Consider the following 56,314-nt stretch of genomic DNA (forward strand, 5'->3'; position numbering starts at 1 on the left):
GCGCCGCGGGGACCGGGGGTACCGGACGACGCTGCGGCACCTGGAGCGGCTGCAGCAGGTGTTCCCGGTGAGCGCCGTTCAGGCGGAGCTGTCGGTGTGGTCGCCGGAGGCGGCGTGGCAGCTGCTGCCGTGGTGTGCGGCGCGCGGGGTGGGGTTCCTGGCGGCGATGCCGCTGGGCAGCGGGTTCCTCACCGGGACGCTCACCCCGGGTGAGGGCTTCGAGCCGCAGGACGTGCGGGCCCGGCACCCGCGGTTCACGGCGGAGGCGATGGCGTCGAACCAGGTGCTGGTGGCGGGGCTGCGGCGGGTGGCGCGCAGGCACGGGGCGGAGGTCACGGCGGCGCAGGTGGCCCTGGCGTGGGTGCTGGCGCAGGGGCCGCAGGTGGTGCCGGTGCCGGGGGCCGGCCGGGCGCGCTGGGCGGCGGAGAACGCGCGGGCGGCGGAGGTGCGGCTCTCGGCCGGGGACCTGGCCGAGATCGCGGCCCTGCCGGTCGAGGTGGGAGCCTGGGACTGACCGACAACCACTCGATCGAGTGTACGAGTGGTGGAACTTCGGGAACTGCCGGAGCTGTTGAGAGGGGTGAAGGGCACGATCGGAGGGACCGGAAGGGAGCAGGGCGATGCGATACGGAAGTTCTCCCGGGCAGGTGGGGTGCGAGGCGCCGGGCGTGCGGCGCAGGGGCGCGCTGGCGGCGGTGGCACTGGCGGGGTGCGGCGCCCTGCTGGCGGCGGGATGCTCGCCGGCCGGCGCCCCCGGGGCGGAGCGCGGGAGCTCTCCACCGGGCACGGCCCCGGCCGGCGCCGGATCGGCGGGGCCGTCGGGCAGTGCGTCCGCCACGCCGGAGGCCACCGGGCCGCCGGCGAAGGGCGCGGTGACGGTCACCGGCGAGGTCGCCAAGGGCCTGGAGTCGCCGTGGGGCGTGGCCGAGCTGCCGGGCGGGGACCTGCTGGTCGCTTCGCGGGACAAGGGGACGATCAGCAGGGTCGCGGTGGGCTCGGGCACGGTGACGCAGATCGGTGAGGTGCCGGGGGTGGCCCCGGGCGGCGAGGGCGGGCTGATGGGCCTCGCGCTGTCGCCCTCCTTCGCTTCGGACCGGCTGGTGTACGTGTACTTCACGACCGAGTCCGACAACCGCATCGCCCGGCTGCGGTACGACGAGCACAGAGCCGCCGGACAGCAACTGGGCGCACCGGACACCGTGTTCCGGGGCATTCCCAAGGGTTTCGTGCACAACGGCGGCCGGATCGCCTTCGGCCCGGACAAGATGCTCTACGCGGGGACGGGCGAGACCGGGGACAAGGGGCTCGCGCAGGACAAGAAGTCCTTGGGCGGCAAGATCCTGCGGATGACCCCGGACGGGGATCCGGTGCACGGCAACCCGGAGGCGGATTCGGTCGTCTACTCCTACGGGCACCGTAATGTGCAGGGCCTCGCCTGGGACAAGGACAAACGGCTGTGGGCGGCCGAGTTCGGCCAGAACACCTGGGACGAGCTGAATCTGATCGAGCCCGGCGCGAATTACGGCTGGCCCGAGGCCGAGGGGAAGGCTGCCAAGCCCGGCTTCCGGGATCCGGTGGCCGTGTGGAAGACCGACGAGGCCTCGCCGAGCGGGATCGCCTGGGCGGAGGGTTCGGTGTGGATGGCCGGGCTGAAGGGCAGCCGGCTGTGGCGCATACCGCTGGCCGGCACGGAGCCGGTGGCGGAGCCCGAGGCCTTCCTGGAGGGGCAGTACGGCCGGCTGCGGACGGTGGTGGCCCTCGGCGGGGACCGGTTGCTGCTGGTCACGAGCGAGACGGACGGCCGGGGGTCGCCGGAGGCGGGCGACGACAGGATCCTGACACTGACGGTGCGGTGACCAGCACGTCCCCGGAAGGGGACCACAGGGACGGTGGGCGCGGTGTTCAACATGATCGAAGAGCTGTTCAACCCGGGGCGCAAGCACACCAACGAGGAGAAGAAGCGGCTGGAGCTGTCCCGGACCGATGTCAATGACAACGATCCGGGACGGGGGCCGATAGACCTCGAATCCGGCAGCGTGCTCATACGCCTTGCCGAGCAGCCTCCGGACGGGAGCTGACCGGGACGGGCGGGGCGAAGAGCCGCAGCCGGTGGGCGAGGGCGGCCGCCTCGCCGCGGCCGGCGACGCCCAGCTTCGCCAGGATGTTCGAGACGTGCACGCTCGCCGTCTTCGGGGAGATGAAGAGCTCCTCGGCGATCTTGCGGTTGGTGCTGCCGGCCGCCACCAAGCGCAGTACGTCCCGTTCGCGGCTGGTCAGGCCGAGGGCCTCGGCCGGGCCGGTCTCGGGGGCGGGTGGAGCGGTGGGCGCGGCGGCGTCGGTCAGCGGGAGCCGGGCGCGCTGGGCCAGCAGGGCCAGGTCCTCGCGCAGCCGGCGTGAACCGATCCGCTCGGCGGTGGCGTAGGCCTCGCGCAGCAGTGCGGCCGCTGGCTCCCGTTCGCCGCCGGCGGCCAGCAGCGCCTCGGCGAGCCGGTGGCGGGCCCGGGCCAGGAGGTACGGGCGCTCCAGCGGGCGGACGGCCTCCTCGACGGCGGTCCAGTCGGCGGGGGTGTCCCGGGCCTCGGCCCGGAGCAGCTCGGCCCGGACGTACTCGGCGTAGGCGGTCCACAGCGGGACCGGGGTGGCGAGGGAGCGTGCGGCGGCGCGCAGCACGCCGACGGCGCAGTCCCGGCCGGCGTCGGCCGCCGGGAGGCCGCGGGCGTCCGCCTCGGCGGAGGCGGCGGCGAGCAGCAGCGGCCAGGCGTAGCGGTGCTGGCCGAGCGGGAAGCCGTACGCGATGGCGGCGGCCGTCTCGGCGCGCACGTCGGCGATCCGGCCCTCCCCCGCGGCGAGCCCGATCGCGAGGCGGTAGAGCGGGATCCGGTGCTGGGGCTGGACGTCGTGGGTGCCGAAGTGGGCGTGGGCGGCGGCGAGCTGGTGCGCCGCCTCGGTCAACTCGCCACGGGCCAGGGCCAGGTAGGCCAGCCGCGCGGAGCCGGAGCCGCGCGGAGCCGCGCTCTGGCCGACGAGCAGGGTACGCCGGGCCGCCTCGGCGGCCTCGTCCCAGCGGCCGAGGCTGTAGAGGCTCTCGGCCATGTTTCCGCAGACCCAGGCCTCGCTGTCCAACAGCCTGTACTTCCTGACCAGTTCGACCCCTTGTTCGCCCAGTTCCACGGCTTCGCGGGACCGGCCCGTGCTTTCCAACTGAGAGGTGAGATTGACATGCGCGCGCCCTGCCAGCTTGGCGAGACCGAGCTTCGTGGCCCGTTCCTTGACCGCGTGCAGCTCGGCGAGTCCGGCCGAGCCGTCGCCGGAGTCGGTGAGCAGGCAGCCGACCGTGATCCGGGCGTTGAGCTCGGTGTCCTCGGCGCCGAGCATGCGCGCGTACTCGACGGCGCGTTCGGCGGCGGCGAGGTTGTCGGGGCCCGGCTGGTGGAGCATGCCCCAGGTCGCGGCCCGGACCAGGACCTCGGCGTGCACCTGCGACGGGGGCAGCCCCCGGACGAGGTCCTGCGCCTTGGCTATCTCCTCCCAGCCGTCGCCGCGGCCGAGGCTGGCGACCAGCCGGGAGCGCTCGGTCCAGAACCACGCGGCCCGCAGCGAGTCGCGCTCCTCCTCCAGCAGGCGCAGCGCCGTCTTCGTGATCTTCAGGGCGCGTTCGCGCTCTCCGCCGTAGCGTGCCGCGACGGTGGCCTCGGCCAGCAGGTCGATCCGCTGGAGCGGGGTGGCGGCCGAGTCGCCGCAGCCGCACGGCGGGTACACCTCGGTGTAGTCCGCCGGGCGGAGCGCCTCCCGGACCTCCTCCGGGGCGCTTTCCCACAGGTCCATGGCCCGCTCCAGCAGGCGCAGCTGTCCGGAGTAGGCGTGCCGGCGGCGGGCAGCCACGGAAGCGGCCAGTACGGCGGGCAGTGCCTTCGCGGGGTCGTTCGCCTGGTACCAGTAGCTGGCCAGCCGGATGACCCGCTCGCCGGAGCGGATCAGCGAATCGTCGGCCTCCATGGCCTCGGCGTAGCGGCGGTTGACCCGGGCCCGCTCGCCGGGCAGCAGGTCGTCGCTGACGGCCTCGCGGACCAGCGAGTGCCGGAAGCGGTAGCCGTCGCCGTCGGGGGTGGCGAGCAGGATGTTGGCCCCGACCGCGGCCCTCAGCGCTTCGATCAGCTCGTCCTCGGTGAGCCCGGCGACGGCGCGCAGCAGCGGGTACTCCACGGTGGAGCCGCCCTCGGCGACGATCCGCACCAGGCGCTGGGTCTCGTCGGGCAGGACCTCGACGCGGACGAGGAGCAGGTCGCGCAGGGATTCGGTGAGTCCGGTGACGCAGCCGCTCTCCCGGGAGGCGACGAGTTCCTCGACGAAGAAGGCGTTGCCGTCGGACCGGTCGAAGACGGAGTCGACGAAGTCCTCGTCGGGCTGCGCGGCGAGGATGCCGGCGAGCTGGCGGCGCACCTCAGCCCGGTTGAAACGGGCCAGTTCGATGCGGTGGACGGTGCGGAGCCGGTCGAGTTCGGCGAGGAGGGGGCGCAGCGGGTGGCGGCGGTGGACGTCGTCCGCGCGGTAGGTGGCGACGATGACGAGCCGGCCGCTGCCGAGGGTGCGGAAGAGGTAGGAGAGCAGGTGCCGGGTGGAGGTGTCCGCCCAGTGCAGGTCCTCCAGGACGAGGACGACGGTGCGGTCGGCGGCGAGCCGCTCCAGCATCCGGGCCGTCAGTTCGAAGAGCCGGGCGGTGCTCTCCTCGTCGTGCGGGCCGCGCGGGGTGTCGCCGAGTTCGGGGAGGATCCGGGCGAGTTCGTCCTCCTGGCCTGCGGTGGCGGCGGCCAGTTCCTCGGGGAGCATGCGGTGCAGGGCGCGCAGGGCGGTCGAGAAGGGGGCGAAGGGAAGCCCCTCCGCCCCGATCTCCACACAGCCTCCGACGGCGACGACGGCGCCGCGGCGTTCTGCCGCGCAGATGAACTCCTCGGTGAGGCGGGTCTTCCCGACCCCGGCCTCACCGCCGATGAGCATCGCCTGCGGCTCCTGGCCGGCGGCGCGGGTCAGGGCGCCGGTGAGTACGGCCAGTTCGTCGGCTCGGCCGACGAACACCGGGCTGACAGATCTGGTCTCCACGTCGCCGAGCATCGCACAGCCGTCCGGGCCGGCGGCACTCGATATCGGTGCGCTTCTCATCACGCATCGGTTCACACGGGGCGGGGTGCGTGGCCCGCGGTGCGGGCGAGGCGGCTCCGGAGTGCTCTCACCGACCCTCGCGGTTCAAGGCTTCGCAAGGAGGCGCGGCGCGCCTTCCCGGCGTCCCGGACCGTGCGGTACGCGGCGGCCTCGCGCAGGAGGTCTGCGGTGCGGGCGCCGGCGGCGATCTCGTACTCGAACATCTCGTACTCCCTGGTGGCGTTTCTCGGGCACCTCGTTCGGTGTGATCCAAGATTCGCGTCCCAGGGGGTACCGGCACATCGGTCGCATGCCGCATCTGCCGGGGGCAGGGGGCCTTAGTCCGGGCGCGGAGCTGCCCGGACCGGGCCGAGTTCGCCTAAGGCAGTGCCTAGCCCGCCGCCTTCGGGATGGCGAGGAGGAGGTCGAAGTACATGAGGACGAAGAGGAGTACGCCGAGGGCGCCCAGTCCGATGCCCGCCCAGGAGACGGACCGCACCCAGGCGGGGAGGATGCGCTCGGGGGTGCTGAAGGCGGGGAGGGCCAGCACGAAGGTGGCGATGATCAGGGCGAGGGCGGAGAAGACGCCGTTCACCATCGCGGTGGTGTGCCACGGGTCGACGAACTGCGCGGCGATCTGCGCGTTGGCGTCGGCGGCCTGGCTCAGCTCGAGCCGGGCGGCGATGCTCGCGCGCTCGGACACGATGCCGGCGACCCAGCTGCCGCTGAGGGCGACGACGCCGAGCCCCGCGGCGACGATCGCGAAGGCCGCGGAACCGACGTGGCTCGGCTGCCCGGCCTCGTCCTCGTCCCCCTCGTCGGCGAAGGTCTCGTCCTCCGGGGCCGCGTCGGTGGGTACGGAGTCGGCTTCTGCCCCGGCGGGCTGGGTGACCTCGGTCTTGGCGAGGTCGACCGGGGCGGCGTCCGCCTCGGTGGCGTTCGCGGCGGGGGTCTTCGTGGTGTCCATGCGGGGCACCGTAGGCGCCCTGTCTGAGAGTTTTCTGAGAATCCGCAGGTTGTGGCCACTGCGGGCCCCGCGGTCTGCGGGGCCCGGGCCGGCGCCCGGTCGATCCGAGCTAGGCCGGTGGGGCCGCGGCCCACTCGTGGGCGAGGAGCGACCAGACCTCGGTGTCCTGGCGGACGCCGCGGTGCAGGTAGTTCTGCCGCATGACGCCCTCGCGGGTCATGCCGAGGCGCTCGGCCACGGCGAGGCTCTTCTTGTTGCCGGTGGCGGCGTGCCACTCGACGCGGTGCATGCCGCGCTCGCCGAAGGCGTAGTCGATGAGCACCTGGCAGGCCTTGGTCACCAGGCCCCGGCCGGCTGCGGCGGGCTCCAGCCAGCAGCCGATCTCACAGTTGCCGCCGTCCGCGTCGAAGGCCGGGAAGAGGACCCCGCCCACGAGGGTGCCGTCGAGCCGGATGCCGAAGAACCGGGCGCCGTCCTCCCCCGCCTTCACCGCGTACTTGGCCAGGAAGGCCCTGGCGGAGTCGAGGTCGGGCGACCGGTCCGGGAAGCCGACGTACTGGCCGATGAACTCGCGTCCGCGTTCGATGTGGGCGAAGAACTCCTCGGCGTGCCGGGCCTCCAGCGGGAACAGCTGGGCGTCGTCGGCGAGGTCTATCGAGAACATGCTCGCTCTTCCTTGGGTCTCGGGCGGCGGGTGGCCGGATCACCTGGAGGTGGTGGCGGGCTCGGCGCCGTCCTCGCTCGTGGCGGGGACCGCGAAGGTCCGCTGTGCCGGAAGTTTCGCACGCGTGCGGCATTCGGGGGGCTCGATGCTGATCTTGGGCAGCCGCCGGTCGAGCCAGGCGGGCAGCCACCAGTTGGCGCCGCCGAGCATGTGCATGAGGGCCGGGACGAGGAGGGTGCGCAGCACGAAGGCGTCGAGGGCCACGGCCGCGGCGAGCGCGATGCCGAACATCGCGATGATCCGGTCGCCGCTGAGGACGAAGGCGAGGAAGACCGAGATCATGATCACGGCCGCCGAGTTGATGACCCGGCTGGTCTCGGCGAGGCCCACGCGCACGGCCCGCCGGTTGTCGCCGGTGTCCAGCCACTCCTCGTACATCCGGCTGACGAGGAAGACCTGGTAGTCCATCGACAGTCCGAAGAGGACGGACACCATGATCACGGGGAGGAAGGGTTCGATGGGGCCGGCGCTGCCCAGGCCCAGCAGCTCGCTCCCCCAGCCCCACTGGAAGATCGCGACCACGATGCCGAAGGAGGAGGCGACGGCGGCGACGTTCATGACCGCCGCCTTCACCGGGATGCCGATGGAGCGGAAGGCCAGCAGCAGGAGCACGCAGCCGAGGGCGACGACCACGCCGACGAAGAGCGGCAGCTTGCCGATGATGACCTCGGCGAAGTCGTCGTAGGCCGCCGTCACGCCTCCGACGTGGACCTCCATGGAGTTGCCGTGTCCGGCGCGCGGGATGACGTCCTGGCGGAGGGTGTCGACGAGGTCGCTCGTGGCCCGGGACTGGGGGGCGGAGTCCGGTACGACGGTCAGGGCGGCGGTGTCCCCGCTGCGGTTGAGCACGGCGGGGCCGGTGGCGGCGACGCCCTTCGTCGTACGGAGTGCCTCTGCCAGGTGCTCGACGGCGATCCGGTCGCCGGCGCCGTCCAGGCGGGCGACGACGGTGAGCGGGCCGTTCGTGCCGGGACCGAACCCGTCCGCCAAGAGGTCGTAGGCCTTGCGGGTGGTGGAGGTGGCCGGGTTGTTGCCCTGGTCGGAGGTGCCCAGGTGGAGGGAGAAGGTGGGCAGGGCCAGCACCAGCATGACCGCGGTGGCGAGGAGGCCGAGCAGCTTGGGGTGGCGTTCCACGAAGACGGACCAGCGTGCGGCGAAGCCGGACGTCTGCTCGGGCCGCGGGCCCTCGGCGGCGAGTCTGCGGCGCTCGCGGCCCGAGAGGGCGCGCGTGCCGATGTACGAGAGGAGGGCGGGCAGCAGGGTGACCGAGGCGGCGACCGTCAGGACGACCGTCACGGAGGCCGCTATCGCGACGCCGTTGAGGAAGTTCAGCCTCAGCACGAGCATGCCGAGCAGGGCGATGCAGACGGTGGCACCGGCGAAGACGACGGCCCGGCCGGTGGTGGCGACGGCGTTCTCGGCCGCCTCCTCGACGGGGAGGCCGCGTGCGAGCCCCTTGCGGTGCCGGGTGACGATGAAGAGGGCGTAGTCGATGCCGACGCCGAGGCCGATAAGGGTGCCGAGCATCGGCGCGAAGTCGGCGACGGGCATCGCGTGCCCGAGGAGGGTGATGCCGAAATAGGCGGTGCCCACGCTGACCAGGGCGGTCGCGATGGGCAGCAGGCTCGCGGCGAGCGAGCCGAAGGCAAAAAAGAGGACCAGGGCCGCGACGGCCACGCCGATGACCTCGGCGAGGTGTGCCGTGGGGGCCTCGGTGAGCTGGATGGCGCGGCCGCCCAGTTCGACCTGCAGGCCGCCGGCCTCGGTGGCGGGGTTCTTCGCCGCGTCGACGACGGCTCTGGCCTGGGCCTTGGGTACGGAGTCCGCCTGCTGGTCGAAGGTCACCACGGCATAGGCGGTGCGCCCGTCGGGGCTGATCCGTGCGGCGCTCTCGGGGCCCGGGCCGTAGGGTCCGGCGACGGATCCGACGCCCGGGAGCGCGGCGACGGCGTCGAGTGCCCGGGTCATGCGCTGCTCGATGTCCGGGGTGCGCGCGCTCTGATGGTCCGGGGCCCGCCACACGATGGTGTCGGTGTCGCCGCCCTGGCCGCGGAAGCCCTCGCGCAGGAGGTCGTTCGCCCTCCCCGATTCAGTGCCGGGGACCTCGTAGTCGTTGGAGAACGCCGATCCGGCGGTGCCCGCGGCCGCAGCGGTGCCGCCGAGCGCGAGCAGCCAGATCAGGACGGTGAGGAGACGGTGGCGCATGCACCAGCGTGCGATTACTGCCAACGGACGTGCTCCCTGATGGTTCGGGTCTTCACCGGGAGGCGGCCCGTCGCAAAGAACGCATGAACTCGTGCAGACGCGGCCGAGTGCCCGGGGGATCGCCCCGGAGATTCGGCCCAGACGGTCTACACCTACACGATCTCAGCGTTTCGTGATCGTTGGCCCCTTTCGTGTGCATCGTCACAGGGAGCCGGGGAAGGCGCGCGACCTCCGTCACGGGGACCGCCTAGTGGGCGGCCGCCAGGTCGTCGGGCTCGTCCACTCGGTAGCCGGGGATCGACGGCCAGCGGACGGTGAGGACCACCGCGTCCTCCTCCGCGTACCAGGAGTGGTCGACGCCGCGGCCCCAGAGCACGTAGTCCCCCTGCTCGGCGAGGACGACGGTCCGTCCCGGGAACTCCAGCCGGAACCGTCCGCTGATCAGCACCAGCAGTGCGGTGCGCTTCTCGGCGGTCGCCCACCGCTCCCGTTCGTCGCCCTTCGGGTGGACACCCCATTTGATCTCCACGTCCTCGCTGTGACGGGGATCGGCGGGGTCCTTGAAGTGGCCCAGGAGCCAGCCGCGGTCGGCGGCGGCATCGGGGGTGGCCTTGCCGGTGTAGATGGTGGAGTCGTCGTTCACGGGGTGAGGCTAATGCAGTTGTGCCGGGTGGTCGGACCCTGGTGAGCTGGGAGTGATGACGATGGATCGCGATGAACTTCTAAAGGTGCGCGCCCGCTACGACGCCGAGGTGCGCGAGGGGGCGCAGCCGGACAGCGCGCAGGCCCGGGTGGAGCGGGCGGGCCGGGTCGTACGGCAGAGCGCGCCCGGGCTCGGGTGGAACGGCGTTCTCTGGTCGGACCTCGACGAGGAGAACGCGGATGCGGAGATCGCCGCGCAGGTGGCGTTCTTCGCGGAACGCGGATGTCCCGAGTTCGAGTGGAAGCTCTACGACCACGACGGGCCGGCGGATCTCGGGGAACGGCTGCGGGCGGCGGGCTTCGTACCGGAGCCGCCGGAGACCCTGATGGTGGGACGGGCGGCCGAACTGGCGCAGCTGCCGGTGGAGCCGCCGGAGGGGATCACGCTGCGGGTGGTGACGGACGAGGCCGGGGTCGACCTGATGATGGAGGTCCACGCGGGTGCCTTCGGGACCGAGCGGCCGCGGATCCGGGAGCACCTGCTCGACCAGGTGCGGAACGAGCCGGAGTGCATCGCCGCGGTGCTGGCGATGGCCGGCGACACCCCGGTGAGCGCGGCCCGGATGGAGATGCGGCCGGGAACGGCCTTCGCGGGCCTCTGGGGCGGCGGCACGCTCGCGCAGTGGCGCGGCCGCGGCATCTACCGCCTGCTGGTGGCCCACCGCGCCCGCCTGGCGGCGGAGCGCGGCATCCCGTACCTCCAGGTGGACGCGTCGGACGACAGCCGGCCGATCCTGGAACGGCTGGGGTTCGGGGCCCTGGGCGTGACGGTGCCGTACCTGTGGACGGCCGCCGGCACCGCCTGACCCCCCACGGGGACGGCCGCCGGCACCGCCTGACCTCTGTGCCCCCGCCCGCGTGCGGGACTCATGTGGTCCGCTTTCCCCACGGGCTTCCCCGGCCCGGGGCCAACGGGCAGGATCGCCCGCATGGAACGCATCAGCCCCGCCCCTGACCGGCAACGAGCGCGAAACCCTCCGAGCCTTCCTCGACTACCACCGGGCCACCCTCGCCTGGAAGTGCGAGGGCCTCACCGACGAGCAGTTGCGCCAGAGCTCGATGCCCCCGTCCACGCTGTCCCTGCTGGGCCTGGTCCGGCACATGGCCGAGGTCGAGCGGCACTGGTTCCGTCGCGTCCTGGGCGGCGAGGACCTCCCGCACCTGTGGTCGGACACCCACGACTTCCAGGCCGCCTACGACGCCTCCGGCTCCAGCCGTACCGAGGCCTTCACCGCCTGGCGGGACGAGGTCGCGCACGCCCGCCGGATCGAGTCGGCCGCCGAGTCCCTGGACGTGAAGGCGTACGTGCCGAGCTGGCGGGAGGAGGCTTCGCTGCGCCTGGTCATGCTGCACCTCATCCATGAGTACGCCCGCCACAACGGCCACGCCGACTTCCTCCGCGAGGCGATCGACGGCACCACGGGCGCCTAGGGCACCAGGGCACTTAGGGCGCGTGCCGGCGCGCGGCCCCGGTGCCGTGTCTCAGCCGCCCGCGCCCGGCCGCCAGTAGCCGAGCCCGTTCACCCGGTACTTCGGCAGCGCGAGTTCCTTGCGCAGGTACGCCGTCAGGCCGCGCGTCGTCGCCGTGTCGCAGGCCAGCCAGACGTACGCGGACTCCGGGTCCCCGAGCAGCTCCGGCAGTTCGGCCCGGACCCGGTCGGTCAGCGCCGCTCCGCCCCGCGGCACGCGGCGGATGTCGCGCAGGCCCGCGTCCCCCCGTACCGGCAGTTCCGCGTCCGAGGTGTGCTGCGTCTCGAACCAGAGGGTCGCCGGCGTCTGCGGATAGGCGTCGAGCAGCGAGTTGATCGCCGGGAGGGAGGCCGGGTCGCCTATGACCAGCAGGCGCTCGGGGGACGGGACCGGGCCGGCGAATCCCGTGCCCTGGACGGTGGCCTCGATGGTGTCACCCGGCTCGGCGCCGCGCGCCCAGGCGCTGGCGACCCCGTCGTGCAGGGCGAACTCGAAGCAGAACGTGCCCGCTTCGGGATCCGGGTCGACCAGCGTGTAGGCCCGCTGGTGCGGACGGCCCGCGCCCTCGAACCAGACCCGCACCCACATCGTCGGATGCAGCGACTCGCCGGCGGCCGCCAGCAGGCCGCCGTCGGTGAAGTACACCCGGCGGTAGTGCTCCGTGACGTCTTCCGCCCCCGTGACCGTGAACGTGAAGTCCTTGCCCCGCATGAGCTTCAGGACCACGCCCTCCCAGCCCTTGCCGACCGCCATGTCCAGCCCCTCCCCTGTACGCGTCTATAGTTAGGGCAGCCTAACCTAATGCACCCTGGGAAGAGTGTGAGCAGCGTGAGCAGTGTGAGCAGCGAGAACGACTCGGAGACCTCCGAATCGTACGAGGTCTTCCGCGACCCCTGGGGCATACCCCACCTCCGCGCATCCGACGAGCTCCGGCTCGCCCACGCCCAGGGCCGTGTCACGGCCTTCGACCGCGCGTGGCAGCTGGAGGTCGAACGGCACCGCGCCCAGGGCTCCAGCGCCTCCTTCCTCGGCGCGGACTCCGTCGGCTGGGACCGCTTCGCCCGCCAGTGCCGGCTCGCCGACACCGCCCGCCTCTGCTACGAGGCGCTGGAAGCCGATGATCCCGCCACCGCCGCCTGGGTCCGCGCGTACGTGGACGGCGTCAACGACGGGCTCGCCGCCGGAGCCGCCCGCGACGAGCGCTTCGCCCGCACCGGCCTCACCCCCGCCCCTTGGGAGCCGTGGGTGCCGCTCGCCATCTGGATCGCCACGCACATCCTGTTCGCCGGCTTCGCCACCAAGCTGTGGCGCGAACGCGTGGCCCGCGCCCTCGGCGACGAGGCGGTCACCCTCTTCGCCACCGACGGCCCCGGCACCGCCGGCAGCAACGGCTGGCTGGTGCCGGGCGACCGCACCACCACCGGTTCGGCGATCATCGCGGGCGACCCGCACCGGTTCATCGAGGACCCGGGCGTCTACCAGCAGATACGTCTCTCCTGCCCGGACTACGACGTCCTCGGCCTGGCCGTCCCCGGCGTCCCCGGCCTCGCCCACTTCGGCCACACCGGCACCGCCGCCTGGGCCATCACCAACGCGATGGCCGACTACCAGGACCTGTACGTCGAGCAGTTGCGCCGCGGCGCCGGATCCGCCGTCGAGGCACTCGGCCCGGACGGCGCGTGGGAGCCCGTCGCCCGCCACACCGAGACCATCACCGTGGCCGGCGGCGAGGACGTCGAGGTGGAGATCCTGGAGACCGCCCGCGGTCCCGTGATCATCCACGCGGACGGGGACACCGGGGCCGACGCGCACGCCGAAGGCAGCACGCAGACCCTCTCCCTCCGCTACCCGCCCCGGGTCCGCCGGGACCTCGGCTTCGCCGCCCTCCCCGCCCTCCTGCGCGCCCGCACGGTCGCCGACATCGACCGCGCCCTCGACGGCTGGGCCGAGCCGGTCAACGTCGTGCACGCCGCCGACACCGAGGGCGGGCTGCTGCACCGCGTCGCGGGCGCCGTGCCGCTGCGCCACCGCACCAACCGGTTGCGCCCCGTGCCCGCCTGGGAGCCCGGGCACGCCTGGCAGGGCTGGGCCGCGACCCCCGCCGAGCCCGTTCAGGGCTTCGCCGTGATGGCCAACGCGCGCGGGATCGCCTCCCCGCTCGGCGTGGAGTTCGCGCCCCCGCACCGCGCCGACCGCATCCGCGAGCTGCTCAGCGGCTCCGCGGACTGGTCCCCGAAGGCGATGGCCGACGTACACCGGGACACGCACCTGGCCTCGGCCGCGCCCCTGCTCGCCCTGCTGCCCGGCTTCGAGGACCTGACCCCGGCGGCGCAGGCCCTGCGCGAGCGGCTGCTGGCCTGGGACCGGCACATGGCGGCCGACAGCACCGACGCCACCGTCTTCTCGGCCTTCCGGACCGCGACCGTACGCCGGTTCGCCGCCGACCCCGTCTTCGCGGAGCTGTGGGGGGCGCCGACCGGCCCGGACGTGTTCCACCCCTGGCTGTACCTGGTCCCCCGCATCGGCTACGCCCTCGAAGGCCTGCTCACCACCTCCCTCGTCCCCGGCCTCGACCGGGCGGCGCACGTCCGTGCCGCCCTGGAGGAGACGGCCGCCGCCGGCGCCCCCGACGCCCCCTGGTCGCAGGTGCACCGCCTCACCCCCTGGCAGGCGCTGCCCGACCAGGAGGCCACGGACTGGCCCGGGCTCGGCGGCGACCACGACTGCGTGAACGCCACCTCCTCCGTCCCGGGCTTCACCGACCGCACCGCCCGCGCATCGGCGGCCCGTTACGTCTGGGACCTCGCCCGCCGCGAGGACAGCCTCTGGGCCGTCCCGCTCGGTGCGGACGGCGTCACCGGCTCACCCCACCACCGCGATCAGCTCCCGCTGTGGGCTGACTGCGCACTCGTCCCCGTCGTCACCGACTGGACCCGGCTCACCAAGGAATCGATATGACCTCCCCCGTCTCCGTCAGACAGCCCGTTCACACCGAGCACGTCGAGGGCTTCGGCACCGTCGTCTTCACCCCCGTCGACCCGGCCGCCGACTCCGCCCTGATCCACAGCTGGGTCACGCAGGAGCGGGCCCGCTTCTGGGGCATGGGCGAGGCCAGCCGCGAGCTGGTCCAGGAGATCTACGAGGACGTCGACCGGCGCACCACCCACCACGCGTTCATGGTCAGCCGTGACGGCGAGCGGGTCGCGCTCTTCCAGACGTACGACTGCGCCGAGGACCGGGTCAGCGAGTGCTACGAGGTCCAGCCCGGGGACGTCGGCGCGCACCTGCTGATCGGCCCGGCCGTCGGCGGGGTCCAGCACGGCTTCACCGCGGCCCTGATGACCGCGTTCATCTCGTTCGTGTTCGCCGACAGCGCCACCCGCCGCGTGGTCGTCGAACCGGACGCCCGCAACGTCAAGGCCATCGCCCTCATGGAGCGCACCGGGTTCACGCTGGGACCGGAGGTCGAACTCCCGGAGATCGACCTGCCCGAGGTCTACCTCCCCGCCAAGCAGGCCCGCCTGGCGTTCTTCACCGCCCCGGGTACCGCGTCAGGAACTCACTGACCAGAGCCGCCCATTCGGCCGGGCGCTCGGCGAACGGAAGGTGCCCTGTGGGCAGTTCCACGAGCCGTGCGCCCGGCAGCGCGTCGGCCAGTTCCCGCTGGGACGCCAGGGGTACGAGCCGGTCCCCGGTCGTCGCGATGACGAGGGCCGGTACGTCGATCCGGGCCAGCTCGGCCCGCAGGTCGGTCCCCTTGATCAGCGCGGCGTGGTCCCCGCCCCCGGGCTGCAGGGTCACCGCGGTCCCCCGTACGACCTCCTCCAGCTGCTCGGGGCTCAGCGCCTCCAGCTGCTCCGCGCTGAGCAGGAGCGGTACGAGGAACCGCGCGAGCAGCTCGTCCTCCGCGAGCCGGGCCAGCCCGGACCACAGCTCGCCGACGAGGCCGAAGGCGTGGTCGGCCCGCGCGAAGCTCGCGGTGAGCACGAGCGCCGTGACCCGCTCGGGGTGGCGCGCGGCGACCCGTACGGCGACATTGCCGCCGAGCGAGTAGCCGAGGAGGGCGAAGCGCTCCAGGCCCTCGGCGTCGGCGGCGGCGACCAACTGGTCGGCCAGCTCGTCGAGTTCGAGCGGTCCGGCGGCCTGCGGGGTGGCGCCGGCGCCCGGGTAGTCGACGGCGACGACGCTGTGCGCGGCGGCGAGGGCGTCCAGGAGCGGACCGAAGTTCGACTCCACCGAACCTCCGGCGCCGTGGGCGAGGAGGAGTCCCGGCCCGCCGCTCTCCTTGCGGACCGTGCGGGCGTATGCGGTGCCGGTGCCGGTGCTGGTGCTGGTGCTGGCGCTGGCGCTGGCGCTGGTGCTGGTGCTGGCGCTGGTGCTGGTGCTGGTGACGGACATGGCTGTACCCCCTGATTTCCGTAACGATCACTACAGAAAGAACGTTACCCGAACGCCTTAACGATCGCTACAGAAAGAGGGGCCCCAGCGGAGATCCCGATTCCCATTGACCCCGCACGCCTCGCCCCGGGAAGCTGATGCCCTCTCAAAGTGCGTTGAGGTGGGGGACATTGACCAGTCAGAACCTGCACATCGGACCGGACTCGGCGGCTGACCGGTACCGCCTGCTCCGGTCCATCGGGCGTGGCGGGGAGGCCGTGCTCTATCTCGCGGAGATCGAGCTCGCCGGCGGATCCGAGCCCGTGGTCGTCAAGGTGCTCGACTCCAAGACGACCATCACGCCCGACGTCTTCGACCGCATCAGCCAGAAGTGGAACGAGCAGGCCGAACTGCTGCGCTTCGTGCACCGGCCCGGCGTCGTGGGCGTACGTGAGCACTTCGAGGGGCCGCCGATCCACCGGCCCGGGGAGTCCTCGACCCTGACCGGGCGGGCGCTCGTCCTCGTGATGAACCACGTCGACGGCCTGGACCTGCGGGACTGGCGGGCCGAGCGGACGCTCGCCACCGCCGCCGAGCGGCGCGAGGTGATGCGCACCCTGGAGCAGCTGGCCGACGTCCTGGACTGGCTGCACTCGGGGAAGGCCACCCCGTCCGGGCGCCAGGTCATCCACGGCGACCTCTCCCCCGGCAACGTGATGGTCGACGCCCACGGGCAGGCCACGCTCGTGGACTTCGGCCTGAGCAAGCTGACCGCCGACCACCAGACGGCGGAGGTCTGGTTCACCCCGGGCTACGCGGCGCCCGAGGTCTTCGACGGCAAGCGGACGCCGGGCACGGACCGGTACGCCTTCGGGGCGATCGCCTACTTCCTGCTGAGCGGGCAGTCGCCGCCCGCCACCCCGGAGCAGCTGGCGCACGCACTGACGGCCCTGCCGCAGATCGCCGTGCTGGACGCCGAGCAGCGGGCGCGGATCGCGTCGATCTACGCGGCCGACCCGGGGAAGCGGCCGGTGAACCTGGCCGGCTGGATGAAGGACGTCCGCCACGCCGTGGTGTCCACGACCACCTCCACCTCGCAGCGGGCCGTCCAGAACACCCGGCCGCCGCGTCCGGCCGCTCCGCCGCCGCCGGTGGTCCCGCCGCAGCCCGCGACCCCGCCGCCGCTGGCTGCGCCGCCCGCGTACACCCCGACCGCGCAGGAGGCTCCGGCAGCAGCGCCCCCGGAGCCGGTCCCCGCGCCGGCCGTCGTGCCGCTCGGGGCCACCGCCCCGGAGACGGAGCCGGCCCCGGAGGCCGTCCCGGCGCCCGTGCCCGCCGGGTACGGGCCGACGTACAACCTGAGCCCGGCACCGGCGCCGGCCCCGCAGCCGGCGCGTCCCAAGAAGCGGCGGACCGGCCTGGTCCTGGGCTCGGTGGCCGCGGTCCTGGTGCTGGCCGCCCTCGCGGTGGCCGGCGTACAGCTCCTGAAGGACAAGGACCGGGAAACGGGACGGGCCTCGGGCGCGGACGGGCCGGCAGCCGCCGCCTCCAGCAGGCAGCCGTCCTCGGCGGACGCGACACCGACGCCGACGCCCGACAGCCCTTCGGCCACGGGTGACGCCCTCGTGGAGCCCACCGCCAGCGCGTCGAAGCCCGCCAACGGCACCGCGCCCGGCGTCAACGCGGCCGATCTGACCGTCATGAACCCCGTGAACGGACTGGGTGAGTTCGCGGTCGGGGCGGCGAAGATCAACACCAAGCAGTACGGCGCGGCGTTCATCGCCGACCTGGGCTGCAACGGCGACGCGATCGCGGAGTTCGACCTCAACCGCGAGTGGAAGTTCCTGGACTTCACGGCCGGGGTCGACGACGGCTCCACCAACGAGAAGGGGCGCGTCAGCATCTCGCTCGACGGCCAGCCGGCCGCCTTCTCCGAACTCGTCGCGCTCGGCAAGCCGATCACCAAGAGGGTGGAGGTGAACGGAGCCCTGCGGCTGCGCATCAAGGTGGACGCGGGCTGCGACACGGGCAAGGTGGTCATCGCCGCCCCGCAGCTGACGCGCTGACCCCGCGGCCGGATGCCGGCCGGGAAAAGAGGGCGGCCCCGCACCGGAGTCCGGTGCGGGGCCGCCCCCTTGTGGCCTGCGGGCTCTACTCGGAGACGCCCAGGCGCTCCAGGATGAGCTCCTTGACGCGCGCCGCGTCGGCCTGGCCGCGGGTGGTCTTCATGACCGCGCCGACCAGGGCCCCGACGGCGGCGATCTTGCCGCCACGGATCTTGTCCGCGATGGCCGCGTTGCCGGCGATGGCCTCGTCCACGGCCGCGCCGAGCGCGCCCTCGTCCGAGACGACCTTCAGGCCGCGCTTCTCGACGACCTCGTCCGGGGTGCCCTCGCCGGCGAGGACGCCTTCGAGGACCTTGCGGGCCAGCTTGTCGTTGAGCGAGCCGTCGGCGACCAGGGCCGCGACCCGGGCCACCTGGACCGGGGTGATCGGCAGCTCGTCGACCACGACGCCCTGCTCGTTGGCGTTGCGGGCCAGCTCGCCCATCCACCACTTGCGCGCGGCGGCCGAGTCGGCACCCGCCTCGATCGTGGCGACGATGGAGTCCACCGCGCCCGCGTTGAGGATGGACTGCATGTCGTGCTCGCTGACGCCCCACTCCTCGCGGAGCCGGTTGCGGCGCACGCGCGGCATCTCGGGCAGACCGCCGCGCAGCTCCTCGACCCATGCGCGGGCCGGGGCCACGGGCACCAGGTCGGGCTCCGGGAAGTACCGGTAGTCCTCGGCGTTGTCCTTGATGCGGCCGGCCGTGGTGGAGCCGTCCTCCTCGTGGAAGTGCCGGGTCTCCTGCACGATCGTGCCGCCGGAGGTCAGCACGGCCGCGTGGCGCTGGATCTCGAAGCGCGCGGCGCGCTCGACGGAGCGCAGCGAGTTGACGTTCTTGGTCTCGCTGCGGGTGCCGAACTCGGACTCGGGGGTCGGGCGCAGCGACAGGTTCACGTCGCAGCGCATCTGGCCCTTGTCCATGCGGGCCTCGGAGACGCCGAGCGCCTTGATGACCTCGCGCAGCTCGGCGACGTACGCCTTGGCGACCTCGGGGGCCCGCTCGCCCGCGCCCTCGATGGGCTTGGTGACGATCTCGATGAGCGGGATGCCGGCGCGGTTGTAGTCCAGCAGGGAGTGGGACGCGCCGTGGATGCGGCCGGTGGCGCCGCCGACGTGCAGCGACTTGCCGGTGTCCTCCTCCATGTGGGCGCGCTCGATCTCCACGCGGAAGATCTCGCCGTCCTCCAGCTGGACGTCCAGGTAGCCGTTGAAGGCGATGGGCTCGTCGTACTGGGAGGTCTGGAAGTTCTTCGGCATGTCCGGATAGAAGTAGTTCTTCCGGGCGAAGCGGCACCACTCGGCGATCTCGCAGTTCAGCGCGAGGCCGATCTTGATGGCGGACTCGATGCCGATCGCGTTGACGACCGGGAGCGAGCCGGGCAGGCCGAGGCAGGTCGGGCACGTCTGCGAGTTGGGCTCGGCGCCCAGCTCCGTGGAGCAGCCGCAGAACATCTTCGTCTTGGTGCCGAGCTCGACATGGACCTCGAGGCCCATGACGGGGTCGAACGAGGCGAGAGCGTCCTCGTACGACAGCAGTTCGGTGAAGGTCACGGTGAAACTTTCCCTCTCAGCCCAGCAGGACGTCGTCGTCGCCCAGGCGCTTCAGCTCGCGGTACAGGATCGCGAGGCCGGTGACGATGGCGGCGGCGGACACGGCGGCGTCGATCAGCCGCAGCACGTCGCCGTCGCTGCGGGCAAGCTTGGCCTGCTTGGCAACGCTCACGGCGCCGAACGCGGTGGTGGCCAGCGAGACGTAGACGCCGGTTTTCGACTTCTTGAAGTTCTTGGCCTTCTTTGCCATGGCACTCACAGCGACGGAGCCTCCTCGAGCAGCGGGTGACCCCAGCGTGCGACGAAGGCGGCCTCGACGGCGGCACCGACCTTGTAGAGCCGGTCGTCCTTCATCGCCGGGGCGATGATCTGCAGCCCGACCGGGAGACCGTCCTCCGGAGCCAGGCCGCAGGGGAGCGACATGGCGGAGTTGCCGGCCAGGTTGGTCGGGATGGTGCACAGGTCCGCGAGGTACATCGCCAGCGGGTCGTCGGTGCGCTCACCGATCGGGAAGGCGGTGGTCGGGGTCGTCGGGGAGACGATCACGTCGACCTGCTCGAAGGACTTCTCGAAGTCCTTCGAGATGAGGGTGCGGACCTTCTGGGCGGAGCCGTAGTACGCGTCGTAGTAGCCGGAGCTGAGCGCGTACGTGCCGAGGATGATGCGGCGCTTGACCTCGTCGCCGAAGCCGGCTTCGCGGGTCAGGGCGGTGACGTCCTCGGCGGACTTGGTGCCGTCGTCGCCGACGCGCAGGCCGTAGCGCATGGCGTCGAAGCGGGCCAGGTTCGAGGAGCACTCGGACGGCGCGATCAGGTAGTACGCGGCCATCGCGAGGTCGAAGGACGGGCAGTCCAGCTCGACGATCTCGGCGCCGAGCTCCTTAAGGAGCTCCACCGACTCGTTGAAGCGCTGGACGACGCCGGCCTGGTAGCCCTCGCCGGCGAACTGCTTGACCACGCCGACGCGCATGCCGGCGACCGAGCCGTTGCGGGCGGCCTCGACGACCGGCGGGACCGGGGCGTCGATGGAGGTGGAGTCCATCGGGTCGTGGCCGGCGATGACCTCGTGGAGGAGCGCCGCGTCCAGGACCGTACGGGCGCAGGGCCCGCCCTGGTCGAGGGAGGAGGAGAAGGCGACCATGCCGTAGCGGGAGACGCCGCCGTACGTGGGCTTCACGCCGACCGTGCCGGTGACGGCGGCGGGCTGGCGGATGGAGCCGCCGGTGTCCGTGCCGATGGCCAGCGGGGCCTGGAAGGCGGCGAGGGCCGCCGCGGAGCCGCCGCCGGAGCCGCCGGGGATCCGGGTGAGGTCCCAGGGGTTGCCGGTGGGGCCGTAGGCGCTGTTCTCGGTGGAGGACCCCATGGCGAACTCGTCCATGTTGGTCTTGCCGAGGATGACGACGTCGGCTTCCTTCAGCTTGCGCGTCAGGGTGGCGTCGTACGGCGGGAGCCAGCCTTCGAGGATCTTCGAACCGACGGTGGTCGGGACCCCGACGGTGGTGAAGATGTCCTTGAGGGCGAGCGGGACGCCGGCCAGCGGGCCGAGCTTCTCGCCGCGCTCGCGCTTGGCGTCGACGGCGCGGGCCTGCGCGAGGGCGCCCTCGCGGTCCACGAACAGGAAGGCGTTGACCTTCTCGTCGGTGGCGTCGATGCGGGCCAGGTGGGCCTCGGTCACCTCGACGGCCGTGAGCTCGCCGGAGGCGATCTTCTCGGCGGTCTCGGCGGCCGTGAGCTTGATGATGTCGACCATGGCTGTTAGTCCTCCCCCAGGATCTGCGGCACCTTGAAACGCTGCTGCTCCTGGGCGGGAGCACCGGAGAGCGCCTGCTCGGGGGTGAGCGACGGACGGACCTCGTCCGCGCGCATGACGTTCGTCAGCGGCAGCGGGTGGGAGGTCGGCGGGACGTCTTGGTCGGCGACCTCGGAAACGCGGGCGACCGCGCCGATGATGTCGTCGAGCTGTCCGGCGAAGTGATCCAGCTCGTTGCTGGACAGCTCAAGGCGCGCCAGCCGAGCGAGGTGGACGACCTCCTCGCGCGTAATGCCAGGCATGCAGCGATCCTCTGGGGGTGGGTGGATGTTTGGTTTCGCACCCAATCCTATGGGGCCCGGCCCCCCGCCTGTGAAACGGTTTGGCCCGGGCCGCCGCGGGTTCGCTGCGCGAGCCGCTGTGCGAGCCGCTGCGCGGAGCCTCCCGGGCGCCCCCGGACCCGCGCCTCGATCGCCGGCGCGGGCCGAAGACCGGGGCTCCACCCCGCACCCCGCTCCTCGAACGCCGGAGGGGCTGGAAGATCCAGCCCCGCGCTCAGACCGCGTCGGCCTCGGCCGCGGCCAGTTCGGCCGAGATGTCGGCCGGGCGGCGCCAGCCGCGTTCGCCGCGGGCCAGCAGCCAGGCGGTGGCCTCCTGCGGCGGCATCGCGGCGGCGACCAGCCACCCCTGCACCGCGTCGCAGCCCAGGTCCCGCAGCCGCTCCCACGTCTCGTCGTCCTCGACGCCCTCGGCGACGACCAGCAGGCCGAGCGAGTGGGCGAGGTCCACGGTGCAGCGGACGATCTCCGCGTCCTGCGCGTCGACGGCCAGCCGGCCCACGAAGGAGCGGTCGATCTTCAGCTCGCTGACCGGCAGCCGCCGCAGGTGGACCAGCGAGGAGTAGCCCGTTCCGAAGTCGTCCAGGGACATCTTCACGCCGTGGCCGGTGAGCCCGGCCATGGTGTCGGCCGCCCGCTGGGGATCTTCCAGCAGGACGTGTTCCGTTATCTCCAGCTGCAGCCCGCTCGCCGGGACCCCGTGCCGGGCCAGTCGCGCGGCCACCGCACCCGCGAAGCCCGGGGTGTGCACGTCGCGCGGCGAGACGTTGACCGCCACGGGGACCTTGAGGCCCTGCGCCCGCCACCGTGCCACCTGGGCGAGGGCGGTCTCCAGTACGTACTCCGTCAGGTGCGGCATCAGCCCGGAGGTCTCGGCGATCGCGATGAACTCGTCCGGGGACACCCGTCCGCGTTCCGGGTGCACCCAGCGCACCAGGGCTTCGAGCCCGGCCACCTGGCCGTCGAAGCGGACCTTCGGCTGGTAGTGGAGTTCCACTTCGCCGGCGTCCAGGGCCCTGCGGAGGTCGCCGAGGAGGCCCAGGCGGTCGGGGGTGTTGCTGTCCCTCTTGGACTCGTACACCTCCACGCCCGTACGGTCGCGCTTGGCCTGGTACATCGCCACGTCCGCGCGCCGCAGCAGCCCCTCCGCGTCCAGCGCGTGGTCGGGGAAGACGGCGAGGCCGGCGCTGGCCTCCAGGACGAGGGTGAGGCCGTCCAGGTCGAGGGGGGAGCTGAGCTCCGCGACCAGGTGGCGGGCGACCCGCTGGGCGCTGGTGGTGGAGTCGGTGACGGGGAGCAGCACGGCGAACTCGTCGCCGCCGAGCCGGGCCGCCTCGGCTTCCTCGGGCAGGGCCTGGCGCAGCCGGTCGGCGATCTGGAGCAGCAGCCGGTCGCCCGCCAGGTGGCCGAGGGTGTCGTTCACCGCCCGGAAGCGGTCCAGGTCGATCAGCACAAGAGCTGCCCGGGTGCCCAAACGTTCAGCCTCGTCCAGGGCGGACCAGGCGCGCTCCAGCAGCCACTGCCGGTTCGGCAGCCCGGTCAGCGGGTCCCGCAGCTGCTCCTCGGCGCGCGCCCGGGCGATCCACAGGGTGGAGTCCAGTGCGATCAGCGGTACGGCGAACAGCGGCAGCAGGACCGGCTGGGTGGCCGCGACGACGCAGATCAGGGGGGCGATGCCGAGCAGTGCAACGGCGACTAAGGCCTGCCGGAGCAGGGCTGTGCGGGCGACCGTCGGCAGGCCGTCGCCGCGCGGGTTCAGCGCGATCCACAGCAGGACGCGCGTGACGAGCAGGTAGGTGACGGCGACGAGGACGACCTCGGGGACCGCCTCCAGCCCCCAGGTCGTGGGCAGCCAGGGGGTCTCGACGGAGGGCGCCACCCCGAAGGCGGCGAGTACGAGGGCTCCCGCGCCGATGCCGAGGATGTCCACGGAGCCGTGCAGCAGACCCTGCCGCCAGCGGTGCCGGCGCGCGGCCCCGACCAGCGAGACGACTGCGAGGGAGACGAGTCCCGCGGGCACCCACCCGTAGAGGAGGAGCACGCCGAGGGTGAGCGCGGCGCCGGATCCGGTGCCGCCCCACCAGCGGTCACGGCCCAGTGCGACCAGGTGGCCGACGATGATGCCGGTGAGGAGGGCCAGCGCCCAGCCGACCGTCCCGCCGGGGAACAGCGCATGACGGTCGTTCAGCGCGGACACGATGCCGGCGCCGAGGGCCACGACCGAGAGGCCCACGACGAGGAAGGGCAGCACGCCGCGCCGCCCCTGTCCGCCCGCGTCGGTGTCGATCGGTCGGGTCTCCGGTGTCCTGGCACCCAGGACACCGAGCCTGCCCGCCCGCATGGACGGGAGTTCCCCGCCGAATTCAGGTGACGGGTCGGCGCTTTCGGTGGGTTTCATGCCCGTACCTCTCACAGCCGGCGATGCCGATGTCACGCGATGGCCCCGATGTCATGCCACCACGGCCGGATCGCATCCTGCAGCCGTGCACGACAGGCGCACCCCTCAACAGTAGGACGCGGGAGGCGCCCAGGGGCAGCGGTCGGCAGTGGTTGCCCGAATGCGACCCAGCCATCCTCATCAGTACGGTATCCGCCGAACGGGTGAGTTTGGACCGGGCCCCCCACGTCACCCATCCGATGATCCGACAGGTCACCGCCCTGCGACCAGCCTTGTACCAGCCGTTTACCACCGTCCGTCGCGCCCGGCGTGCGCCCGCCCGTACGGCCCCACGCCACGCATCCGTTCGCCTTCGCTACTCCCCCTCGGCGATTCCCTTCACGGGATTTCCCCGGTACTGCTCGGTATTACTCCCCTTCGCCCTCGCCGTCCACCGGGAGCGCGGCCTCCCGCGCCGCGTCCGGGCCCTGCTCCAGCAGCACCGCGAAGCCGGCGTCGTCGAGGACGGACAGCTTCAGCTGCACGGCCTTGTCGTACTTGGAGCCCGGGTTGTCGCCGACGACGACGAACGAGGTCTTCTTCGAGACGGAACCGGTGACCTTGGCGCCGCGGCTCTGCAGGGCCTCCTTCGCGCCGTCCCGCGTGTAGCTCTGCAAGGTGCCGGTGACGACGACGGTCAGCCCCTCCAGCGGCCGGGGTCCCTCCTCCTCGGCGGAACCTTCCTCCTCCATCCGCACCCCGGCCTCCCGCCACTTGCGCAGGATCTCCTGGTGCCAGTCGACGGCGAACCACTCCTTGAGGGAGGCGGCGATGATCGCCCCGACCCCGTCGGTGGCGGTCAGCTCCTCCTCGGTGGCCTGCTCGATGCGCTCGATCGACCGGAACTCGCGGGCGAGCGCCTCGGCCGCGACGGGTCCGACGTGGCGGATGGACAGGCCGTTGATGATGCGGGCGAGCGGGCGCGCCTTGGCGGCCGCGATGTTCTCCAGCATCGCCAGGGCGTTCTTCTTCGGTTCGCCCTTCTGGTTGGCGAAGACCGTGACGATCTTCTCCTCGCCGGTCTTCGGGTCCCGCTTGGGCAGCCCGCTGTCCGGGTCCAGGACGTACGCCTTGATGGGCAGCAGCTGCTCGATGGTCAGGCCGAAGAGATCGCCCTCGTCGAGCAGGGGCGGCTGCGCCGGCTCCAGCGGGCCGGTCAGGGCGGCGGCGGCGACCATGCCGAAGTTCTCGATGTCCAGTGACTGCCGGCCGCCCAGGTAGAAGAGCCGCTCGCGCAGCTGGGCGGGGCAGGTCTGGGCGTTGGGGCACCGGACGTCGATGTCCCCCTCCTTCATCGGCCGCAGCGCCGTCCCGCACGCCGGGCACTCGGCGGGCATCACGAACTCCCGCTCGGTGCCGTCGCGCAGGTCGACCACCGGTCCGAGGATCTCGGGGATGACGTCGCCCGCCTTGCGCAGGACGACCGTGTCCCCGATGAGCACGCCCTTGGCCTTGACGACCTCCTGGTTGTGCAGGGTGGCGAACTCGACCTCCGAGCCCGCGACCGTCACCGGCTCCACCTGCGCGTACGGGGTCACGCGCCCGGTGCGGCCGACGCCGACCTTGATGTCGATCAGCTTGGTGTTGACCTCTTCGGGGGCGTACTTCCAGGCGATGGCCCAGCGCGGGGCGCGCGCGGTGGAGCCGAGGCGCCCCTGGAGGGCGATCTCGTCGAGCTTGACGACCACGCCGTCGATCTCGTGCTCCACCGAGTGCCGGTTCTCGCCGAATTCCGCGATGAACGCACGGACCTCGGCGAGCGAGGCGACCACCTTGTTGTGCCGGGCGGTGGGCAGACCCCACTCGCGCAGCAGCTCGTACGCCTGCGACTGGCGATCGATCTCGAAGCCCTGGCGGGCGCCGATGCCGTGGACGACCATGTGCAGCGGGCGGCTGGCCGTGACCTTCGGGTCCTTCTGGCGCAGCGAACCGGCCGCGGCGTTGCGCGGGTTGGCGAAGGGCTTGCCCTCCGCCTCCACGAGGCGGGCGTTGAGCTCCTCGAACTTCTCCATCGGGAAGTAGACCTCGCCGCGGATCTCGACGAGCGCCGGGATCCGGTCGCCCTTGAGGCGGTCCGGGATCTCGGCGATGGTGCGGACGTTGGGCGTGATGTCCTCACCGGTGCGGCCGTCGCCGCGGGTGGCGGCACGGGTGAGCCGCCCGTGCTCGTAGGTGAGGTTGACGGCGAGGCCGTCCACCTTCAGCTCGCACAGGTAGTGGTAGGCCGAGGTGTTCACGTCCCGGGCCACCCGCTCGGCCCAGGCGGCCAGTTCCTCTTCGTCGAAGGCGTTGTCGAGGGAGAGCATGCGCTCCCGGTGCTCGACGGAGGCGAAGTCCGTCTCGTACGCCCCGGCCACCTTCTGGGTGGGCGAGTCGGGCGTGCGCAGTTCCGGGTACTGCTCCTCCAGCGCCTCCAGCGAGCGCAGCAGCTTGTCGAACTCGGCGTCGCTGACGACCGGCTGGTCGTTCACGTAGTACCGGAAGCGGTGCTCCTCGACCTGCTCGGCGAGCAGCTGGTGCTGCTCGCGCACCGCCGCCGGTACTGCCGTGTCCTGCTGTTCGGCTGCCATGCCGTGTCCTCCCGTGCCCCGTCTCGACCGTCACTCAGGGTTGTCGGCGAGCGACCTCGCCGCCCTGACGCAATGCGCCTGCACCGCGCGGGCGTAGGCGGGCGAGGCGCCCGCCAGACCGCACGACGGGGTGACCACGACGGACTCCGCCAGAGTCCCCGGGGCCAGCCCCAGCCTGCGCCAAAGCTTCCTGACACCCATGACGCTACCGGCAGGGTCTGACAACGGACCGTCGGTGCCCGGCACCACTCCGGCGAAGAGTTTCACACCGCCTTCGACGGCCTCCCCGATGGCGTCATCCTCGCGCTCGGTGAGCAGCGAGAAATCGAACGACACGCCTGTGACTCCGGCTCGCCGCAGCAGGCCGAAGGGGACCTCGGGCGCGCAGGAGTGCACGACCACGTCCCCGTCGTGCACGGCGAAGAGGTCGCGCAGCGTGCCCTCGACGACCTGCCGGTCGACGGCGCGGTAGGTGCGGTAGCCGCTCGCGGAGCGGACCCGGCCGCGCAGCACGGCCGTCAGGGACGGCTCGTCGAACTGCAGCACGATGTCGGCGCCGGGGATCCGCCTGCGCACGTCGGCCAGGTGGTCGCGCAGCCCCTCGGCCAGCGATCCGGCCAGGTCCCGGCAGGCGCCCGCGTCCTGGAGCATGGCCTCGCCGCCGTGCAGTTCCAGGGCGGCGGCCAGCGTCCACGGGCCGACCGCCTGGATCTTGAGCTTCCCGGTGTACCCCTGGGTGAACTCCTCCAGCGCGTCGAGGTCCTCCCCGAGCCAGGACCGGGCCCGCTTGGAGTCCCTTCCGGGCCGGTCGCTGATCCGCCAGCCGCTGGGCTCGACGTGTGCGTACATGTCGACGAGCAGTCCGAGGGAACGGCCGATCATGTCGGCGCCGGGCCCGCGGGCCGGCAGCTCGGGAAGGTGGGGGAACTCCTCGAAGGAGCCGGTGACGGTCTTGGCGGCCTCGCGGGCGTCGCCGCCGGGCAGCGAGCCGACGCCGGTGGCGCTCGCGGTCATCGGCCCGGCCTGACGCTCAGGTCGTTGACCTCGGCGTCGCGCGGCAGGTCGACGGCCATGAGGATGGTGGTCGCCACCGACTCGGGGTCGATCCAGTGGGCGGGGTCGTACTCCTTGCCCTCCTGGGAGTGCACCTTGGCCTGCATGGGGCTGGCGGTCCGTCCCGGGTACACCGAGGTGACGCGGATCCCGTTGGCCTTCTCCTCCGCGCGCAGCGAGTCGGCGAGGGCCTTCAGGCCGTGCTTGGAGGCGGCGTACGCGCTCCAGTCGGCGTGGGCGGTCAGGCCGGCGCCGGAGTTCACGAAGACGACGGTGGCCCGGGAGGCGCGCAGGGTGGGCAGCAGCAGCCGGGTGACCTCGGCGGGCGCGATCAGGTTGACGTTGAGCTGCTGGTGCCAGGTCTTGGGGCGGAGCTCCCCCACCGGACCGAGGTCCACGATCCCGGCGACGTGCAGCAGGGAGTCGATGCGCTCGGGGACGGCCTGCTTGGAGAAGGCCCACGAGAGCCGGTCGGGGTCGGCGAGGTCGCCCACGAGGACCCGCGCCCCGGGGTACCGCTCGACGAGCTGCTTGCCGCGGGCGGCGTCGCGGGCGAGGAGGACGAGGTCGTCGCCGCGGGCGTGCAGACGGGCCGCGACGGCCGCGCCGATGCCGGATCCGGCACCGGTGATCAAGTGAGTAGCCATACCGCCCATGCTCGCACCCCGCCGGTGCCCGTCAGCCCCCGGTGGCCGAGCGGTACGCCTCCTCGACCGCCGCGCGGGCGGCCGGGCCCTGCCGGGAGACGGGGCCCCGCTGGTCCAGCCCGGCCAGACAGGGGAGCCCGTCCTGGTCGTAGCGGATCGGCGTCCAGTGCCGCAGCGCCGCGTCCCGTACGTCGGTCAGCGCGGCGGCGTCGTCCGGTTCGGTCGGGTCGAAGCGGCCGGAGGCCGTGCGGTGCTCGGCCCAGCGGTCCTCCCAGAACTCCACGGTCCATCCGGGCCAGCGGGCGGCCGCGGTGTCGTGGTGGATCTGGTGGCTGGTGAGCCACCAGCCGACCCGGCGCCGCTCCGTGTCGACGTGCAGGCCCGCCACGGCGAGCTCGTGGTACGCCCCGTGGTCGGTGGCCGCGGCCAGCCAGTCGAGCAGGGCCGGACCGTACATCACTGGGTGGTCGAAGCCGTAGCAGACCAGGTGGCAGCGGTCCGCGCGGGTCACCACGGTGACGTCGGGGTCCCGGACCGACAGCGCGACGGCACCCATCTCGGACAAGTCGCTTTCCCACACGCGTTTGTCCCGGTCGGGGTCGTCCGCCGGGTCGAGGCCGGCGTAGGCGCGCAGGCCGGTCCGGCCGCCGTAAGCCCAGCGCACGTCCCAGCCGGGCCAGGCGGCTCGCAGGAGGGCGAGGGTGGCCCGGCGGGTGCGCATGTCGACGGAGGGGCCCTCCAGGGCGAAGAACAGCAGGACCTTGCGTTCGGGGTCCACAAGGACGCCCGCCTGGACGTCGTCGTCGTCTTCGCCGGCCCCGGAGAAGGGATGTCCGTACGCGTAGGCGCGGCCCATCAGCAGCAGCATGGTGTCCGGGCCGGCCAGCAGGTCGAGGTCCAGGCCGATGGCACCCCAGTCGTCCGCGATGGCGCGGTACCCGTCCGGCCCGCCGAGAACGTAGACGGCGGGGTTCATCAGAGCCCCGCCGCCTCGCGCAGGGCGACGGCCGTCTTCGTGGCGTCGTATCCGGCGGGAACGCCCTCGACGAGGATGACCTCGCCGGCGATGTGGTCGGTGCGCAGCGGGAGGATGGCCTGGTAGGCGTCGGAGGCGTACCAGGCGCGGGCCCGCTCGATGTCCGGGAAGCCGATCACGACGACGGTGCCCGGGAAGGGGCCCTCCAGGACCTCGACCTCCTTGCCGTGCACGAGGAAGCGGCCCTCGAAGGGGTCCATGGTCGACTGGATCCGCTCTATGTACGCGAGGACGTCCTCGTTCATGGTCTCGGGGCGGATGTGGGCGATGGCGTACGCGGTCACGGCGGTCTCCCCTGTCGGCCGGCCCGTCGGTCCGGGCCGTTGATCCGATGGTGTCAGGGCGCGGCCGCCGCATCGATTACCCGCGAGGTCATGCCGGTGCGGGCTGGAAGGTGCGCCGGTAGGCGATCGGGGAGATGCCGAGGGCGGAGCGCATGTGCTGGCGCAGGGAGTTGGCGGAGCCGAAGCCGGAGCGGTGGGCGACCAGGTCGACCGGCAGGTCGCTGGACTCCAGCAAGTGGCGGGCCACTTCGAGGCGTTGGGCGGTGAGCCACTGCACCGGGGTCATGCCGACCTCGTCGCGGAACCGCCGGGTGAAGGTGCGCAGGCTCATCCGGGCGTGGTCGGCCAGTTCGGCGAGGGTGACCGGTTCGGCGAGGCGCTCCAGGGCCCAGGCGCGGGTGGCGGTGGTGGTGGCGACGGTGGGTTCGGGGACGGGCCGGTCGATGTACTGCGCCTGCCCGCCGTCGCGCCAGGGCGGTACGACGCACATCCGGGCGGCCCGGTTGGTGACGGCCGCGCCGTGGTCGCGGCGGATCATGTGCAGGCACAGGTCGACGCCGGCGGCGACCCCGGCGGAGGTCAGGACGTCGCCGTCGTCGACGAACAGGACCTCCTCGTCGACGAGGACCCGGGGGTAGGCCCGGCGGAACTCGGGGGCCAGGTTCCAGTGCGTGGTCGCGGGGCGCCCGTCGAGCAGTCCGGCGGCCGCGAGCACGTAGGAGCCGGTGCAGATCGAGACCAGGCGGGCGCCGGGGCGGATGCCGGCGATGGCCGCGGCCACCTCGGGCGGCAGCGGGCCGCCGTGGGCCAGCTCGGGCATGGCGTGCGTGGGCGGGAGGATGACGGTGTCGGCGGCGGCGAGGGCTTCGGGCCCGGCGGCGGGCTGGATGGTGAACCCGGCGTCGCTGAGCACGGGGCGGCCGTCGGCGGTGCAGACGACGACCTCGTACAGGGCCTCGCCGGCCTCGTCCACGGCGCTGCCGAAGACCCGCGAGGGGATGCCGAGCTCGAAGGGGGGAACGCCCGGCAGGGCGAGCACCGCGATCAGATGGCGCTTGCTCGGACCGCTCTCCCCGGCCGTCGTCGCCGTTCGTGCCTCGTCCATGGCCAGATTCTGTCACATAGTGGCCATTCGGCCAACACCATCGGGCGCCGCGATGCCCGACTGTGGGACGTGTCGCCGGGAATCGGCCCGGTACGACAAGGATTCAGATGGAATGAGGCGGAACAGCATGCGTGCGATGGTCGTGAACGGATGGGGTGGCCCCGAGAACCTGGTCGAGCGGGAGATCGAGCGGCCGGAGCCCGGCCTGGGCGAGATCCTCGTGCGGGTGCGCGCCGCCGGCGTGAACCCGGTCGACTGGAAGACCCGGGCCAGCGGAGCGCTGATCGCCTGGGGCGAGTTCCCGATCGTCGGCTGGGACGTCTCCGGCACCGTCGAGGCGGTCGGCCCCGGCGTGACCCTCTACGGCCGGGGCGACGAGGTGTACGGGATGCCGAGCTTCCCGCGGCAGGCGGGCGGCTACGCGGAGTACGTGGTGGCCCCGGCCCGGCACTTCGCCCGCAAGCCGGCCTCCGTGGACCACGTGCAGGCGGCCGCGCTGCCGCTCGCGGCGCTGACCGCCTGGCAGGCGCTGGTGGACACCGCCGGGGTCACGGCCGGGCAGCGGGTGCTGGTGCACGCGGCCGCCGGCGGGGTCGGGCACCTGGCGGTGCAGATCGCCAAGGCCCGCGGCGCGTACGTGATCGGCACGGCGGGCGCCGGCAAGCACGCGCTGCTGCGCGAGCTCGGCGCCGACGAGGTGATCGACTACCGCACCACCGACTTCGAGGACGCCGTCTCCGGCGTGGACGTCGTGGTCGACGCCTTCGGCGGGGACTACGGGCAGCGCTCGCTGAAGGTGCTGAAGCCGGGCGGCCACCTGGTGACCCTGCCGAGCCCGGACGGCCTCCCCGCCGACGCGGAGGGCGTGCACGCCTCCTGGGTCCTCGTGGAGCCCGACCTGCAGGGCCTGCGGGAGATCGCGGCCCTGGTCGAGCAGGGCCTGCTGAAGCCCCTGATCGACACGGTGCTCCCGCTGGAGCAAGCCGCGAAGGCCCACGAGATCGGCGAACTGGGCCGCACCACCGGAAAGATCGTCCTGACGGTGGCGTGAGCCGCCGGAGCTAGACGGAGGCGGTCGTGGCCCGGGTGGTCGTCGCGATGGTGGCGGAGCCCACCACTCGGGTGCCGTCGTAGAGCACGATCGCCTGGCCGGGGGCCACGCCGCGGACCGGCTCGGTGAAGGAGACGCGCAGCTCGCCGTCCACGAGCTCGGCGAAGACCTCGGTCTCGCCGCCGTGGGCGCGCAGCTGGGCGGTGTACGTACCCGGGGCGGCGGCCGTGGAGCCGCACCAGCGGGGGCGGATCGCCGTGAGGGCGGTGACGTCGAGGGCCTCGACGGGGCCGACGGTGACGGTGTTGTTCACCGGGGAGATGTCGAGGACGTAGCGCGGCTTGCCGTCGGGGGCCGGGTGGCCGATGCGCAGGCCCTTGCGCTGGCCGATGGTGAAGCCGAAGGCGCCCTCGTGGGTGCCGACCTTCTCGCCGCTCTCGTCGACGATGTCGCCCTCGGCCTTGCCGAGGCGGTTCGCGAGGAAGCCCTGGGTGTCGCCGTCGGCGATGAAGCAGATGTCGTGACTGTCGGGCTTCTTCGCGACGGCCAGGCCGCGCTGCTCGGCCTCGGCGCGGATCTCTTCCTTGGTGGTGAGGGTGTCACCGAGCGGGAAGAGCGCGTGGGCGAGCTGCTTCTCGTCGAGGACGCCGAGGACGTACGACTGGTCCTTGGCCATGTCGGAGGCGCGGTGCAGCTCGCGGGAGCCGTCCTCGTTCAGCACGACGGTGGCGTAGTGGCCGGTGCAGACGGCGTCGAAGCCGAGGGCGAGGGCCTTGTCGAGCAGGGCCGCGAACTTGATCTTCTCGTTGCAGCGCAGGCAGGGGTTCGGGGTGCGCCCGGCCTCGTACTCGGAGATGAAGTCCTCGACGACGTCCTCGCGGAAACGCTCGGCCAGGTCCCAGACGTAGAACGGGATGCCGATGACGTCGGCGGCGCGGCGCGCGTCGCGGGAGTCCTCGATGGTGCAGCAGCCGCGGGCGCCGGTCCGGAAGGACTGCGGGTTCGCGGAGAGCGCCAGGTGGACGCCGGTCACGTCGTGCCCGGCTTCGACCGCGCGGGCGGCGGCGACGGCGGAGTCCACTCCGCCGGACATGGCGGCCAGGACGCGAAGGGGGCGGGCGGTGCGCGGCAGGTTCTCAGTCATAGCACCGTCCAGAGTACGGGGGAACCGAGCGGGGTCACAGCGCGTTATCGCCTACGGGGGGTGGATCACATCGTCGAGCAGGGGAACAAGGGGAAGAAACCGCCGGGCCGGACCCGCAGGGCCGTGCTGTTCGGCGGGCTCGGGGTGTTCGCTGTGGCGGCGGTCGCCGGCCGGGAGGAGATAGGCCGGGCCTGGTGGCTGCTGCCGGGGGTGGCCAAGCCGCGCAAGGAGGGCGAGATCGACCACGAGGGCGCGGGCTGGACGGCGGCGTCTCCGGCGAACTGGCGCCTCGCGGACCGGCCGGACGACTACCGGGTGGACAGGATCGTCGTCCATGTCACGCAGGGCGGCTTCGCGTCCTCGGTGGACGCCTTCAAGAACCCGTGGCACAAGGCCTCGGCGCACTACATAGTGCGCGGGGACGGCCACGTGGAGCAGATGGTGCGCGAGCTCGACGTGGCCTTCCACTCGGGCAACCGCTCGATGAACGAGCGCAGCGTCGGCATCGAGCACGTGGGTTTCGTGGACCGCCCGCGGGACTTCACGGACGCGATGTACGCGGCCTCGGCCCGGCTGGCGGCCGGCATCTGCCGCCGGTACGGCATACGCCCGGACCGGCGGCACATCGTCGCGCACTCCGAGGTGCCGGGCACCGACCACACGGATCCGGGCCCCCACTGGGACTGGGACCGGTACCTCCGCATGATCGGGTCGGAGCTCGACGGAACGGGACCCGGACCGGACCGGGTCTGATCCGGAGCGATCGGGCCCGCCCCGGCCTGCCGCGGCCCGGTACGGAAGGCCCCGCCTAGGTGAGGCCCGCGGTGCGGGCGCGTTCCACCGCAGGACCGATGGCCGCGGCCACGGCGGCGACGTCCTCCTTGGTGGAGGTGTGGCCGAGGGAGAAGCGGAGGGTGCCGCGGGCCAGCTGCGGATCGGTGCCGGTGGCCAGCAGGACGTGGCTCGGCTGGGCCACGCCGGCGGTGCAGGCGGAGCCGGTGGAGCACTCGATGCCCTGGGCGTCGAGCAGGAGCAGCAGCGAGTCGCCCTCGCAGCCGGGGAAGCTGAAGTGGGCATTGGCCGGGAGCCGCCCGTCGGGGTCTCCCCCGAGCACGGCGTCGGGCACGGCCGCGCGGACGGCGGCGACCAGTTCGTCGCGCAGGGCGCCGATCTCGGTGGCGAAGCGCTCCCGCCGCTCGGCGGCGAGGACCGCGGCCACCGCGAAGGCGGCGATGGCCGGCACGTCGAGGGTGCCGGAACGGACGTGCCGCTCCTGGCCGCCGCCGTGCAGGACGGGTACGGGGGTCTGGTCGCGGCCGAGGAGCAGGGCGCCGATGCCGTAGGGTCCGCCGACCTTGTGGCCGCTGACGGTCATGGCGGCGAGGCCGCTGTCGGCGAAGTGGACGTCGAGCTGCCCGAAGGCCTGGACGGCGTCGGAGTGCAGCGGGATCCCGTGCTCGCGGGCGACGGCGGCCAGCTCGCGGACCGGCATGACGGTGCCGATCTCGTTGTTGGCCCACATCACGGTGGCCAGGGCCACGTCGTCGGGGTTGCGCTCGACGGCCTCCCGGAAGGCCTCGGGGTGCACGCGCCCGTAGCGGTCCACGGGCAGGTACTCGACGCGGGCGCCCTCGTGTTCGGCGAGCCAGTGGACGGCGTCGAGCACGGCGTGGTGCTCGACGGGGCTGGCCAGGACCCGGTTCCGGGCCGGGTCGGCGTCGCGCCGGGCCCAGTAGAGGCCCTTCACGGCGAGGTTGTCGGCCTCCGTGCCGCCGGCGGTGAAGACCACCTCGCTGGGGCGGGCGCCGACCGCTTCGGCGAAGGCCTCGCGGGCCTCCTCGACGGTACGGCGGGCCCGGCGGCCGGCGGCGTGCAGGGAGGACGCGTTCCCCGTGGCGGCGAACTGCGCGGTCATCGCCGCGGCGGCCTCCGGCAGCATCGGGGTGGTGGCGGCGTGGTCGAGGTAGGCCATGATCCCCCGATTCTACGAGCCCGCCGGTGCCGTTCCGCCCGGCGGGACCCGGGCCGGGTGGGCGCGGCAGTCCGGATCTGCCGCGCCGTCTCCCGGGGCCCCGCCCCGGACCCTCCCCCGGACTTCGTCCGGGCCCCCCACGCCTCGAACGCCGGCGGGGCCGGACCTGCGCGTCTAGGAACGGAGCGCGCGGGCCAGTTGGCGGGACTGGGCGACCAGGTGGTCCGTCGAGTCCCAGACCTCGGCGTCCTCCTCCAGGAAGCCGCCGGCCAGGTTGCGGGTGGTGATGGCGACCCGGAGCGGTCCGGGGGCCGGGCGGCGCCGGATGTGGGTGGTGAGTTCCACCGTGGGGGTCCAGGCCACCAGGCCGAGGTCGAAGGCGGTCGGCGGCAGCGCGTCCACCGCCAGCAGCATGGACAGCGGGTCGGCGTCGCGGCCGTCGGCCAGCTCGAACCAGGCCCGCATCTCGCCCTTGCCCGACGGGGCGCCGACGGCCCATCCGGCGGTCGCCGGGTCCAGGCGGAGCCGGAGCCGGTCCACGATGGCGGAGCTGCCGGGGATCGGGGCCGGGCCGGCCTCGGGGCCGATGCAGTCCTCGTAGGCGGGCATGAGGGGCGGCTCGGCCACCGTGCGCACGTCGTCCGGCAGGGCCGCGAGGTCGCCGTAGGAGGCGAGGACGCGGATGCGCTCGACCTCGGCGCCGCTCTCGTCGTACTGGAACAGCGAGGCCTGACCGGTGGAGAGGGTGCGGCCGACGCGTACCACCTGCGTGCGGATCACGGCGGGGCCGGGCACGGAGGAGGTCAGGTAGTGCGCGGAGACGGTGAAGGGGTCCGGGTGCGGGAGGGCCGCGGAGAGGGCCCGGCCGACCAGGGCCAGCAGGTAGCCGCCGTTGACGGCGGCGATGATCGTCCACCCGGCGGAGAGTTCCGCGTCGTACACCCCGGGCTCGCCCGCGCGTGCGGTGATGCTGGTGTCGCGGTCGAACTCACTGTCGCCGATGGATGCCTTGGCAGCTGCGTGTGACATGAAAACGACGGTACACCGGCTTACTACTAAGCGGTAGCTTTCTTCTGTTACGGCTCTTCGGCCACCGAAGAGCGCCGGTTCCAGGCCAGCGGAGCCCTCCAGTGGTAGCGCATGGCGAGGATCCGCAGGACGAACGTGGTGACGATCGCCAGGCCGGTGGTGATGCCGTTGAGGGAGTCCAGGGCGATGAAGACGGCGACCATCGCGGCGCCGACGGTCGCGGGCACGGCGTACATCTCGCGGTCGCGCAGCAGCGAGGGCACCTCGTTGACGAGTACGTCGCGCAGCACGCCCCCGCCGACGGCCGTCGCGAGACCGAGCGCGGCGGACGCGGTGAGGCCGAGGCCGTACTCGTAGGCCTTGGTCGTGCCCGTCACGCAGAACAGCGCGAGGCCGGCGGCGTCGAAGACGTTGATGGCCCGGTTGATCCGCTGGACCTCGGGGTGCAGGAAGAAGACGAGCGCGGCGGCGATCAGCGGCGTGACGAAGAAGCTGAGCTCGCCGAAGGCGGCCGGCGGGACGGCGCCGATGACGAGGTCGCGGAAGAGGCCGCCGCCGAGGGCCGTGACCAGGGCGAGGACGGCGATGCCGAAGACGTCGAAGTTCTTGCGGACGGCGAGCAGGGCGCCTGCGGTGGCGAAGACGAAGATGCCGGCGAGGTCCAGCGCATGCTGGACCCCGGGCGGGAAGAGATCGTGGAGCACGGGGTCATTGTCGCCCCTTGGCTCCCGCCGTTGTGCTCCCGCCCGGGTTACGGGGCGGGCGCGGGTGCGGGCCGCGGGGCGGTGCGGCTCAAAGACCTGGGGCTCCGCCCCAGACCCTCCCCCAGACTCCGTCCGGGGGGACCCCCACGCCTCACACGCCGGCGGGGCCGGAAGTGCTGGGCGGGGCTGGATCGTCCAGCCCCGCCTGCCCGACTACTCCGTCGCCTTCGTCACCGCGTCCGCCGCGCCGGGCAGGGGCTTGTCGCCCGGGGCCTGGTCGGGGGCGTTCTCCGGGTGGTGGCAGGCCACCTGGTGGCCCGTCTTCAGGGTCAGCAGCGGCGGTTCCTGCGTCGTGCAGATCTGCGTGGCCTTCCAGCACCGCGTGTGGAAGCGGCACCCGCTCGGCGGCGAGATCGGCGAGGGCACGTCGCCCTTGAGCAGGATGCGCCCGCTCTTCGCGCCCCGCCGACGCGGGTCCGGCACCGGTACGGCCGACAGCAGCGCCTTGGTGTACGGGTGCATCGGGTTCTCGTAGAGCGCGGTCCGGTCGGCCAGTTCGACGAGCTTGCCGAGGTACATCACGGCGATGCGGTCGGACACGTGCCGGATGACCGACAGGTCGTGCGCGATGATCACGTACGTGAGGCCGAGCTCCTCCTGGAGGTCGTCCAGCAGGTTGACCACCTGGGCCTGGATCGACACGTCCAGCGCCGAGACCGGCTCGTCCGCGACGACCAGCTTCGGATTCAGGGCCAGGGCGCGGGCGATGCCGATGCGCTGGCGCTGACCGCCGGAGAACTCGTGCGGGTAGCGGTTGTAGTGCTCCGGGTTGAGGCCCACCAGCGCCAGCAGCCGCTGGACCTCCGCCTTGAGCCCGCCCTCCGGCTGCACGCCCTGGAGCTTGAAGGGGGTGCTGACGATCGTGCCGACCGTGTGCCGCGGGTTCAGCGAGCCGTACGGGTCCTGGAAGATCATCTGGATGTCCCGGCGCAGCGGCCGCATGGCCGAGGCCCCGAGGTGGGTGATGTCCCGGCCCTCGAACTCGATGCTGCCGCCCGTGGGTTCCAGCAGCCGGGTGATCAGCCGGCCCATCGTGGACTTGCCGCAACCGGACTCGCCCACGACGCCGAGGGTCTCACCGCGCCGCACCTCGAAGTCGAGGCCGTCGACGGCCTGGACCGCGCCGGACTGGCGCCGCAGCAGTCCCTTGTGGATCGGGAAGTGCTTGGTGAGCCCGGACACCTTGAGCAGCGGCCCGTCCTGCTCCGCCCGCTGCGCGGGGACGCCGGGGGCGTCCTTCTTCTTCATGTCCTCGGTCACAGCTTCGGCGCAATCTCTTCGGTCCAGATCCGGGTCCGCTGCTCCGTCGACATGTGGCAGGCGGACCAGTGCTTGTCCCCGTCCTCCGTCAGCTCGGGCCGCCGGGTGCGGGTGATCCCGTCCTCGGGCACGTCGGCGTACGGGCAGCGCGGGTTGAAGGCACAGCCGCTGGGGATGTTGATCAGGCTGGGCGGCGAGCCCTTGACCGGGATGAGCCGCTCGGTCTGGTCGCGGTCGATGCGGGGCATCGAGCCGAGCAGGCCCCAGGTGTACGGGTGCCGGGGCTCGTAGAAGACCTTCTCGGCGGAACCGCGCTCCACGCACCGGCCGCCGTACATCACGAGGATGTCGTCGGCCATCTCGGCCACCACGCCGAGGTCGTGCGTGATCATGATGACCGCGGAGCCGAACTCCTTCTGCAGGTCCCGGATGAGGTCGAGGATCTGCGCCTGGACGGTGACGTCGAGGGCGGTCGTCGGCTCGTCCGCGATGAGCAGCTCGGGGTTGTTCACCAGCGACATCGCGATCATGGCGCGCTGGCGCATGCCGCCCGAGAACTCGTGCGGGTAGTTGTCCACCCGCTTGTCGGGCTCGGGGATGCCGACGCGGTCCAGCATCTCGACCGCCCGGGCGCGGGCGACCTTCTTGCTCACCGGGTGGTGGACCCGGTAGGCCTCCACGATCTGGGAGCCGATCGTGTAGTAGGGGTGCAGCGCGCTGAGCGGGTCCTGGAAGATCATCGCCATCTCCCGGCCGCGCAGCCGGCGCACCTCCTCCGGGTCGGCGGAGAGCAGTTCCTTGCCGTTGAGCCAGATCTCGCCCGAGAGGGAGGCGCTCGAGCGGCCGCCGTTGCCCACGCGGTGCAGGCCCATGAGGGCCAGGGAGGTGACGGACTTGCCGGAGCCCGACTCGCCCACGATGCCGAGGGTCTTGCCCTTCTCCAGCTGGAAGGAGAGTCCGTCGACCGATTTCACCAGGCCGTCGTCCGTGGGGAAGTGGACCCGCAGGTCGCGGACGTCGAGGAAGGTCCCGGGCGTGCCGGGGGCCGTCGCCGTGCCGGTGGCCGGTCCGGTGCCCGTTCCGGTGCCGGTTTCGGTGCCCTGACCGGCACCGCTGACGGGCTTCGTCGGGTCGGTCACGACAGCCTCACCCTCGGGTCGATGATGGCGTAGACGAGGTCGACCACCAGGTTGCAGAACACGATGAAGAACGCGGCGAACAGGGTCACGCCGAGGATCTTCGGGAGGTCGTTGACCGCGATCGCCTGATAGGCGTACTCGCCGACCCCGTGGTACGAGAAGACGGTTTCGGTGACGATGGCGCCGCCGAGGAGGAGCCCGAAGTCCATGCCGAAGATGGTGATGATCGGCGTCAGCGCGGACCGCAGTCCGTGCCGGGTCACCACCACGCGCTCGCGCAGGCCCTTGGCGCGGGCCGTCCGGATGTAGTCCTCGTTCATCGTCTCCAGCATTCCCGCCCGGGTGAGGCGGGCGTAGAGCGCCGAGTAGAGGAAGGCGAGGGTGCACCAGGGCAGGACGAGCGCCTGGAACCAGCCGGCCGGGTCGTCGGAGAAGTCGACGTACACGTTGGTGAAGATCGGCCAGTTGAAGACGAACAGCGCCAGCGACAGGACACCGGTGAAGAACATGGGCAGCGAGACGCCGGCCAGCGCCACGCCCATGGCCACGCGGTCGAAGAGCGAGCCCGGCCGCAGGGCGGAGATGACGCCGGTGGTCACGCCGGTGACCAGCCAGACGACGGCCGCGCCGAAGGCGAGGGAGGCCGTGATCGGCAGGCGTTCCAGCATCTGGGGCCAGACCTCGACGTGGTCCTTGAAGGAGTAGCCGAGGCAGGGGGCGTGGCACTGCGAGGGCTGCGGGCCGAAGTTGAACTCGCGGCCGACGAATATCCCCTTCAGGAACTCCCAGAACTGCTGGTGCAGGGGCTTGTCGAGGCCGAGGTTCTGCTTGACCGCGGCGATCGACTCCGGTGAGGGGTTCTTGCCGATGTACTGGGTGGCGAGCGAGTCGACGGTGCCGCCGGCCAGCCTGGGCAGCAGGAAGAAAATCGCAAAGGTGATCGCGCTGACGACGAGCAGCAGGGCCACCGCGGCGATCATCCGCCGGACGATGTACACAAACACGAGGGTCGGCTTCGGCGTCCGCCGGCCCGTACGGCTCCCCGGTCGGGGGAGCCGCACGAGCCGGCGTGCACTGCTGCCTTCACCTGCCTTCCACGGTTCTGGCAGATCGGGCTGAAAGGTCGGGCCTTACTGGGTTCGGACTTACTTCAGGCCGACGTTGAGGTAGTCGTACTGGCCGCTCCAGGCCGGGTTCGACACCGCGTTGGTGATCTTCGGCGAGCGGTAGTGCAGCACCTTGAAGTAGGTCAGCGGCACGATGACCGCCTCATCCATGACCTTCTTGTCGATGTCGCCGTAGACCTTCTCGCGGGCGGCCGGGTCGGTGTTGGCGATGTTGGCGTCGAGCATCCCGTTGATCTCGGGGCTGTTCAGCTGCGACAGGTTGGTGTTACCGGTCTTGCCGATCGCACCGCCGTGGACCACCTGCTGGAGGAAACCGAAGCCGGTCGGCCAGTCGGCACCCCACTGCATCATCATGAGGCCGATCTTGTTGTCCTCGGTGAACTTCGGGACACCCGCGTAGTCACTGAAGTACTTGCCGGCCGGGTACTGCTGGATCTTGACGGTGATCCCGACCTTCTTGAGCGAGGCCTGGATCGCGGTGGCCATGTCGACCTCACCGGCACGGTCGTTGCGGGCCGTGATGGTGGTCTCGAAGCCGTTCGGCTGGCCGCAGGCGGTCAGCAGCTCCTTGGACTTGGCCTCGTCACCCTTGTTGTCCGGGGTCTTGTAGGTGTCGAAGTCGACGTGGCCCGGGATGTCCGTCGGCAGCACCGTGCTGGCGACGGCGCCGCGGACCGGTCCGCCGAACGCGGTCTGCACCGAGACCTTGTCCACGGCGTACTGGACGGCTTTGCGGCACTCGACCTTGTCGAAGGGCGCCACCTTGGTGTTGATCGCCATGTAGACCAGGCGACCGCCCTGCGCGTTGTCGGTGTTCGGGTCCTTCGAGCTCAGCAGCTCCGACTGGGTCTGCTGGGCGACGCCGTTGCCGACGATGTCGATGTGCGAGTTGCCGGCCTTCAGGTTGGAGTCGATCGTCTCCTGGTTGACCTTCAGCTTGACGACGATCTTGTCCGGCAGCTGCTTGCGGAGCGGGTCGTTGCCGGCGTCCCAGTTGGGGTTGCGGACCAGGACGGCCTGCTTGTCCTGCTCGTAGCTCTCGAACATGTACGAGCCGGAGGAGAGGATGTGCTTGACGTAGTCCGCGCCGTCGTCCTTGGCCTTCGGCACCGGGGCCGACTGCGGGTTGGCGAGGAGGTAGTCGAACTCCGCGAAGGGCTGCTTGAGCTTGAAGACGATGGTGTGGTCGTCCGGGGTCTCGATGGACTTCAGACCCTCGTCGCTCTTGTCCTTGTACGGGCCTTCGTACTTCGGCTCGTTGTCCTTGAGGTACTGGGCCAGGTAGCTCGGGCCGTTCGAGTGGACGTCACGGGCGAAGTTGCTCCGCTCGACGCCGTACTTGACGTCCTTCGAGGTGACCTCGGTGCCGTCGCTGTACTTCACGCCCTTGCGGAGCTTGTACGTCCAGGTGGCGCCGCCGTCGCTCGGGACGCCCAGGGACTCGGCGAGGTCCGGCACGACCTTGTTGCCCTCGGCGCCCGGAGCCGGGGCGAAGGTGGTCAGCGGACGCGCGTACAGGCGGCTGAAGTTGAAGACGAAGCCGTAGTACGTGTTGCCCGGGTCGAACGAGTCGGGCGTGTCGGACGCCTCGTAGACGAGCGTCCCGCCCTTCTTGTCCGAGGCGTTGACGACACCCGTGACGGCTGCGTTGGCGGCGGAACCCTTGCCGTCGCCCTCGCCCGTCTTGTCCCCGCCGCTGCACGCGGAGGCGCCCATGGCGATGCTGATGGCGGCCACGAGCACCGCAGCTGATCTCGACCTGCTTTTCATGGTGGAGTTAAGCCCCCTGATTCAGAGTGGAGTGGTGATGGGGTGGGCGGTGGCCCGGCCGCGCCCGAGGAAACGGTTCAGCGGCGGCTCTTGGGGTCCAGGGCGTCCCGCAGACCGTCGCCGAGCAGGTTGAAGGCGAGCACGGTGATGAAGATCGCCAGGCCCGGCACGACCATGTACATCGGGTCGACCTTGTAGTACCTGACGGCCTCGCTCAGCATTCCGCCCCAGGAAGCCTGCGGGGGCTGGATACCGACGCCCAGGAAGCTCAGGGACGCCTCGAAAAGGATGTTGGTGGGGATGAGCAGGGTCGCGTAGACGAGGATCGGCGCCACCAGGTTCGGGAGCAGTTCCTTGAAGACGATGAACGGGCCCCGCGCGCCCAAGGAGCGTGCCGCGTCGACGAACTCCCGTTCGCGCAGCGACAGCGTCTGCCCGCGCACGATGCGCCCGATGTAGGGCCAGCCGAAGAAGCCGATCACGAACACCAGCACGCTGATGTGGAGCGGCAGCCCCTCCAGTCCGAACGCCCCGCCCTGCAGCGCGGCCGAGATGGAGATCGCGAACAGCAGCAGCGGGAAGGCGAGGAAGGTGTCCATCATCCGGCTGATGACGGTGTCGGCCCAGCCGCCGTAGTAGCCGGCGACGACGCCCAGCACCGAGCCGATGACCACGGACAGCAGCGTCGATCCGAAGGCCACGAGGAGTGACACCCAGGAGCCCTCCAGGATGCGGGTGGCGATGTCACGGCCGAACTTCGGCTCCACGCCCAGCGGGTGGGACCAGCTGATGCCGCCGAAGGAGCCGATGGGGGTCGCGAGCGACGGGTCGATCAGATCCTGGTGCAGGGCGTCGGGATCGAGGCCGAAGATCGCCTGGATCGGCTGCGAGAGAACGGCCAGCACGACCAGGACGAGGACGACGATCCCGCCGGCCATCGCGACCCGGTCCCGCTTGAGGCGGGTCCATGCGATCCGGCCGAGCGAGCGGCCCTCAATCGCCCCTTGCTTCGCCCCGTCCGGGCTGGCGCCGGGCTGGGGCCGCGCGGGCCCGCTGGTCTCGGTAGGTGCCGTCATCGTGGTGGGGACCCCTCTCGGCCGGCTGGTGGCCGGCCCCTGCCAGCCGCTGTGACGGCCTGGTTCACATCGTGGCGCGGTTGTCGCTGGTTGCCGGCGGTTCGTCGCTGCGGATACTGCTCGCGAAATGCGGATGAAGAGCGGGGACCCGCTGGTTGGGCCCTCTCAGTGGGGGGAGTCTTCAACGGTCTCTCGATCACCCGCCAGACCCGACGGGGATGTGATGCGCAACCGTGATGTGACGAGTCGACTTCCGTTATCCGAACGGCGCACCCGCCTCAGCGGTTCAAGAGCTCACGTTCGGCGCGGAACGGACATCCCTCTCAACTGCCTTTTCGTACATGGATCTTGGGTCTATTCAGCGGATATGCCGAAGGCCGCACCGATGGGTCCGGTGCGGCCTTCGAGGTGGATGTCTCGATATGTGGATGCGGGGATCAGTACGTCGGCGCCTGGCCCTCGCGGTCGTAGAAGGGGCGGGTCTGCGCGCGCAGCCACATCGCCACCGGGTCGTGCTCGTCCGCCAGCGCGACCGTGCACACCGGGACGCCCTCGGGGACCACCCCGACGGACTGCCGCATCATCTCCCGTACGGATTCCAGCGCGGGCGTGGAAGCGTCGTACAGGTCGAGCCCGACCGCGAGGTACGGGGACCCGAGCGCGGGCTGCACCCAGGCGCGGCGCAGCGACCGGACGGCGGGCGTGCGGTGCGCGTGCTGGGTCAGCAGCCCGTAGAACTGCGGGAGCTCGATGGCGGGCTCGGAGAGCCGCAGCGGGCCGGCCGGCATCCGGTCCAGACCGGTGGCGATCCGGCGCAGGTCGGCCCAGGGCACGCCGAGGCCGCCGCCCTGGGCGTGCGGGTTGAGCCACAGGCCCCAGCGGTCCGGGTAGAGCGCGCGGGCGATGTCCCGCCCGGTGACCACCTCGTAGCCCCGGTTCCAGCCGCTGGCGGCCAGCTCCTGCGGGGAGGTGACGCAGGGCGCGTACCCGAGGCCCTCCACCTCCATGCCGCCGTACTGGGCGTCCGGGGAACCCGGCTGCCCCTGCCACAGCAGCATCCAGAGCCGGCCCTCGGACAGGGCATGCAGGAGTGACTCGTAGCTCTCATAGCGCCCGGGAGTCACCTGGCGCATCATGTGCTCGACCTGCCCGGCCGCGGCCGTGCCTGACGCACTCACCCGGTACCCCTCTTCGTCCGCCCGTCGTCCACGCGTGCCCCTCAGCTTAAGCGGCCCTACGCGAGGTAGAAGGGGCGTACGCGCTCACGAATCCAGTCCGTGACCGGGTCCTGGGCGGCGTCGAGGAGGATCAACTGCACGGGCCACGGCGGCGGGACGCGGGTCAGGGCCCGCCCCAGGGCCTCCATCGGGGCCTCGCGCATCTCGGGTTCCCATCCCACCAGTCGGACACCGATGAACAGCTCCGGCGCCCCGCCCTCGATGCTGGCGAGGCAGCGGTGCGCGGCCGCGACCACACCGGTGGCCCGGAACTCCTCGGTGGCGGCGGCCAGGAAGTCCACCGGGTCCTCCTGCCAGTCGGGCTCGTAGAGCCGGACGCGTCCGCCGGTGGAGGGGCCGTCGAGCGGGGTCCGGCCGGTGCGGCAGAGCTCCGCGACGGCCGGCGGGGGCAGCGGGACGCCGACGGCGCCGTCGGGATTGAGCGCGATGCCGAGCTGCGGGGGCAGGCCGCGGGCGAACTCCACGGCCGGGGCCACGGCGAAGCCCATGCCGGGGCCGACGCAGGCGAGGAACTGGGCCTCGGAGGTGTAGACGGGGACGTACGCCGCCCCGCCGATGTCCATCGTGGGCAGGGTGAGGTCGGCGGAGTCCGGGCCGCCGCCGCCGGGCAGGGGGACCCACACCTGGCTGCGCCCGAGCACCTCCAGGATCCGCCCGCCGGCGTCCGGGTGCCCGAGCGCCGCCCCGAGCACCTGCTCCAGCTCATTCCCCGGCCAGCCGCTGCCCTGCATGTGCCCCTGCCTTTGCCTGATCCCGCGCGTGTCGCCCCGCAGGGTACCGGCCCCGTGCGCGGCACCGCCGCCGGGGCTCCGCCCCGGACCGCTCCTCGATCGCCGGAGGGGCCGAAAGGGCCCGGGCTCCGCCGCGAACCCCGCGCCTCGAACGCCGGCGGGGCCGGATCGCGGTGATCAGCTGTGGAAGGCGATCCCCGTCACGGCGGCGGCCGAGCGGCGGTCCAGCAGGGTGACCGAGGCGCAGCCGTGCGGGGGGCGGCCCGCCTCGGCTTCGCGCAGGAGGCGGCCCACCGCGCCGCGGTGGCGGGCGAAGGCGTAGGCGGACACCCGTCGCCCCCGCGCGGCCTGGCCGGAGAGGGCCTCCGCGGGGCTGCTGTCGAGGAGGAGCAGGTGCAGCGCCCGCCCCCGGCGCCGCGCGGCCCCCGCGAGCAGGCCCCGCACCCAGCTCTGCGTACCGCAGTCGTGGACGACGACGGAGGCTCCGGAGCGCAGGAGCCGCCACAGCCCCCAGTAGTGCGCGGCGCGCACCAGCGGCCGGTACACGGCGTACGGCAGCGCCGTCGGCATCCGCCGCTCCCAGCGCTCACGGGTGTCCTGGGAGTCGACGGCGCCGCCCTCGGCCGCCGCCCGCTTGATCAGCGTGCTCTTGCCGCCGCCGGGCAGGCCGGACACCACGACGATGTCCCCGTCCGCGAAGGCGAGCCGCTGCGGGCCGTGCACCGCGGGGCCGCGCAGGTCGCGGACGGGGCGGATGCCGGGGTCCGCGGCCCGCCGGCGCCCGTGGTCCCGTCCGTGCGCGCCGCGCTGCGCCGGCACCGCTTCCACGGTTCCCGTCGTCGTCACCACTCCGAATCTCCGCACAGTGTTCGCCTCCCCCGAATCGGGTCGCCAGGACCCTTGCCCACTGAGTGTAAAGAGACGGTAATCCGGCAGCCCCGGTTCCGGTCCGCCCACTCGGGGTACCGTACGAACTTTCGGACCCCTCCGCCCGATCACGGGCATGGCGTGCAATGATGTGCGCCATCTGGACCAACTGCATACCGGCCGCTTGAATCCGCGCGGGAGAGTCCCGGCACGCCGCAAGGCCGTGCGCGGGCGCCGAAGGAGCAAGATCCTCCCTTGAATCTCTCAGGCCCCGTACCGCGTGGATGAGGCAGATCTGAAAAGCGAGCTGCTCGACGGCTCCACCCAAGGTGCAAGCCGAGGAACTCTCGGCGAACCTCTCAGGTTCCGATGACAGATGGGGAGGACCCTCCTCGTCATGTCATGCCCTGGGACTCGGGAGCCACACCCATGAGCACTGCCCCCCGTCTGACCGCCCTCGACGCTCTGCACCGCTCGCTCGGTGCGACCATGACCGACTTCGCGGGCTGGGACATGCCGCTGCGGTACGCCAGTGAGCGCGACGAGCACAACGCCGTACGCACCAAGGCCGGTCTCTTCGACCTGTCGCACATGGGCGAGATCACGCTGACCGGCCCGGAGGCCGTCAAGGCTCTCGACTACGCACTGGTCGGCAACATCTCCACGGTCGGCGTCGGCCGCGCCCGCTACACGCACATCTGCCAGGAAGACGGCGGGATCGTCGACGACCTGATCGTCTACCGCCTCGGCGAGACCGAGTTCATGGTCGTCGCGAACGCCTCCAACGCGCAGGTCGTCCTCGACGCCCTGACCGAGCGCGCCGCCGGCTTCGACACCGAGGTCCGCGACGACCGCGACGCGTACGCGCTGCTCGCGGTGCAGGGCCCGGAGTCCCCCGGCATCCTGAAGTCCCTGACGGACGCCGATCTGGACGGCCTCAAGTACTACGCCGGCCTGCCGGGCACCGTCGCGGGCGTCCCCGCGCTGATCGCGCGTACGGGCTACACCGGCGAGGACGGCTTCGAGCTGTTCGTCGCGCCCGAGCACGCCGTGGAGCTGTGGCAGGCGCTGACCAAGGCGGGCGAGGGCGTCGGCCTGGTGCCGGCCGGCCTGTCCTGCCGCGACACCCTGCGCCTGGAAGCGGGCATGCCGCTGTACGGGCACGAGCTGTCCACCTCCCTGACCCCCTTCGACGCGGGGCTGGGCCGGGTCGTGAAGTTCGAGAAGGAGGGGGACTTCGTCGGCCGCGCCGCGCTGGAGGCCGCCGCCGAGCGCGCCGCCACCAATCCGCCGCGCAAGCTGGTCGGCCTGATCGCCGAGGGCCGCCGCGTCCCGCGCGCCGGTTTCCCGGTCGTCGCCGACGGTCAGGTGATCGGCGAGGTCACCTCGGGCGCCCCGTCCCCGACGCTGGGCAAGCCGATCGCGATGGCGTACGTGGACGCGGCGCACGCCGCGCCCGGCACCTCCGGCGTCGGCGTCGACATTCGCGGTACGCATGAGCCGTACGAGGTCGTGGCGCTGCCGTTCTACAAGCGGCAGAAGTAGCTCCACGCACCACGTCCGCCGTCCGGTAACCCGTACGGCGCCGTCTCAGTACCCAAGACCACAGTTCGTATCCACTCCCCCGCATCCAGGAGAATCAGGTCATGAGCAACCCCGAGAAGCTGCGTTACACCAAGGAGCACGAGTGGCTGTCGGACGCCGTGGACGGCGTCGCGACGGTCGGCATCACGGAGTTCGCGGCCAACGCGCTCGGTGACGTCGTCTACGCCCAGCTCCCCGAGGTCGGCGAGACCGTGACCGAGGGCGAGACCTGTGGCGAGCTGGAGTCGACCAAGTCGGTCAGCGACCTGTACTCCCCCGTCACCGGTGAGATCGTCGAGGCCAACCAGGACGTCGTGGACGACCCGGCGCTCGTGAACACCGCCCCCTTCGAGGGTGGCTGGCTCTTCAAGGTCCGCCTCTCGGAGGAGCCGAAGGACACGCTGTCCTTCGAGGAGTACACCAAGCTCACCGCCGGTAACTGACCCCAGGGGACCCTGATGTCTGTACTGAACACCCCTCTCCACGAGCTCGACCCGGACGTCGCCGCCGCCGTCGACGCCGAGCTCGTGCGCCAGCAGTCCACCCTGGAAATGATCGCGTCGGAGAACTTCGCTCCGGTCGCCGTCATGGAGGCCCAGGGCTCGGTCCTGACCAACAAGTACGCCGAGGGCTACCCGGGCCGCCGTTACTACGGCGGCTGCGAGCACGTCGACGTCGTCGAGCAGATCGCGATCGACCGCATCAAGGCGCTCTTCGGCGCCGAGGCCGCGAACGTCCAGCCGCACTCGGGTGCGCAGGCGAACGCCGCCGCGATGTTCGCGCTGCTGAAGCCGGGCGACACGATCATGGGCCTCAACCTGGCCCACGGCGGTCACCTGACCCACGGCATGAAGATCAACTTCTCCGGCAAGCTCTACAACGTGGTCCCGTACCACGTCGACGAGACCGGCGAGGTGGACATGGCCGAGGTCGAGCGCCTGGCCAAGGAGTCCAAGCCGCAGCTGATCGTCGCCGGCTGGTCCGCGTACCCGCGCCAACTGGACTTCGCCGCCTTCCGCCGGATCGCGGACGAGGTCGGCGCGTACCTGATGGTCGACATGGCGCACTTCGCCGGCCTGGTCGCCGCGGGCCTGCACCCGAACCCGGTGCCGCACGCCCACGTCGTCACGACCACCACGCACAAGACCCTCGGCGGTCCGCGCGGCGGTGTCATCCTGTCGACGCAGGAGCTGGCCAAGAAGATCAACTCCGCGGTCTTCCCGGGTCAGCAGGGCGGCCCGCTCGAGCACGTGATCGCGGCCAAGGCCGTCTCCTTCCTGGTCGCGGCCTCGCCCGAGTTCAAGGAGCGCCAGGAGCGCACCCTGGAGGGCGCGAAGATCCTCGCCGCCCGCCTGGTCCAGGACGACGTCAAGGCCGTGGGCGTGGACGTCCTCACCGGCGGCACCGACGTGCACCTGGTCCTGGTCGACCTGCGCAACTCCGAGCTGGACGGCCAGCAGGCCGAGGACCGCCTCCACGAGGTCGGCATCACGGTCAACCGCAACGCCATCCCGAACGACCCGCGGCCGCCGATGGTCACCTCGGGTCTGCGGATCGGTACGCCGGCCCTCGCCACCCGCGGTTTCGACGCCGAGGCCTTCACCGAGGTCGCCGAGATCATCGCGCAGGCGCTGAAGCCGGCGTACGACGCCGAGTCCCTCAAGGCGCGCGTCTCGGCGCTCGCCGAGAAGTTCCCGCTGTACCCGTCGCTCTAGGGCAACGGCTCGGGCAGGCCCGGCCTTGTTTCGCACAGGGCCGGGCCTTTTCCGTGGCCCGGGGCGCGGCCCTCGACGTCGGGGCCGCGAAAGCCGCCGTACAGGTCGGCGTAACCAGGACCCTCACGAACTGACGTACGCTGATGAACCGGGCAAGGGCGCCCACGAGGTGATCTTTGCCCCCAATCCCTGCAAAGTCCGCACCCTCCGTCGGCCGCCTCGCTACGCTGCGAGAGCGTCTGGACGGTCCGTTCCCCGCCACCGCGGGGATGACCCGGGAGTCCGCTAACGTGGCCATTTCCGTTTTCGATCTCTTCTCGATCGGCATCGGTCCGTCCAGCTCGCACACCGTGGGTCCGATGCGGGCCGCCCGCATGTTCGTGACCCGGCTGAAGAAGGACGGCGTGCTCGCCCAGACCGCCTCCGTCCGGGCCGAGCTCTTCGGCTCCCTCGGCGCGACCGGCCACGGCCACGGCACCCCCAAGGCGGTGCTGCTGGGCCTGGAGGGCCACTCCCCCCGCACGGTGAACGTCGAGACGGCGGACGACGAGGTGGAGCGCATCCGCAAGAGCGGCCGGCTGCGGCTGCTCGGCGCGGAGATAGGCGATGGGCACGAGATCGCCTTCGACGAGCCGAACCAGCTGATCCTGCACCGCCGGCGCTCCCTGCCGTACCACGCGAACGGCATGACGCTCTTCGCGTACGACGAGGCCGGCGCCCCGCTGCTGGAGAAGACCTACTACTCGGTCGGCGGCGGTTTCGTCGTGGACGAGGACGCGGTCGGCGAGGACCGGATCAAGCTCGACGACACGGTGCTGAAGTACCCCTTCCGCTCCGGCGACGAGATGCTGCGCCTCGCGAACGAGACCGGCCTGTCGATCTCCTCGCTGATGCTGGAGAACGAGAAGGCCTGGCGCACCGAGGAGGAGATCCGCGAGGGCCTCCTGGAGATCTGGCGCGTCATGCAGTCCTGCGTCTCGCGCGGCATGTCCCGCGAGGGCATCCTCCCCGGCGGCCTGCGGGTCAAGCGCCGGGCCGCCTCCACGGCGCGCCAGCTGCGCACCGAGGGCGACCCGATGATGCACCGCAGCGAGTGGACGACGATCTACGCGATGGCGGTCAACGAGGAGAACGCGGCGGGCGGCCGGGTCGTGACCGCGCCGACCAACGGCGCCGCGGGCGTCCTCCCGGCGGTGCTCCACTACTACGTGAACTTCGTGCCGGGCGCGGACGAGGACGGCGTGGTCCGCTTCCTCCTCGCGGCGGGCGCGATAGGCATGCTCTTCAAGGAGAACGCATCGATCTCCGGCGCCGAGGTCGGCTGCCAGGGCGAGGTGGGCTCCGCCTGCTCGATGGCGGCCGGCGCCCTCGCCGAGGTCCTCGGCGGCACCCCGGAGCAGGTCGAGAACGCGGCCGAGATCGGCATGGAGCACAACCTGGGCCTGACCTGCGACCCGGTCGGCGGCCTGGTGCAGATCCCCTGCATCGAGCGCAACGGCATGGCCGCGGTCAAGGCCGTCACCGCCGCCAAGATGGCGATGCGCGGCGACGGCACCCACAAGGTCTCCCTCGACAAGGTCATCAAGACCATGAAGGAGACCGGTGCGGACATGAAGGTGAAGTACAAGGAGACGGCCCGCGGCGGCCTCGCGGTCAACGTCATCGAGTGCTGATCGCCGACCGGTGACGGAAGGGGCCCGGCGTACGCGCCGGGCCCCTTCCCGTTTCCGCCACCCGCCGCCCGCTATCCGCGGCGCAGCGCCTTGAGGACCCCCTTGGCGAAATCGTCCACCGACGCGTCGTACGCCTTGAGGCTCTCGGCAGTGGGCGGTGTGCGGGCCTCGGCCGTGACCGTCACGTCGATCATCATGTTGCTGTCGCGCAGCCGCAGCGCGCGCACCTGCCGCAGCTCGGTCGGCTTGTTGAAGGCGAACCGGTAGGCCTCCTTGCCGACGCCCTTCACCTCGGTGAGGCCGCTGTCCGGCATGTCCTTGGCCGTGTTCTCGCGGCCCCGGGCGAAGACGTCCTTGGAGAAGTCGACGCTCTCCGTGTAGGCGAGGTCCAGCTCCACCTTGACGTTGCCGTACTTCGCCGGGCCGGTCTCGACGAGCGGCTGGACGCACTTGACGCCCGGGGCGCCCTGGCCGGACCGCTTGTCCCGGTCCGCGGCCTCCTCGCGCGCGCCGAGCGGGTCGGCGAGCTCTCCGTACGGAAGCGCGTTGCAGACCTCGTCCGTGGCCACCCAGCGGTAGCCGCCCTTCCCCTCCTGCGAGACCTCGCGGTCCGCGTCGCCACCGCAGGCGGTGGCCGCCAGGACGAGGGCCACGGCGACCGTTCCATGACGGGAAAAGCGGTGAAGACGCATCCGGTTCTCTCCTGTCGAGCGGGCCAGGTTCCAGTCAACCACCCTGCCATCAAAGGGAGTTGCACAGCGATGGATTGACCCAAGAAGAACGGGAACCGCCGGATCTGCCCTGGCGTCCTAGGCTGTGCCACCAGTCCCCGTCTCTCAGGAATCGAGGGGACGTCATGATCCACGCACGTCTCCGGCAGATCGTGGCCCTGGCCTCCGGCGCTCTGCTCGCCGCCTGCCTCTCCTTCGCCGCACCTGCCTCGGCCGCCACCTCCACCGCCGCCCCTACCGCCGCCACCGTCACCCAGAGCCAGACCCCGCTCGTCGTCAATGCCCGCTGGGGCGGGCACGCCACGTACGACCGGCTCGTCATCGACCTGCAGGGGTACGTCCCCGACGTGACCGTCACCCCCGTCCCGCAGCTGGTCTACGACGGGTCCGGAAAGCCCGTGCCGCTGGCCGGGAAGTACTTCCTGGAAATCCGCTTCAACCCCGCCGCCGCGCACAACGACGCGGGCCAGAGCGTCTACCAGGGCCCCAAGCTCCAGAAGATCTACCTCAGCAAGCTCAAGGGCATCGCCCTGACCGGCGACTACGAGGGGTACGTGACCTTCGGCGCCGCCTTCGACACCGTGCCGTACTACCGCGCCTACACCCTGCACTCCCCGGAGCGGTTCGTCGTGGACATCTCGCACGTCACCCAGTGACGGGCGGAGGCCGACGGAGCGACGGGCCCGGGGCGTCGCACGTGCCCCGGGCCCTGCGCCGGCCCCCGGTCACCCGGCCGGGCGGATCCTCATCCGGCTCGGGTCGCCGTCGCCGAACCAGTCCTGCGTGCACGCGTACCGGCCCGGCGCGGCCGCGCCCACCAGTCCGAGGCAGGCCGCCATCGCCCGCTGCCCGTGGGCGTTGGGGTGCATGGACTCCTCCAGCGCACCCTGGGTGTTGGCGTGGTCCAGGAAGCGGAACCACTCGTGCTCGCGCGGATCCGGCCCGACCTGGCCGGTGATCGTGCCGAAGCCTTGCTGCGGCGGCCCGGGCCCTGCTGCGGGAGGCCCTCGCCAGCTGCCGTCGGATGAACGCCCGGCCGCTGCCTGCGGCGCTGGCGGAGGTGCCGGCGTAGGGGGCGGGCACCGCGCGCCGGCGTCCGCGGGTGGGCCTCCCGTCACCTCCGCCAGAACAGGTGGTGCGTCACACCACTGGGACTGGGCACGACGTCGAGGTGGAACCGGTCGAGCAGCTCATCGGGGGACTCCCAGAGCCTGGCCCCGGATCCGATCTCCACCGGCGAGACCGCCACGTGCAGGGTGTCGACGAGGTCGGCGTCGAGGAACTCGCGGATGGTGGTGGCCCCGCCGCCGAGCCGGACGTCCTTGCCCTGCGCTGCTTCCCGCGCGCGCTCGAGGACCGTCGCCGGGTCGGCGTCGATGAAGTGGAAAGTGGTGTCGGAGAGCGTGAACGACGGGCGCGGGTGATGGGTCATGACGAACACGGGGGTGTGGAACGGGGGCTCCTCACCCCACCAGCCGCGCCAGTCGTGGTCGGTCCAGGGCCCGCGCTGGGGCCCGAACTTGTTGCGGCCCATGATCTCGGCGCCGATGTTGTGCGCGAAGTCCCGCGTGAAGTAGTCGTCGAGGCCCCGGCTCCCCCCGGGGTCGGTGCGGTTGGGCCAGCTCGCGGTGGCTCCGGCCCACGCGAACAGCTCGCCGGGATCGGCGTCGCCGAACGGCCGCGCGAGGCTCTGGTGCTCACCGGCACCGAATCCGTCGCGCGAGACGTTGAAGTTCTGGACTCTCAGCAGTTGCTCCACGGGCTTCCTCCAGTCTGGTCGACGACGATGAGACCGGCCGGGCTGGGAAAACTCATCGCTGTGCGGCCAACCGTTCCGCGCGCCCCGGCGGCACGGGCTCAGCGGTGCTCGGGGTTGGGGAAGTCGAAGCGGCAGCCGGCGTCCCACAGCGAGCGCTGGTTGCCGTGGGCCGGGATGCCGCCCGAGCGCTTGAGCAGGGCGGCCAGGTGCATCAGGTTCCACGACATGAAGGTGGTGTTCCGGTTGGTGAAGTCGTTCTCGGGACCGCCCGAGCCCTGGTCGAGGTAGGACGGCCCGGGCCCGGCCTCGCCGATCCAGCCCGCGTCGGCCTGCGGCGGGATCACGTAGCCGAGGTGCTGGAGGCTGTAGAGGATGTTCATGGCGCAGTGCTTGACGCCGTCCTCGTTGCCGGTGATCAGCGCGCCGCCGACCCGCCCGTAATAGGCGTACTGGCCCTGCTCGTTCAGCAGGGAGGAGCAGGCGTAGAGCCGCTCGATGACCTGCTTCATCACGGAGCTGTTGTCGCCGAGCCAGATGGGGCCGCACAGCACGAGGATGTCGGAGTCCATGATCTGGCTGTAGAGGACCGGCCACTGGTCGCTCTCCCAGCCGTGCTCGGTCATGTCCGGCCAGACACCCGTCGCGATGTCGTGGTCGACGGCCCGGATGAGCGAGGTGCGGGCGCCGGCCGCTTCCATGACCGCGCGGCTCTTCGCGATCAGGCCGTCGGTGTTGCTGGTCTCGGGCGAGCGCTTGAGGGTGCAGTTCACGTACACGGCGGTGAGGTCTGGGTATTCGAAGTCGGCGGACACTCCCCCAGCCTGTGGACGGCCGGGCCCGGCCGCCAGCCGGGGGAGGCCGTACGGGGGCGGCCGTACGGGGGCGCCCGCAAATCTAGGATGGCGCCATGTCCCTCCCGCATGCCATCCTCACCGCCCTGCTCGAGAAGCCCTCGTCCGGGCTGGAGCTGACCCGGCGGTTCGACAAGTCGATCGGGTACTTCTGGTCGGCGACGCACCAGCAGATCTACCGCGAGCTCGGGCGGCTGGAAGAGGCCGGGCTGATCCGGGCGCTGCCCAGCGAGGTGCCCGTGCGGGGGCAGAAGAAGGAGTACGAGGTGCTGCCCGGCGGCAGTGCGGAGCTGGCCCGGTGGGTCGGCGAGAGCCAGGACCCGAAGCCGATGCGCGACCCGCTGCTGCTGCGGATCCGGGCGGCGGGCGTGGTGGGGCCGCAGGGGCTCGGCCCTGAGCTGCGGCGCCATCTGGACCTGCACCGGCGCCAGCTGGCGCAGTACGAGGCCATCGAGGAGAAGGACTTCCCTCCGGGACGGGACGCCGTGGAGGACCGGCTGCGCCGGCTCGTCCTGCACGGCGGGATCGCCCTGGAGACGTTCTGGCTGACCTGGCTGGAGGAGGCCCTCGCCGAGGTCGGGGACATGTCCGGGCCGGAGGCCTGACACGTACGCACGCGCGCTCCCGCCCCGGCCGGCCGCCGGGCCGGGGTGTGTCGGGGCGGGAGCGGAGGGACTACTTGTTCAGGGAGGCCCAGAACTCGTCGAAGCTCAGCAGGCCGTCGCCGTTCGCGTCCTTGGCGGCGATCACGGCGTCCGCGACCGGGCCGGTGACGAACGGGTCGCCCATGGCCGCCATGGCCGCCTTGAACTCGTCGGCCGTGACGAAGCCGTCACCGTTCACGTCGAACTTGCCGAACGTCGTCCGTGCGTTCTCGATGTCCGCCACTGGGTCCACTCCTTCTTGATGCCTGTTGACCGGCTCAGAGTAGCGGTCTGCCCGGCCCACCCCCGCCGCGGGTCCCGTTCGAGCGGCAGAAATAACTTCAATTACCCTTCCGTAATGCGGAAGCGATAATTCCAGCCAACGAATCCGGCCCGCACTTGTCACGCTCCGGGGCCACGGCATAACGTAACGGCATTGCCGCCACACCAGGAGCGCAGGGCTCCCAGGGACAAGCGGCGACAAGGGCGATCACACAGGTGACGATCACAGCTGACGCATCATTCGAAGTTCTGCCCTTCACCCGCACCTGTCGCCACATCTGGGAAGACGGCGACCATGTGCTCATCGGAGTGAGTCCCGGAAACAGCTACTTCACTTCCGAGCGCATCGCCGGCCTCGCCCAGTGGGCCACGACCTGCTTCGCGCAAGTCGACTTCGTCTACGCCGACCTCCACGTGGACCGGATGTTCGCCGCTTTGGGCTACACCCGGGAGCATGCGGAAAAGCGCGCGGCGAAGGAAATCAAGGCGGTCCGGCGGCGGATCCTCAAGGGCGTGGAGGAATCAGGGCCGGGGCAGGCGGATGTCCGCGTGCGCCCCCTGTCGGAGTTCCAGTCGAACCCCGTTTACCAACTGCTGCACCGTCGCGTCCTGCATTTCCTGGAAACCGACGACGAATTCCGCAAGAGCTGCGAGAAGATGGCCCTGCATTTCATCGGCTCCAAGTTGCCGGAAGATGAATCGATCACCGACGACCAGTTGCAGGTCTGTTTCGATTACATGGCGGCCGAGCTGCCGTTCTTCGTGGACACCCCGAGCATTCTCGACGTGCCGTCCTCGGTGGCGGCCTACCACGTCAGGATGCCGCTGACCGACGTCCTCTTCGCGCGCGGCGGGGGCCTGCGCGCCACCCGCAACCAGGCCTACGCCGTCGTGCGGCCCGAGCCCGCCGCGGCCGCCGCACCTCACGGCGCCGTGAACCCCGCACCAGCCGAAGGGACCGTCGATGAGCGTCGAGCAGCTTGAGGGCGGGGAGGGCCGGGAGCCGCAGCCGCTCCTCGACTTCCCGCTCTCGCGGCGCGGTGACGTCCTCCCCGAGGAGTGCGGCTGGCTGCGCGAGAAGGCCCCGGTCGCCCGGGTCCGCACCCTCACCACCGGGGACCCGGCCTGGCTGGTGAGCAGCTACGCGCCGGCCAAGCAGGTGCTGGAGGACGAGCGCTTCAGCCTCAAGGACACGGCGAACGCCGGGGTCCCGCGCCGGTACGCGCTGACGATCCCGCCCGAGGTCGTCAACAACATGGGCAACATCAACGGCGCCGGCCTGCGCAACGCCGTGATGAAGGCGCTCAATCCGCGCCAGAAGGGGCTCCAGGACCTGCTGCGCGCCCGGGCCGGCGGGCTCATCGACCGGCTCGTGGCGGAGGGCGGCCCGGCCGACCTCCGGGCGGGGTTCGCCGACCCCTTCTCGGCGGCCCTGCACTGCCAGGTG

General features: G+C 71.9%; 54 protein-coding genes and 1 riboswitch (1 of these 55 cut by a window edge). Of the genes, 18 read left to right on the forward strand and 36 right to left on the reverse strand.

All coding sequences use genetic code 11. The features are described 5' to 3' along the window. The 3 genes from PV721_RS07580 to PV721_RS07590 all read left to right on the forward strand — a co-directional run. On the forward strand, positions 1-514 hold a 514-nt coding region (locus PV721_RS07580), incomplete at its 5' end, for an aldo/keto reductase (protein WP_319722059.1). 106 nt (positions 515-620) lie between these two features. Next, positions 621-1,856 carry a PQQ-dependent sugar dehydrogenase gene (locus PV721_RS07585; RefSeq protein ID WP_319722060.1) on the forward strand — a complete coding sequence of 412 codons (1,236 nt, stop codon included), beginning with the start codon at positions 621-623 and terminating at the stop codon, positions 1,854-1,856. Positions 1,857-1,907: 51 nt separating this feature from the next. Then, positions 1,908-2,078 carry a DUF6191 domain-containing protein gene (locus PV721_RS07590; protein ID WP_319722107.1) on the forward strand — a complete coding sequence of 57 codons (171 nt, stop codon included), beginning with the start codon at positions 1,908-1,910 and terminating at the stop codon, positions 2,076-2,078. On the opposite strand, the gene PV721_RS07595 is transcribed toward PV721_RS07590, so the two are convergent. The 6 genes from PV721_RS07595 to PV721_RS07620 all read right to left on the reverse strand — a co-directional run bounded on the left by PV721_RS07595 (position 2,041) and on the right by PV721_RS07620 (position 9,675). Further along, entirely contained in the window at positions 2,041-5,109 is a 3,069-nt protein-coding gene (locus tag PV721_RS07595; protein ID WP_416371056.1) for a helix-turn-helix transcriptional regulator, read from the reverse strand. The two genes, PV721_RS07590 and PV721_RS07595, sit on opposite strands and share 38 nt — an antisense overlap. Positions 5,110-5,168: 59 nt before the next feature. Next, the gene (locus tag PV721_RS07600; RefSeq protein WP_319722062.1) at positions 5,169-5,360 is read right to left on the reverse strand and encodes a hypothetical protein; all 192 of its coding nucleotides are present in this window, start codon (positions 5,358-5,360) and stop codon (positions 5,169-5,171) included. Positions 5,361-5,527: 167 nt separating this feature from the next. Then, positions 5,528-6,103: a hypothetical protein gene (locus PV721_RS07605; RefSeq protein ID WP_319722063.1), complete on the reverse strand. Its 576-nt coding sequence runs from the start codon at positions 6,101-6,103 to the stop codon at positions 5,528-5,530. 109 nt (positions 6,104-6,212) lie between these two features. Then, positions 6,213-6,767 (reverse strand): GNAT family protein, encoded by a 555-nt coding sequence (locus tag PV721_RS07610; protein WP_319722064.1) that lies wholly within the window; start codon positions 6,765-6,767, stop codon positions 6,213-6,215. A gap of 39 nt (positions 6,768-6,806) precedes the next feature. Next, on the reverse strand, positions 6,807-9,056 hold the full coding sequence (locus PV721_RS07615; protein ID WP_319722065.1) for an MMPL family transporter: 2,250 nt from the start codon (positions 9,054-9,056) through the stop codon (positions 6,807-6,809). Positions 9,057-9,279: 223 nt separating this feature from the next. Beyond that, a complete protein-coding gene (locus PV721_RS07620) occupies positions 9,280-9,675 on the reverse strand; it encodes a signal peptidase I (RefSeq protein WP_319722066.1) in 396 nt (131 codons plus the stop codon). 61 nt (positions 9,676-9,736) lie between these two features. Between PV721_RS07620 and PV721_RS07625 the strand changes: the two genes are divergently transcribed. Then, on the forward strand, positions 9,737-10,540 hold the full coding sequence (locus PV721_RS07625; protein ID WP_319722067.1) for a GNAT family N-acetyltransferase: 804 nt from the start codon (positions 9,737-9,739) through the stop codon (positions 10,538-10,540). A gap of 145 nt (positions 10,541-10,685) precedes the next feature. Further along, a complete protein-coding gene (locus PV721_RS07630) occupies positions 10,686-11,165 on the forward strand; it encodes a DinB family protein (RefSeq protein ID WP_319722108.1) in 480 nt (159 codons plus the stop codon). Positions 11,166-11,216: 51 nt separating this feature from the next. Here PV721_RS07630 and PV721_RS07635 read toward each other — a convergent pair whose 3' ends face one another. Continuing rightward, positions 11,217-11,957: a siderophore-interacting protein gene (locus tag PV721_RS07635; protein ID WP_319722068.1), complete on the reverse strand. Its 741-nt coding sequence runs from the start codon at positions 11,955-11,957 to the stop codon at positions 11,217-11,219. 75 nt (positions 11,958-12,032) lie between these two features. On the opposite strand from PV721_RS07635, the gene PV721_RS07640 reads away from it, so the two are divergent. Together PV721_RS07640 and PV721_RS07645 are read left to right on the forward strand one after the other, a co-directional pair. Further along, entirely contained in the window at positions 12,033-14,162 is a 2,130-nt protein-coding gene (locus tag PV721_RS07640; protein WP_416371053.1) for a penicillin acylase family protein, read from the forward strand. Then, on the forward strand, positions 14,159-14,770 hold the full coding sequence (locus PV721_RS07645) for a GNAT family N-acetyltransferase (RefSeq protein ID WP_319722069.1): 612 nt from the start codon (positions 14,159-14,161) through the stop codon (positions 14,768-14,770). Before PV721_RS07640 ends, PV721_RS07645 begins: the two co-directional genes overlap by 4 nt. On the opposite strand, the gene PV721_RS07650 is transcribed toward PV721_RS07645, so the two are convergent. Continuing rightward, positions 14,736-15,602 (reverse strand): alpha/beta fold hydrolase, encoded by an 867-nt coding sequence (locus PV721_RS07650; protein WP_319722070.1) that lies wholly within the window; start codon positions 15,600-15,602, stop codon positions 14,736-14,738. The two genes, PV721_RS07645 and PV721_RS07650, sit on opposite strands and share 35 nt — an antisense overlap. A gap of 170 nt (positions 15,603-15,772) precedes the next feature. On the opposite strand from PV721_RS07650, the gene PV721_RS07655 reads away from it, so the two are divergent. After that, a complete protein-coding gene (locus tag PV721_RS07655) occupies positions 15,773-17,647 on the forward strand; it encodes a protein kinase domain-containing protein (RefSeq protein ID WP_319722071.1) in 1,875 nt (624 codons plus the stop codon). A gap of 85 nt (positions 17,648-17,732) precedes the next feature. Here the strand turns inward: PV721_RS07655 and gatB are convergent, their stop codons facing one another. From gatB to PV721_RS07710, 11 genes are all read right to left on the reverse strand, one after another. Next, positions 17,733-19,241 (reverse strand): Asp-tRNA(Asn)/Glu-tRNA(Gln) amidotransferase subunit GatB, encoded by a 1,509-nt coding sequence (gene gatB / locus PV721_RS07660; protein ID WP_319722072.1) that lies wholly within the window; start codon positions 19,239-19,241, stop codon positions 17,733-17,735. Between the two features lie 16 nt (positions 19,242-19,257). Next, positions 19,258-19,491 (reverse strand): hypothetical protein, encoded by a 234-nt coding sequence (locus PV721_RS07665; RefSeq protein WP_319722110.1) that lies wholly within the window; start codon positions 19,489-19,491, stop codon positions 19,258-19,260. Positions 19,492-19,496: 5 nt separating this feature from the next. Beyond that, positions 19,497-20,990, reverse strand: coding sequence for an Asp-tRNA(Asn)/Glu-tRNA(Gln) amidotransferase subunit GatA (gene gatA / locus PV721_RS07670; RefSeq protein ID WP_319722073.1), 1,494 nt, complete (start codon positions 20,988-20,990; stop codon positions 19,497-19,499). A 5-nt stretch (positions 20,991-20,995) separates the two neighbouring features. Then, complete coding sequence (gatC, locus tag PV721_RS07675) at positions 20,996-21,292, reverse strand: Asp-tRNA(Asn)/Glu-tRNA(Gln) amidotransferase subunit GatC (protein WP_030030671.1); 297 nt, start codon at positions 21,290-21,292, stop codon at positions 20,996-20,998. A gap of 253 nt (positions 21,293-21,545) precedes the next feature. Next, positions 21,546-23,726: a putative bifunctional diguanylate cyclase/phosphodiesterase gene (locus tag PV721_RS07680; RefSeq protein WP_416371054.1), complete on the reverse strand. Its 2,181-nt coding sequence runs from the start codon at positions 23,724-23,726 to the stop codon at positions 21,546-21,548. A 407-nt stretch (positions 23,727-24,133) separates the two neighbouring features. Next, positions 24,134-26,335: an NAD-dependent DNA ligase LigA gene (gene ligA / locus PV721_RS07685; protein ID WP_319722074.1), complete on the reverse strand. Its 2,202-nt coding sequence runs from the start codon at positions 26,333-26,335 to the stop codon at positions 24,134-24,136. A 30-nt stretch (positions 26,336-26,365) separates the two neighbouring features. Continuing rightward, positions 26,366-27,349 (reverse strand): methionine synthase, encoded by a 984-nt coding sequence (locus PV721_RS07690; RefSeq protein WP_319722075.1) that lies wholly within the window; start codon positions 27,347-27,349, stop codon positions 26,366-26,368. Then, positions 27,346-28,035 carry an SDR family oxidoreductase gene (locus PV721_RS07695; protein ID WP_319722076.1) on the reverse strand — a complete coding sequence of 230 codons (690 nt, stop codon included), beginning with the start codon at positions 28,033-28,035 and terminating at the stop codon, positions 27,346-27,348. The genes PV721_RS07690 and PV721_RS07695 overlap by 4 nt, the downstream gene beginning before the upstream one ends. 31 nt (positions 28,036-28,066) lie before the next feature. Further along, positions 28,067-29,011, reverse strand: coding sequence for a hypothetical protein (locus tag PV721_RS07700; RefSeq protein WP_319722077.1), 945 nt, complete (start codon positions 29,009-29,011; stop codon positions 28,067-28,069). After that, positions 29,011-29,355, reverse strand: coding sequence for a DUF1330 domain-containing protein (locus PV721_RS07705; RefSeq protein ID WP_319722078.1), 345 nt, complete (start codon positions 29,353-29,355; stop codon positions 29,011-29,013). The genes PV721_RS07700 and PV721_RS07705 overlap by 1 nt, the downstream gene beginning before the upstream one ends. Positions 29,356-29,443: 88 nt before the next feature. Continuing rightward, the gene (locus tag PV721_RS07710) at positions 29,444-30,460 is read right to left on the reverse strand and encodes a GlxA family transcriptional regulator (RefSeq protein WP_319722079.1); all 1,017 of its coding nucleotides are present in this window, start codon (positions 30,458-30,460) and stop codon (positions 29,444-29,446) included. Positions 30,461-30,572: 112 nt separating this feature from the next. Here PV721_RS07710 and PV721_RS07715 point away from each other — a divergent pair, with 112 nt between their 5' ends. Further along, a complete protein-coding gene (locus PV721_RS07715; RefSeq protein ID WP_319722080.1) occupies positions 30,573-31,511 on the forward strand; it encodes an NADP-dependent oxidoreductase in 939 nt (312 codons plus the stop codon). Between the two features lie 10 nt (positions 31,512-31,521). Here PV721_RS07715 and mnmA read toward each other — a convergent pair whose 3' ends face one another. Next, the gene (gene mnmA, locus PV721_RS07720; protein WP_319722081.1) at positions 31,522-32,655 is read right to left on the reverse strand and encodes a tRNA 2-thiouridine(34) synthase MnmA; all 1,134 of its coding nucleotides are present in this window, start codon (positions 32,653-32,655) and stop codon (positions 31,522-31,524) included. Between the two features lie 60 nt (positions 32,656-32,715). Here mnmA and PV721_RS07725 point away from each other — a divergent pair, with 60 nt between their 5' ends. Continuing rightward, positions 32,716-33,408, forward strand: coding sequence for a peptidoglycan recognition family protein (locus PV721_RS07725; protein WP_319722082.1), 693 nt, complete (start codon positions 32,716-32,718; stop codon positions 33,406-33,408). A gap of 55 nt (positions 33,409-33,463) precedes the next feature. Here PV721_RS07725 and PV721_RS07730 read toward each other — a convergent pair whose 3' ends face one another. From PV721_RS07730 to PV721_RS07780, 11 genes are all read right to left on the reverse strand, one after another. Then, positions 33,464-34,627 carry a cysteine desulfurase family protein gene (locus PV721_RS07730; protein WP_319722083.1) on the reverse strand — a complete coding sequence of 388 codons (1,164 nt, stop codon included), beginning with the start codon at positions 34,625-34,627 and terminating at the stop codon, positions 33,464-33,466. 174 nt (positions 34,628-34,801) lie between these two features. Then, positions 34,802-35,656 (reverse strand): thioesterase family protein, encoded by an 855-nt coding sequence (locus PV721_RS07735; RefSeq protein ID WP_319722084.1) that lies wholly within the window; start codon positions 35,654-35,656, stop codon positions 34,802-34,804. Positions 35,657-35,703: 47 nt separating this feature from the next. Continuing rightward, a complete protein-coding gene (locus PV721_RS07740) occupies positions 35,704-36,360 on the reverse strand; it encodes a trimeric intracellular cation channel family protein (RefSeq protein WP_319722085.1) in 657 nt (218 codons plus the stop codon). A gap of 213 nt (positions 36,361-36,573) precedes the next feature. After that, positions 36,574-37,668 (reverse strand): dipeptide ABC transporter ATP-binding protein, encoded by a 1,095-nt coding sequence (locus tag PV721_RS07745; protein WP_319722111.1) that lies wholly within the window; start codon positions 37,666-37,668, stop codon positions 36,574-36,576. 8 nt (positions 37,669-37,676) lie between these two features. Next, the gene (locus PV721_RS07750; RefSeq protein ID WP_319722086.1) at positions 37,677-38,819 is read right to left on the reverse strand and encodes an ABC transporter ATP-binding protein; all 1,143 of its coding nucleotides are present in this window, start codon (positions 38,817-38,819) and stop codon (positions 37,677-37,679) included. Then, positions 38,816-39,823, reverse strand: a complete 1,008-nt coding sequence (locus PV721_RS07755; protein WP_319722087.1) for an ABC transporter permease — start codon at positions 39,821-39,823, stop codon at positions 38,816-38,818. Before PV721_RS07755 ends, PV721_RS07750 begins: the two co-directional genes overlap by 4 nt. 141 nt (positions 39,824-39,964) lie before the next feature. Beyond that, positions 39,965-41,662 carry an ABC transporter substrate-binding protein gene (locus PV721_RS07760; RefSeq protein ID WP_319722112.1) on the reverse strand — a complete coding sequence of 566 codons (1,698 nt, stop codon included), beginning with the start codon at positions 41,660-41,662 and terminating at the stop codon, positions 39,965-39,967. A gap of 131 nt (positions 41,663-41,793) precedes the next feature. Beyond that, positions 41,794-42,792: an ABC transporter permease gene (locus tag PV721_RS07765; protein WP_319722088.1), complete on the reverse strand. Its 999-nt coding sequence runs from the start codon at positions 42,790-42,792 to the stop codon at positions 41,794-41,796. A 437-nt stretch (positions 42,793-43,229) separates the two neighbouring features. Then, positions 43,230-43,970, reverse strand: a complete 741-nt coding sequence (locus PV721_RS07770) for an enhanced serine sensitivity protein SseB C-terminal domain-containing protein (RefSeq protein WP_319722089.1) — start codon at positions 43,968-43,970, stop codon at positions 43,230-43,232. A gap of 56 nt (positions 43,971-44,026) precedes the next feature. Continuing rightward, on the reverse strand, positions 44,027-44,761 hold the full coding sequence (locus PV721_RS07775) for an enhanced serine sensitivity protein SseB (protein WP_319722090.1): 735 nt from the start codon (positions 44,759-44,761) through the stop codon (positions 44,027-44,029). A 177-nt stretch (positions 44,762-44,938) separates the two neighbouring features. Further along, a complete protein-coding gene (locus tag PV721_RS07780) occupies positions 44,939-45,607 on the reverse strand; it encodes an AAA family ATPase (protein ID WP_416371055.1) in 669 nt (222 codons plus the stop codon). Positions 45,608-45,813: 206 nt separating this feature from the next. After that, a riboswitch (glycine riboswitch) is annotated at positions 45,814-45,917 on the forward strand. A gap of 140 nt (positions 45,918-46,057) precedes the next feature. On the opposite strand from PV721_RS07780, the gene gcvT reads away from it, so the two are divergent. From gcvT to PV721_RS07800, 4 genes are all read left to right on the forward strand, one after another. Next, positions 46,058-47,173, forward strand: a complete 1,116-nt coding sequence (gene gcvT, locus PV721_RS07785) for a glycine cleavage system aminomethyltransferase GcvT (RefSeq protein WP_319722091.1) — start codon at positions 46,058-46,060, stop codon at positions 47,171-47,173. A gap of 101 nt (positions 47,174-47,274) precedes the next feature. After that, positions 47,275-47,655, forward strand: a complete 381-nt coding sequence (gene gcvH, locus PV721_RS07790) for a glycine cleavage system protein GcvH (protein WP_319722092.1) — start codon at positions 47,275-47,277, stop codon at positions 47,653-47,655. A 15-nt stretch (positions 47,656-47,670) separates the two neighbouring features. Next, positions 47,671-48,927: a serine hydroxymethyltransferase gene (gene glyA, locus PV721_RS07795; protein WP_319722093.1), complete on the forward strand. Its 1,257-nt coding sequence runs from the start codon at positions 47,671-47,673 to the stop codon at positions 48,925-48,927. A 290-nt stretch (positions 48,928-49,217) separates the two neighbouring features. Then, a complete protein-coding gene (locus tag PV721_RS07800) occupies positions 49,218-50,600 on the forward strand; it encodes an L-serine ammonia-lyase (protein ID WP_319722094.1) in 1,383 nt (460 codons plus the stop codon). Positions 50,601-50,671: 71 nt separating this feature from the next. Here PV721_RS07800 and PV721_RS07805 read toward each other — a convergent pair whose 3' ends face one another. Further along, positions 50,672-51,292: a hypothetical protein gene (locus PV721_RS07805; protein WP_319722095.1), complete on the reverse strand. Its 621-nt coding sequence runs from the start codon at positions 51,290-51,292 to the stop codon at positions 50,672-50,674. A gap of 164 nt (positions 51,293-51,456) precedes the next feature. Here PV721_RS07805 and PV721_RS07810 point away from each other — a divergent pair, with 164 nt between their 5' ends. Then, the gene (locus PV721_RS07810; RefSeq protein ID WP_319722096.1) at positions 51,457-51,987 is read left to right on the forward strand and encodes a hypothetical protein; all 531 of its coding nucleotides are present in this window, start codon (positions 51,457-51,459) and stop codon (positions 51,985-51,987) included. Positions 51,988-52,056: 69 nt separating this feature from the next. On the opposite strand, the gene PV721_RS07815 is transcribed toward PV721_RS07810, so the two are convergent. The 3 genes from PV721_RS07815 to PV721_RS07825 all read right to left on the reverse strand — a co-directional run bounded on the left by PV721_RS07815 (position 52,057) and on the right by PV721_RS07825 (position 53,902). Further along, on the reverse strand, positions 52,057-52,200 hold the full coding sequence (locus tag PV721_RS07815) for a hypothetical protein (RefSeq protein ID WP_319722097.1): 144 nt from the start codon (positions 52,198-52,200) through the stop codon (positions 52,057-52,059). A 245-nt stretch (positions 52,201-52,445) separates the two neighbouring features. Then, the gene (locus PV721_RS07820; protein WP_319722098.1) at positions 52,446-53,090 is read right to left on the reverse strand and encodes a dihydrofolate reductase family protein; all 645 of its coding nucleotides are present in this window, start codon (positions 53,088-53,090) and stop codon (positions 52,446-52,448) included. Positions 53,091-53,188: 98 nt separating this feature from the next. Continuing rightward, positions 53,189-53,902: a flavodoxin family protein gene (locus PV721_RS07825; protein WP_319722099.1), complete on the reverse strand. Its 714-nt coding sequence runs from the start codon at positions 53,900-53,902 to the stop codon at positions 53,189-53,191. A 95-nt stretch (positions 53,903-53,997) separates the two neighbouring features. Between PV721_RS07825 and PV721_RS07830 the strand changes: the two genes are divergently transcribed. Next, positions 53,998-54,546 carry a PadR family transcriptional regulator gene (locus tag PV721_RS07830; protein WP_319722100.1) on the forward strand — a complete coding sequence of 183 codons (549 nt, stop codon included), beginning with the start codon at positions 53,998-54,000 and terminating at the stop codon, positions 54,544-54,546. A gap of 70 nt (positions 54,547-54,616) precedes the next feature. Here the strand turns inward: PV721_RS07830 and PV721_RS07835 are convergent, their stop codons facing one another. Next, positions 54,617-54,829: an EF-hand domain-containing protein gene (locus PV721_RS07835; protein ID WP_319722101.1), complete on the reverse strand. Its 213-nt coding sequence runs from the start codon at positions 54,827-54,829 to the stop codon at positions 54,617-54,619. 254 nt (positions 54,830-55,083) lie between these two features. Here PV721_RS07835 and PV721_RS07840 point away from each other — a divergent pair, with 254 nt between their 5' ends. Both PV721_RS07840 and PV721_RS07845 read left to right on the forward strand, forming a co-directional pair. Beyond that, entirely contained in the window at positions 55,084-55,851 is a 768-nt protein-coding gene (locus PV721_RS07840; protein ID WP_319722102.1) for a tRNA-dependent cyclodipeptide synthase, read from the forward strand. Beyond that, a protein-coding gene (locus tag PV721_RS07845; protein WP_319722103.1) for a hypothetical protein crosses the window boundary here: on the forward strand, positions 55,832-56,314 show its 5' portion. 102 nt of this gene lie beyond the right edge of the window; 483 of the gene's 585 nt are visible here — the first part of the coding sequence; the start codon lies at positions 55,832-55,834; its stop codon lies beyond the right edge, outside the window. Before PV721_RS07840 ends, PV721_RS07845 begins: the two co-directional genes overlap by 20 nt.

Origin of the sequence: Streptomyces sp. MB09-01 (assembly GCF_033794505.1) — a bacterium.
Classification (GTDB): domain Bacteria; phylum Actinomycetota; class Actinomycetes; order Streptomycetales; family Streptomycetaceae; genus Streptomyces.

Bases quoted from the DNA above. Each gene is read 5' to 3' on its own strand.
- PV721_RS07585 (WP_319722060.1), top strand. From the start codon at position 621: ATGCGATACGGAAGTTCTCCCGGGCAGGTGGGGTGCGAGGCGCCGGGC.
- PV721_RS07590 (WP_319722107.1), top strand. From the start codon at position 1,908: ATGATCGAAGAGCTGTTCAACCCGGGGCGCAAGCACACCAACGAGGAG.
- PV721_RS07595 (WP_416371056.1), bottom strand. From the start codon at position 5,109: ATGCTCGGCGACGTGGAGACCAGATCTGTCAGCCCGGTGTTCGTCGGC.
- PV721_RS07600 (WP_319722062.1), bottom strand. From the start codon at position 5,360: ATGTTCGAGTACGAGATCGCCGCCGGCGCCCGCACCGCAGACCTCCTG.
- PV721_RS07605 (WP_319722063.1), bottom strand. From the start codon at position 6,103: ATGGACACCACGAAGACCCCCGCCGCGAACGCCACCGAGGCGGACGCC.
- PV721_RS07610 (WP_319722064.1), bottom strand. From the start codon at position 6,767: ATGTTCTCGATAGACCTCGCCGACGACGCCCAGCTGTTCCCGCTGGAG.
- PV721_RS07625 (WP_319722067.1), top strand. From the start codon at position 9,737: ATGGATCGCGATGAACTTCTAAAGGTGCGCGCCCGCTACGACGCCGAG.
- PV721_RS07635 (WP_319722068.1), bottom strand. From the start codon at position 11,957: ATGGCGGTCGGCAAGGGCTGGGAGGGCGTGGTCCTGAAGCTCATGCGG.
- PV721_RS07645 (WP_319722069.1), top strand. From the start codon at position 14,159: ATGACCTCCCCCGTCTCCGTCAGACAGCCCGTTCACACCGAGCACGTC.
- PV721_RS07650 (WP_319722070.1), bottom strand. From the start codon at position 15,602: ATGTCCGTCACCAGCACCAGCACCAGCGCCAGCACCAGCACCAGCGCC.
- PV721_RS07665 (WP_319722110.1), bottom strand. From the start codon at position 19,491: ATGGCAAAGAAGGCCAAGAACTTCAAGAAGTCGAAAACCGGCGTCTAC.
- gatA (WP_319722073.1), bottom strand. From the start codon at position 20,990: ATGGTCGACATCATCAAGCTCACGGCCGCCGAGACCGCCGAGAAGATC.
- gatC (WP_030030671.1), bottom strand. From the start codon at position 21,292: ATGCCTGGCATTACGCGCGAGGAGGTCGTCCACCTCGCTCGGCTGGCG.
- PV721_RS07680 (WP_416371054.1), bottom strand. From the start codon at position 23,726: ATGAAACCCACCGAAAGCGCCGACCCGTCACCTGAATTCGGCGGGGAA.
- ligA (WP_319722074.1), bottom strand. From the start codon at position 26,335: ATGGCAGCCGAACAGCAGGACACGGCAGTACCGGCGGCGGTGCGCGAG.
- PV721_RS07690 (WP_319722075.1), bottom strand. From the start codon at position 27,349: ATGACCGCGAGCGCCACCGGCGTCGGCTCGCTGCCCGGCGGCGACGCC.
- PV721_RS07695 (WP_319722076.1), bottom strand. From the start codon at position 28,035: ATGGCTACTCACTTGATCACCGGTGCCGGATCCGGCATCGGCGCGGCC.
- PV721_RS07700 (WP_319722077.1), bottom strand. From the start codon at position 29,011: ATGAACCCCGCCGTCTACGTTCTCGGCGGGCCGGACGGGTACCGCGCC.
- PV721_RS07710 (WP_319722079.1), bottom strand. From the start codon at position 30,460: ATGGACGAGGCACGAACGGCGACGACGGCCGGGGAGAGCGGTCCGAGC.
- PV721_RS07715 (WP_319722080.1), top strand. From the start codon at position 30,573: ATGAGGCGGAACAGCATGCGTGCGATGGTCGTGAACGGATGGGGTGGC.
- mnmA (WP_319722081.1), bottom strand. From the start codon at position 32,655: ATGACTGAGAACCTGCCGCGCACCGCCCGCCCCCTTCGCGTCCTGGCC.
- PV721_RS07730 (WP_319722083.1), bottom strand. From the start codon at position 34,627: ATGGCCTACCTCGACCACGCCGCCACCACCCCGATGCTGCCGGAGGCC.
- PV721_RS07735 (WP_319722084.1), bottom strand. From the start codon at position 35,656: ATGTCACACGCAGCTGCCAAGGCATCCATCGGCGACAGTGAGTTCGAC.
- PV721_RS07745 (WP_319722111.1), bottom strand. From the start codon at position 37,668: ATGAAGAAGAAGGACGCCCCCGGCGTCCCCGCGCAGCGGGCGGAGCAG.
- PV721_RS07760 (WP_319722112.1), bottom strand. From the start codon at position 41,662: ATGGGCGCCTCCGCGTGCAGCGGCGGGGACAAGACGGGCGAGGGCGAC.
- PV721_RS07765 (WP_319722088.1), bottom strand. From the start codon at position 42,792: ATGACGGCACCTACCGAGACCAGCGGGCCCGCGCGGCCCCAGCCCGGC.
- PV721_RS07775 (WP_319722090.1), bottom strand. From the start codon at position 44,761: ATGCAGGGCAGCGGCTGGCCGGGGAATGAGCTGGAGCAGGTGCTCGGG.
- gcvT (WP_319722091.1), top strand. From the start codon at position 46,058: ATGAGCACTGCCCCCCGTCTGACCGCCCTCGACGCTCTGCACCGCTCG.
- gcvH (WP_319722092.1), top strand. From the start codon at position 47,275: ATGAGCAACCCCGAGAAGCTGCGTTACACCAAGGAGCACGAGTGGCTG.
- glyA (WP_319722093.1), top strand. From the start codon at position 47,671: ATGTCTGTACTGAACACCCCTCTCCACGAGCTCGACCCGGACGTCGCC.
- PV721_RS07805 (WP_319722095.1), bottom strand. From the start codon at position 51,292: ATGCGTCTTCACCGCTTTTCCCGTCATGGAACGGTCGCCGTGGCCCTC.
- PV721_RS07810 (WP_319722096.1), top strand. From the start codon at position 51,457: ATGATCCACGCACGTCTCCGGCAGATCGTGGCCCTGGCCTCCGGCGCT.
- PV721_RS07815 (WP_319722097.1), bottom strand. From the start codon at position 52,200: ATGCACCCCAACGCCCACGGGCAGCGGGCGATGGCGGCCTGCCTCGGA.
- PV721_RS07830 (WP_319722100.1), top strand. From the start codon at position 53,998: ATGTCCCTCCCGCATGCCATCCTCACCGCCCTGCTCGAGAAGCCCTCG.